51 protein-coding genes, 2 rRNA genes and 1 other annotated feature (2 of these 54 running past the window's edge) are annotated in these 55,180 nt (G+C 44.1%); of the genes, 24 read left to right on the forward strand and 29 right to left on the reverse strand.

Annotated elements, in window-relative coordinates; genetic code table 11:
* Both radA and IGJ15_RS15875 read right to left on the reverse strand, forming a co-directional pair.
* Window positions 1-682, reverse strand: the 5' end (the start) of a protein-coding gene (radA, locus tag IGJ15_RS15870; RefSeq protein ID WP_005226394.1) for a DNA repair protein RadA. 689 nt of this gene lie to the left of the window's left edge; 682 of the gene's 1,371 nt are visible here — the first part of the coding sequence; the start codon lies at window positions 680-682; its stop codon lies beyond the left edge, outside the window.
* 44 nt (window positions 683-726) lie between these two features.
* Window positions 727-1,236, reverse strand: a complete 510-nt coding sequence (locus IGJ15_RS15875; protein WP_010748479.1) for a hypothetical protein — start codon at window positions 1,234-1,236, stop codon at window positions 727-729.
* Window positions 1,237-1,425: 189 nt separating this feature from the next.
* Here IGJ15_RS15875 and proB point away from each other — a divergent pair, with 189 nt between their 5' ends.
* Together proB and IGJ15_RS15885 are read left to right on the forward strand one after the other, a co-directional pair.
* Window positions 1,426-2,241, forward strand: a complete 816-nt coding sequence (gene proB, locus IGJ15_RS15880; RefSeq protein WP_005226390.1) for a glutamate 5-kinase — start codon at window positions 1,426-1,428, stop codon at window positions 2,239-2,241.
* A complete protein-coding gene (locus IGJ15_RS15885) occupies window positions 2,238-3,482 on the forward strand; it encodes a glutamate-5-semialdehyde dehydrogenase (protein ID WP_010748478.1) in 1,245 nt (414 codons plus the stop codon). Before proB ends, IGJ15_RS15885 begins: the two co-directional genes overlap by 4 nt.
* Window positions 3,483-3,585: 103 nt before the next feature.
* Here the strand turns inward: IGJ15_RS15885 and IGJ15_RS15890 are convergent, their stop codons facing one another.
* Window positions 3,586-3,987, reverse strand: a complete 402-nt coding sequence (locus IGJ15_RS15890) for a DUF4809 family protein (protein ID WP_010748477.1) — start codon at window positions 3,985-3,987, stop codon at window positions 3,586-3,588.
* 150 nt (window positions 3,988-4,137) lie between these two features.
* On the opposite strand from IGJ15_RS15890, the gene IGJ15_RS15895 reads away from it, so the two are divergent.
* Window positions 4,138-4,341 (forward strand): hypothetical protein, encoded by a 204-nt coding sequence (locus tag IGJ15_RS15895; RefSeq protein ID WP_010748476.1) that lies wholly within the window; start codon window positions 4,138-4,140, stop codon window positions 4,339-4,341.
* A gap of 55 nt (window positions 4,342-4,396) precedes the next feature.
* On the opposite strand, the gene IGJ15_RS15900 is transcribed toward IGJ15_RS15895, so the two are convergent.
* Window positions 4,397-5,215 (reverse strand): ZIP family metal transporter, encoded by an 819-nt coding sequence (locus IGJ15_RS15900; protein ID WP_010748475.1) that lies wholly within the window; start codon window positions 5,213-5,215, stop codon window positions 4,397-4,399.
* A 208-nt stretch (window positions 5,216-5,423) separates the two neighbouring features.
* On the opposite strand from IGJ15_RS15900, the gene IGJ15_RS15905 reads away from it, so the two are divergent.
* Window positions 5,424-7,046, forward strand: a complete 1,623-nt coding sequence (locus tag IGJ15_RS15905; protein ID WP_005226380.1) for an ABC-F family ATP-binding cassette domain-containing protein — start codon at window positions 5,424-5,426, stop codon at window positions 7,044-7,046.
* A 101-nt stretch (window positions 7,047-7,147) separates the two neighbouring features.
* Here IGJ15_RS15905 and IGJ15_RS15910 read toward each other — a convergent pair whose 3' ends face one another.
* From IGJ15_RS15910 to dnaA, 14 genes are all read right to left on the reverse strand, one after another.
* Complete coding sequence (locus IGJ15_RS15910) at window positions 7,148-8,023, reverse strand: DegV family protein (protein ID WP_010748474.1); 876 nt, start codon at window positions 8,021-8,023, stop codon at window positions 7,148-7,150.
* 140 nt (window positions 8,024-8,163) lie between these two features.
* Window positions 8,164-9,456 carry an adenylosuccinate synthase gene (locus IGJ15_RS15915; RefSeq protein WP_005232916.1) on the reverse strand — a complete coding sequence of 431 codons (1,293 nt, stop codon included), beginning with the start codon at window positions 9,454-9,456 and terminating at the stop codon, window positions 8,164-8,166.
* Window positions 9,457-9,703: 247 nt separating this feature from the next.
* Window positions 9,704-11,074 (reverse strand): replicative DNA helicase, encoded by a 1,371-nt coding sequence (gene dnaB, locus IGJ15_RS15920; RefSeq protein ID WP_005226374.1) that lies wholly within the window; start codon window positions 11,072-11,074, stop codon window positions 9,704-9,706.
* Between the two features lie 108 nt (window positions 11,075-11,182).
* Window positions 11,183-11,635 (reverse strand): 50S ribosomal protein L9, encoded by a 453-nt coding sequence (gene rplI, locus IGJ15_RS15925; RefSeq protein ID WP_005226371.1) that lies wholly within the window; start codon window positions 11,633-11,635, stop codon window positions 11,183-11,185.
* Between the two features lie 15 nt (window positions 11,636-11,650).
* Complete coding sequence (locus IGJ15_RS15930) at window positions 11,651-13,099, reverse strand: DHH family phosphoesterase (RefSeq protein ID WP_010748473.1); 1,449 nt, start codon at window positions 13,097-13,099, stop codon at window positions 11,651-11,653.
* A 240-nt stretch (window positions 13,100-13,339) separates the two neighbouring features.
* The gene (rpsR, locus tag IGJ15_RS15935) at window positions 13,340-13,576 is read right to left on the reverse strand and encodes a 30S ribosomal protein S18 (RefSeq protein WP_005226367.1); all 237 of its coding nucleotides are present in this window, start codon (window positions 13,574-13,576) and stop codon (window positions 13,340-13,342) included.
* A gap of 23 nt (window positions 13,577-13,599) precedes the next feature.
* Window positions 13,600-14,124 carry a single-stranded DNA-binding protein gene (gene ssb, locus IGJ15_RS15940; protein WP_005226365.1) on the reverse strand — a complete coding sequence of 175 codons (525 nt, stop codon included), beginning with the start codon at window positions 14,122-14,124 and terminating at the stop codon, window positions 13,600-13,602.
* A 43-nt stretch (window positions 14,125-14,167) separates the two neighbouring features.
* Window positions 14,168-14,467 (reverse strand): 30S ribosomal protein S6, encoded by a 300-nt coding sequence (rpsF, locus tag IGJ15_RS15945; protein WP_005226363.1) that lies wholly within the window; start codon window positions 14,465-14,467, stop codon window positions 14,168-14,170.
* A 263-nt stretch (window positions 14,468-14,730) separates the two neighbouring features.
* Window positions 14,731-17,256, reverse strand: a complete 2,526-nt coding sequence (gene gyrA, locus IGJ15_RS15950) for a DNA gyrase subunit A (protein WP_430599213.1) — start codon at window positions 17,254-17,256, stop codon at window positions 14,731-14,733.
* A gap of 23 nt (window positions 17,257-17,279) precedes the next feature.
* Window positions 17,280-19,229, reverse strand: a complete 1,950-nt coding sequence (gyrB, locus tag IGJ15_RS15955) for a DNA topoisomerase (ATP-hydrolyzing) subunit B (protein ID WP_005226359.1) — start codon at window positions 19,227-19,229, stop codon at window positions 17,280-17,282.
* A gap of 5 nt (window positions 19,230-19,234) precedes the next feature.
* A complete protein-coding gene (recF, locus tag IGJ15_RS15960; RefSeq protein WP_430599214.1) occupies window positions 19,235-20,347 on the reverse strand; it encodes a DNA replication/repair protein RecF in 1,113 nt (370 codons plus the stop codon).
* Entirely contained in the window at window positions 20,334-20,573 is a 240-nt protein-coding gene (gene yaaA, locus IGJ15_RS15965) for a S4 domain-containing protein YaaA (RefSeq protein WP_008376781.1), read from the reverse strand. Before yaaA ends, recF begins: the two co-directional genes overlap by 14 nt.
* Window positions 20,574-20,795: 222 nt before the next feature.
* Window positions 20,796-21,926 (reverse strand): DNA polymerase III subunit beta, encoded by a 1,131-nt coding sequence (gene dnaN, locus IGJ15_RS15970; RefSeq protein WP_005226354.1) that lies wholly within the window; start codon window positions 21,924-21,926, stop codon window positions 20,796-20,798.
* A gap of 159 nt (window positions 21,927-22,085) precedes the next feature.
* Window positions 22,086-23,423 carry a chromosomal replication initiator protein DnaA gene (gene dnaA, locus IGJ15_RS15975; RefSeq protein WP_010748470.1) on the reverse strand — a complete coding sequence of 446 codons (1,338 nt, stop codon included), beginning with the start codon at window positions 23,421-23,423 and terminating at the stop codon, window positions 22,086-22,088.
* A 511-nt stretch (window positions 23,424-23,934) separates the two neighbouring features.
* On the opposite strand from dnaA, the gene rpmH reads away from it, so the two are divergent.
* The 4 genes from rpmH (at window position 23,935) to jag (ending at window position 26,170) form a co-directional block, all read left to right on the forward strand.
* Complete coding sequence (gene rpmH / locus IGJ15_RS15980) at window positions 23,935-24,069, forward strand: 50S ribosomal protein L34 (protein ID WP_430599215.1); 135 nt, start codon at window positions 23,935-23,937, stop codon at window positions 24,067-24,069.
* Between the two features lie 146 nt (window positions 24,070-24,215).
* On the forward strand, window positions 24,216-24,551 hold the full coding sequence (gene rnpA, locus IGJ15_RS15985; protein WP_008376940.1) for a ribonuclease P protein component: 336 nt from the start codon (window positions 24,216-24,218) through the stop codon (window positions 24,549-24,551).
* An 18-nt stretch (window positions 24,552-24,569) separates the two neighbouring features.
* Window positions 24,570-25,394, forward strand: coding sequence for a YidC/Oxa1 family membrane protein insertase (locus tag IGJ15_RS15990; protein WP_010748469.1), 825 nt, complete (start codon window positions 24,570-24,572; stop codon window positions 25,392-25,394).
* A gap of 17 nt (window positions 25,395-25,411) precedes the next feature.
* Window positions 25,412-26,170, forward strand: coding sequence for an RNA-binding cell elongation regulator Jag/EloR (gene jag / locus IGJ15_RS15995; RefSeq protein WP_081116711.1), 759 nt, complete (start codon window positions 25,412-25,414; stop codon window positions 26,168-26,170).
* Between the two features lie 204 nt (window positions 26,171-26,374).
* Here the strand turns inward: jag and IGJ15_RS16000 are convergent, their stop codons facing one another.
* A complete protein-coding gene (locus IGJ15_RS16000; protein ID WP_005226284.1) occupies window positions 26,375-26,704 on the reverse strand; it encodes a heavy metal-binding domain-containing protein in 330 nt (109 codons plus the stop codon).
* A 238-nt stretch (window positions 26,705-26,942) separates the two neighbouring features.
* Between IGJ15_RS16000 and mnmE the strand changes: the two genes are divergently transcribed.
* On the forward strand, window positions 26,943-28,340 hold the full coding sequence (gene mnmE / locus IGJ15_RS16005; protein ID WP_010748467.1) for a tRNA uridine-5-carboxymethylaminomethyl(34) synthesis GTPase MnmE: 1,398 nt from the start codon (window positions 26,943-26,945) through the stop codon (window positions 28,338-28,340).
* Between the two features lie 33 nt (window positions 28,341-28,373).
* A complete protein-coding gene (mnmG, locus tag IGJ15_RS16010; protein ID WP_010748466.1) occupies window positions 28,374-30,266 on the forward strand; it encodes a tRNA uridine-5-carboxymethylaminomethyl(34) synthesis enzyme MnmG in 1,893 nt (630 codons plus the stop codon).
* 105 nt (window positions 30,267-30,371) lie between these two features.
* On the opposite strand, the gene IGJ15_RS16015 is transcribed toward mnmG, so the two are convergent.
* The 3 genes from IGJ15_RS16015 to IGJ15_RS16025 all read right to left on the reverse strand — a co-directional run bounded on the left by IGJ15_RS16015 (window position 30,372) and on the right by IGJ15_RS16025 (window position 32,165).
* Window positions 30,372-30,890: a helix-turn-helix domain-containing protein gene (locus IGJ15_RS16015; protein WP_005232932.1), complete on the reverse strand. Its 519-nt coding sequence runs from the start codon at window positions 30,888-30,890 to the stop codon at window positions 30,372-30,374.
* A 16-nt stretch (window positions 30,891-30,906) separates the two neighbouring features.
* Window positions 30,907-31,374 (reverse strand): DUF5626 family protein, encoded by a 468-nt coding sequence (locus tag IGJ15_RS16020; RefSeq protein WP_034695231.1) that lies wholly within the window; start codon window positions 31,372-31,374, stop codon window positions 30,907-30,909.
* A 350-nt stretch (window positions 31,375-31,724) separates the two neighbouring features.
* Window positions 31,725-32,165 (reverse strand): DUF2188 domain-containing protein, encoded by a 441-nt coding sequence (locus IGJ15_RS16025; RefSeq protein ID WP_430599216.1) that lies wholly within the window; start codon window positions 32,163-32,165, stop codon window positions 31,725-31,727.
* A gap of 256 nt (window positions 32,166-32,421) precedes the next feature.
* Between IGJ15_RS16025 and IGJ15_RS16030 the strand changes: the two genes are divergently transcribed.
* From IGJ15_RS16030 to IGJ15_RS16075, 10 genes are all read left to right on the forward strand, one after another.
* Complete coding sequence (locus tag IGJ15_RS16030) at window positions 32,422-33,315, forward strand: SDR family oxidoreductase (RefSeq protein ID WP_005226260.1); 894 nt, start codon at window positions 32,422-32,424, stop codon at window positions 33,313-33,315.
* 37 nt (window positions 33,316-33,352) lie between these two features.
* On the forward strand, window positions 33,353-33,922 hold the full coding sequence (gene amaP / locus IGJ15_RS16035; protein ID WP_010748462.1) for an alkaline shock response membrane anchor protein AmaP: 570 nt from the start codon (window positions 33,353-33,355) through the stop codon (window positions 33,920-33,922).
* Window positions 33,923-33,929: 7 nt separating this feature from the next.
* Entirely contained in the window at window positions 33,930-34,121 is a 192-nt protein-coding gene (locus tag IGJ15_RS16040; RefSeq protein ID WP_005226258.1) for a DUF2273 domain-containing protein, read from the forward strand.
* 25 nt (window positions 34,122-34,146) lie between these two features.
* Window positions 34,147-34,917 carry an Asp23/Gls24 family envelope stress response protein gene (locus tag IGJ15_RS16045; protein WP_010748461.1) on the forward strand — a complete coding sequence of 257 codons (771 nt, stop codon included), beginning with the start codon at window positions 34,147-34,149 and terminating at the stop codon, window positions 34,915-34,917.
* A gap of 297 nt (window positions 34,918-35,214) precedes the next feature.
* Window positions 35,215-35,931: a 16S rRNA (guanine(527)-N(7))-methyltransferase RsmG gene (gene rsmG / locus IGJ15_RS16050; protein WP_005226256.1), complete on the forward strand. Its 717-nt coding sequence runs from the start codon at window positions 35,215-35,217 to the stop codon at window positions 35,929-35,931.
* Window positions 35,932-35,942: 11 nt separating this feature from the next.
* Window positions 35,943-36,707, forward strand: coding sequence for a ParA family protein (locus IGJ15_RS16055; protein ID WP_005226255.1), 765 nt, complete (start codon window positions 35,943-35,945; stop codon window positions 36,705-36,707).
* The gene (locus IGJ15_RS16060) at window positions 36,697-37,587 is read left to right on the forward strand and encodes a ParB/RepB/Spo0J family partition protein (RefSeq protein ID WP_005226254.1); all 891 of its coding nucleotides are present in this window, start codon (window positions 36,697-36,699) and stop codon (window positions 37,585-37,587) included. The genes IGJ15_RS16055 and IGJ15_RS16060 overlap by 11 nt, the downstream gene beginning before the upstream one ends.
* A gap of 10 nt (window positions 37,588-37,597) precedes the next feature.
* The gene (locus tag IGJ15_RS16065) at window positions 37,598-37,786 is read left to right on the forward strand and encodes a DUF951 domain-containing protein (RefSeq protein ID WP_005226253.1); all 189 of its coding nucleotides are present in this window, start codon (window positions 37,598-37,600) and stop codon (window positions 37,784-37,786) included.
* Window positions 37,787-37,794: 8 nt separating this feature from the next.
* Window positions 37,795-38,895 carry a redox-regulated ATPase YchF gene (gene ychF / locus IGJ15_RS16070; protein ID WP_005226252.1) on the forward strand — a complete coding sequence of 367 codons (1,101 nt, stop codon included), beginning with the start codon at window positions 37,795-37,797 and terminating at the stop codon, window positions 38,893-38,895.
* A gap of 71 nt (window positions 38,896-38,966) precedes the next feature.
* Complete coding sequence (locus tag IGJ15_RS16075) at window positions 38,967-39,659, forward strand: DUF1129 domain-containing protein (protein ID WP_010748460.1); 693 nt, start codon at window positions 38,967-38,969, stop codon at window positions 39,657-39,659.
* Window positions 39,660-39,783: 124 nt separating this feature from the next.
* Here IGJ15_RS16075 and IGJ15_RS16080 read toward each other — a convergent pair whose 3' ends face one another.
* Entirely contained in the window at window positions 39,784-41,085 is a 1,302-nt protein-coding gene (locus IGJ15_RS16080) for an ISL3 family transposase (protein ID WP_016249826.1), read from the reverse strand.
* Window positions 41,086-41,373: 288 nt separating this feature from the next.
* On the opposite strand from IGJ15_RS16080, the gene guaB reads away from it, so the two are divergent.
* Entirely contained in the window at window positions 41,374-42,858 is a 1,485-nt protein-coding gene (gene guaB, locus IGJ15_RS16085) for an IMP dehydrogenase (RefSeq protein WP_005226250.1), read from the forward strand.
* Window positions 42,859-43,015: 157 nt separating this feature from the next.
* On the opposite strand, the gene IGJ15_RS16090 is transcribed toward guaB, so the two are convergent.
* Complete coding sequence (locus tag IGJ15_RS16090; RefSeq protein WP_430599217.1) at window positions 43,016-45,721, reverse strand: FtsX-like permease family protein; 2,706 nt, start codon at window positions 45,719-45,721, stop codon at window positions 43,016-43,018.
* A gap of 9 nt (window positions 45,722-45,730) precedes the next feature.
* Window positions 45,731-46,432, reverse strand: coding sequence for an ABC transporter ATP-binding protein (locus IGJ15_RS16095; RefSeq protein ID WP_010748457.1), 702 nt, complete (start codon window positions 46,430-46,432; stop codon window positions 45,731-45,733).
* Window positions 46,433-46,517: 85 nt separating this feature from the next.
* On the opposite strand from IGJ15_RS16095, the gene IGJ15_RS16100 reads away from it, so the two are divergent.
* Entirely contained in the window at window positions 46,518-47,144 is a 627-nt protein-coding gene (locus tag IGJ15_RS16100) for a TetR/AcrR family transcriptional regulator (RefSeq protein ID WP_010748456.1), read from the forward strand.
* Window positions 47,145-47,215: 71 nt separating this feature from the next.
* On the opposite strand, the gene IGJ15_RS16105 is transcribed toward IGJ15_RS16100, so the two are convergent.
* The 4 genes from IGJ15_RS16105 to IGJ15_RS16120 all read right to left on the reverse strand — a co-directional run bounded on the left by IGJ15_RS16105 (window position 47,216) and on the right by IGJ15_RS16120 (window position 52,483).
* Window positions 47,216-48,736, reverse strand: a complete 1,521-nt coding sequence (locus IGJ15_RS16105; protein ID WP_010748455.1) for a polysaccharide deacetylase family protein — start codon at window positions 48,734-48,736, stop codon at window positions 47,216-47,218.
* Between the two features lie 290 nt (window positions 48,737-49,026).
* Window positions 49,027-50,304: a serine--tRNA ligase gene (gene serS, locus IGJ15_RS16110; RefSeq protein ID WP_010748454.1), complete on the reverse strand. Its 1,278-nt coding sequence runs from the start codon at window positions 50,302-50,304 to the stop codon at window positions 49,027-49,029.
* A 57-nt stretch (window positions 50,305-50,361) separates the two neighbouring features.
* Window positions 50,362-50,560 (reverse strand) — a binding site (T-box leader).
* A gap of 35 nt (window positions 50,561-50,595) precedes the next feature.
* Window positions 50,596-51,804 carry a sensor histidine kinase gene (locus tag IGJ15_RS16115; RefSeq protein ID WP_005226244.1) on the reverse strand — a complete coding sequence of 403 codons (1,209 nt, stop codon included), beginning with the start codon at window positions 51,802-51,804 and terminating at the stop codon, window positions 50,596-50,598.
* Window positions 51,794-52,483: a response regulator transcription factor gene (locus IGJ15_RS16120; protein ID WP_008376963.1), complete on the reverse strand. Its 690-nt coding sequence runs from the start codon at window positions 52,481-52,483 to the stop codon at window positions 51,794-51,796. The genes IGJ15_RS16115 and IGJ15_RS16120 overlap by 11 nt, the downstream gene beginning before the upstream one ends.
* 714 nt (window positions 52,484-53,197) lie before the next feature.
* On the opposite strand from IGJ15_RS16120, the gene IGJ15_RS16125 reads away from it, so the two are divergent.
* A 16S ribosomal RNA gene (locus IGJ15_RS16125) occupies window positions 53,198-54,757 on the forward strand.
* Window positions 54,758-54,986: 229 nt separating this feature from the next.
* Window positions 54,987-55,180: ribosomal RNA gene (locus IGJ15_RS16130) — 23S ribosomal RNA — on the forward strand (it continues 2,721 nt past the right edge of the window).
* The 16S and 23S rRNA genes sit together here, the layout of an rRNA operon.

The following is a 55,180-nucleotide window of genomic DNA, read 5'->3' on the forward strand; positions in this document are numbered from 1 at the left end:
TCCGCGGTCCTGCGATCGAGCCTTCCTTCGTCACGTGGCCAACGATAAAGATGGCGATGCCATTGGTTTTGGCGATTTTCAGCAATTCTGCGGTCGTTTCTCGCACTTGGCTGACACTGCCTGCCACGCTGGTGATATCCGGTTGGGTCATGGTTTGGATCGAATCGATGATCACATAATCTGGGCGGATGTTTTCGATCGCTTTACTGATCTCTGACATGTCCGTTTCCCCATAGAGATAAAATTCTGTGTCGATGGCGCCTAAGCGCTGCGCCCGCATTTTGATTTGTTCGGCACTTTCTTCTCCTGACACATACAAGACCGTCCCGCCGATCGCTGCTAATTGCTGGGAAACTTGCAAGAGCAGCGTCGATTTTCCGATCCCTGGATCCCCACCGATCAAAATCAAGGAGCCTGGGACCACGCCGCCGCCTAAGACGCGATTCAACTCAGCAAGTTTCGTTTGGACTCGCGGTTCTTTTTTCGGTACGACATCGGCGATTTTCGTCGGCTGCATCTTTTGCCCCGTCAATGTCGTACGTACTCGACGATCGGCGGTTTCTTGGATCACTTCTTCCACCATTGAATTCCAGCTGCCGCAATTGGGGCATTTCCCTAAATATTTAGGGGAACTGTACCCACAATTTTGACAGACAAATTGACTTTTTGCTTTTTTTGCCATTGATCTCCTCCACTACTTCTATCAAACAGACCCCCAGGCAGGATTTACTGATTCGAGGAGCCAAAGCCGCCGGTTCGGCTGGCAGTGGTTGTATCTTGATCAGCTTTTAAGAACGGCAAGAAAATTCCTTGGCCGATCCGTTCGCCTTTTTTAATGACGACATCTGTGGGGCCGAAATTGGTAAACTGAAACATGATATGCCCTTCATTATCTGGATTGTCATAGTAATCGCTGTCGATGACGCCGACACCATTCGTCAAGACTAAGAAACGTTTCAAAGGATTGCTGGAACGATTTGTCAGCTGCAAATACTCGTCTTCCCCCATATAGGCTTTGATCCCCGTGGGAATCAAGGTTGGCTTCAACTGTTTTGCGGTCTCTTTCGCAAAAAGCGCTTTGACCCCGTCGATCACGCCCGCTTTCCAAATGCTTGGCACCACGATTTCTTCCGCTGCTTCAAAGTCGTAACCAGCCGCATGATGGGTGGCACGTTGAGGCAAGGTGATGCTTTTTTCTTTATATGCTGTAATAATTTCAAATCCTCGTAATTTCATGGGTTCCTCCAATAATAAAACATATAGCTATTTTAGCATAGGAAGAACTATTTTCTTCATGGAAAACACAATTATCGAAAAGTCTTTACAATTTCTTCGTTTAAAAATAGCCCAAAAAGAAAAAAGGACATGACGAAACGCCCGTTTGCGAGTACAATAGAAAAAATATCAAAAAATAGGCGGTGGCATATGCGCGCAGATCTTTCAAACAAAAACCGAATCGTTGTAAAAATCGGCACCAGCTCGTTGATTTATCCCAATGGTGCCATCAATCTAGCTGGCATCGATGAATTAGCCTTTGTCTTAGCAGCTTTGCAAAACCAAGGCAAAGAAATCATCTTAGTTTCTTCTGGTGCGATCGGTGTTGGCATGAACAAGTTGAATTTGAAAGAACGACCCGTGGAGATCCCGCAGCAGCAAGCCGTGGCCGCCGTTGGCCAATCGGAACTGATGACGATCTACAACCAGCGTTTTCAAAGCTATAGCCAGCAGACTGCACAAATCCTGCTGACCAGAGACATCATCGAATTTCCCCAAAGCCGTCAAAACGTTAGCAACACCTTAGAGCAATTACTTACGATGGGGATCATCCCGATCATTAATGAAAACGACACGGTAGCAGTGGATGAATTGGATCATCTCACCAAATTCGGCGACAATGACCAGCTGTCAGCGATCGTCGCTCAGTTGACGAAAGCCGAGCTTTTGATCATGCTTTCTGATATCGACGGCTTTTATTCCGCCAATCCGCTGAATGATCCTGAGGCCGTCTTGTATTCCGAGATCAATGAAATCACCCCAGAACTTTTAGAACAAGCTACGGGAAAAGGCAGTCCTTATGGAACCGGCGGTATGACCAGTAAACTAAAAGCCGCCCAACGTATCTTAGACTTGAACAGTCACATGCTGCTGGCTAACGGCAAGCAGCCGAAAATTATTTTTGACTTGCTCGCAGGGGAACCTGTCGGCACCCACTTTTATCAACGAACGGAGGATGAGCAATGAGCAACTTGCAAACGATCGGTCAACAAGCTCAAGCAAGCGCCCAGACATTAAGCTTACTGAGTGCCAGTGAAAAAAACCACCTACTGGCAGCGATGGCCGATGCTTTAGAAAAAGCTGCCGAGACGATTTTAGCTGCTAATCAACAAGATCTAGCCGCCGCAAAAGCCAAAGGAACCAGCCAGACGATGCTGGATCGACTGTTGCTGACAGAACAACGGATCACCGAGATGGCTAACGGCATCCGAGAAGTCGCCCAATTGCCCGACCCAATCGGTGCCGTGGATAAAATGTGGCGCAATGCTGACGATCTTTTGATTGGTCAACAACGAGTGCCTTTAGGGGTCATCGGCATCATCTACGAAGCCCGCCCTAATGTCACCACTGACGCAGCTAGTCTGTGTTTCAAATCAGGAAATGCCGTGATTTTGCGTGGTGGAAAGGAAGCCTTCCACTCCAATCAAGTCCTCGTGACTATTTTACAAGAGGCTTTAGCTGCCAATGGACACTCCCGCCATGCGATCCAGTTTATCGAAGATACGAGCCACGAAACAGCGGCTGAGCTGATGCGGCTGACAGATTACTTGGATGTTTTGATCCCTCGGGGAGGCGCCGGCTTGATTCGTCGTGTCAAAGAGACCGCCACGGTGCCAGTGATCGAAACCGGCACCGGCAACAATCATATCTACATCGATCAAGCAGCCCAGCTGCCGATGGCACTGGCGATCGTCACGAATGCAAAAACGCAACGCCCTTCTGTCTGCAATGCCATCGAAACGATCCTCGTCCATGAAGCAGTGGCAGCGGACTTTTTGCCAATGGTAGAACAGCAATTTGCCGATCAAGTCGAATTGCGAGGAGATCAAAAAGCGTTGGCGTTTTTAAACAATGCACAGCTTGCCACTGAAGACGACTGGGCAACCGAGTTTTTAGACTATATCTTAGCGATCAAAGTGGTGGCTTCGCTAGAAGAAGCCATTGCTCACATCAATCGCTACAATACGAAGCACTCCGAAGCGATCATCACCGATGATTATTTCGCTTCCCAACGCTTCTTGAAAGAAGTTGATGCGGCGGCGGTTTACGTCAATGCCTCGACCCGTTTCACCGATGGCTTTATGTTTGGCTTTGGTGCCGAGATCGGCATCTCGACGCAAAAACTCCATGCCCGTGGGCCAATGGGGTTAGAAGCACTGACTTCTACCAAATATATTATTTATGGCGAAGGCCAGATCCGTAAGTAACGATACGAAAAAACAGCCACTTGCTGTCATGACTTCCAATAGTTAGACTAAAAAGCTAACTTTAAAAGGTCGGTACATGCGCAAGCGGCTTTTTTTCGTCCTCTTATGCTTGTGCAGCCCGCAGAACGAAAGAAATCGGTTCGATGCCAAACAATTCTGTCAGCACTCGATTGGTTGTGGCAAAGACGTCAGCTTCGCAACTCTTTTTCGGACAAGAAATCGTCTGTCCTTTGCTGGAAAACGTATCCTGACGGCTGCCCTCTACGAAAATTACTTCTTGCGTTCCTTTTTGATAGATCAATCCTTCGTCTTCTTCTAATAATAAGCGAGTCTGCCACTGATTGATCTGGGCAATTGGCATCACCAATGCAGCAGCATCCAAGTTTTCTAACGAAAAACTACGACCATCCGGCAGCTGCAGCGTGAAGGTATTGAGTTCATAAGGCAAACAGGCATTGCACCCTCCTTCTGTGATGACTTGGCTCGTGAGAATTTCTGCATTCATTCTTTTTGACTCCTTTCATGATTCATCCATGTTTAGTTTATCACAAACCTATGGCGCACGGCGGAGCAATTATTCCGTCTTAAGTTGGATGTGTTTCTTTTTCTTTCTTGCTATGCTAGGGATAAGAAAAAAAGTCTAGGAGGAGTCACAATGAATACAGAAAGTTTATTAGGAAGAATCGTTACTGTCGTGGCAGTTTTAATCGCAGCATCTCTTGTTTTATCCGTTGTATTAGGCATTATTGGTGGGTTGATCGGATTGGTCTTCCGTTTCGGGATTCCTTTGCTGCTAGCCGTTTTGATCGTTCGCTGGTTAACATCGATTCGCCAAAAGCCAAGAAAATATTATCGTTAATTACAAGTAAATCAAAAACACCTGACTTTTGGAAAGTCAGGTGTTTTTTTATCGATCAGCCTAATGCTACATCTAAAATCATCATTAAGATAAAGCCTAGCATGACGCCAAAGACCGCAAAATGGCGGCGACTAGACAAGGTTTGCTGCGCTTCTGGAATCAATTCTTCCACCACTACATAGATCATAGCACCCGCTGCAAAAGCCAACGCATACGGCAAGACAGCGGACATACTCGTTACCAGCAAAGCTCCGATCACACCGGCGATCGGTTCTACGATCCCTGACGCTTGCCCGTATATAAAGGCTTTGGTTCGGCTTAACCCTTCTTGGCGCAAGGGGATCGAAACGGCTGCGCCTTCTGGAAAATTTTGGATCCCGATCCCGATCGCTACCGAAAGCGCCGCTAAGATCGCTGCTCGCGGATCATCGGCACTTGCCGCCGCCCCAAACGCTACCCCTACCGCCAAGCCTTCTGGGATATTATGCAGCGTGATGGAAAAGACCAGCAAGATCGTTCGCTTCAAATGACTGGGCAAACCTTCTGTTTCATGATTCGGACCAAAATGCATATGCGGGAGCGTCTTATCTGCTGCATATAGGAACAAACCACCCAAACCAAACCCGATGCTGACCACAAGCCACGGAATGTCGCCATTTTCTTCGGCTCGTGCGATCGCAGGATCTAATAACGACCAGAAACTAGCAGCGATCATCACGCCAGAGGCAAACCCCAGCATCGTATTCAGGACATTTTTATTGATTTCTTTGAAGAAAAAGACTAGCGCTGCCCCAAGCGCCGTCATACCATACGTAAAGATCGTCCCCGCCAACGCTTGCTGCCATGGCGACAATCCAACCAACCAATCCACCATTCGTCTGCTCCTTTGTCTAACTATTCTACCAATACTCTAGCATAGGAAGCCGTCAGGTTCTACTAGGAAGGCAGCAGCAGCCAAAATTTTTCTTTCACCAGCCCTAAGCCTTTCCTGATGAAATCCTCGGCTTTACTTGAAAGTTTCAACATTCATCGCTATAATGCTAGGAGACTCCATGTCAATTTATATAAAGTGAGGAAAAGAATTGATTACAGTAAGTGATGTAAGTTTGCATTTTTCAGACCGCAAACTGTTTGATGATGTTAATATTAAGTTTACGCCTGGTAATTGTTATGGTTTGATTGGTGCAAATGGTGCTGGTAAATCAACTTTTTTAAAAATTTTATCTGGTGAGATCCAACCTTCGACTGGAAATGTGTCTTTAGGTCCTGATGAACGGATGGCTGTCTTGAAGCAGAACCACTATGATTACGAAGAGTTTCCAGTGATCGAAACGGTCATCATGGGCCATAAACGTCTCTACGAAGTGATGAAAGAAAAAGACGCGATCTACATGAAGGAAGACTTTTCTGATGAAGATGGGATTCGTGCCGCCGAACTAGAAGGCGAATTTGCGGAACTTGATGGCTGGGAAGCAGAGCCCGAAGCAGCTGTTCTTTTGCAAGGCTTGAACATTCCCGATGAATTGCATCATGTCTTGATGAAAGATCTAACTGCTGGTCAACGGGTGAAAGTCTTACTGGCACAAGCCCTTTTCGGTAAGCCAGACGTCTTGCTCCTAGATGAGCCTACCAACGGATTGGATATCCAATCTATCAACTGGTTAGAAGAGTTTCTGATCAACTTTGACAACACCGTCATTGTTGTTTCCCATGACCGCCACTTCTTAAATAAAGTTTGTACCCATATGGCCGATCTAGACTTCGGCAAAATCAAATTGTTTGTCGGCAACTATGATTTCTGGTTGGAATCAAGCCAATTAGCTGCGAAATTACAATCCCAATCAAATGCCAAAAAAGAAGAGCAGATCAAAGAACTGCAAGACTTTATCGCACGCTTTAGTGCCAATGCGTCAAAATCCAAACAAGCAACATCTCGGAAAAAAATGTTGGATAAAATCACCCTTGATGATATTCAACCTTCGTCTCGCCGCTACCCGTTTGTCGGTTTTAAACCAGAACGTGAAATCGGGAATGACTTGCTGCAAGTCGACAATGTCAGTGTGACGATCGACGGCAAAAAGATTTTAGACAATATCTCTTTCACCTTGAACAAAGACGACAAAGTCGCTTTTGTTGCCAATAGCGATATCACCACCACAACGCTATTCAAAGTCATCATGGGGGAAATCACTCCTGATACAGGTAGTGTTCGTTGGGGCGTGACCACGCAGCATGCGTACTTGCCAAAAGATACGACCAGCGAATTTGATACGGATACCCCGATCGTTGATTGGTTGCGTCAATACGCAAGCAAAGAAGAAGACGACAATACCTTCTTGCGCAGCTTCCTAGGTCGCATGTTGTTCTCTGGTGACGAAGTATTAAAACCCGTCAACGTTCTTTCCGGGGGCGAAAAAGTTCGCTGCATGTTGTCGAAAATGATGCTTTCAAAAGCCAACGTATTGGTATTGGATGATCCAACCAATCACTTGGACTTAGAATCGATCACCGCATTAAACGATGGCTTGATGGCCTTCACCGGCTCATTGTTGTTTGCTTCTCATGACCACCAATTTATTCAAACCCTTGCGAACCGTATCATTGCGGTCTCTAGCAAAGGCGTGGTGGATCGTGCCGAAACGACCTACGATGAATTCTTAGAAAACAAAGATGTCCAAAAACGCGTAGCAGAAATGAATCAATAAGCTGCTTTTGAAAAAAAGAACGCTCCAGTTGCCCGCCACCAAGGCTGCAACTGGAGCGTTTCTTTTATTTTATCTAGGTGCTTCGGGCGCTTTTTGGCAGGTTACGCTTGTTCTAAACGGGCTTTGCCGAATGAAAACAGCGCCAAGCAGCCGTAGCCGGTATGACTGGAGATCGTTGGACCTAATGGATAATGATGAATAATAATGTCAGGAACTTTTTCGGTCAAACGTTTGATGACTTTCTCCGCTGCTTCGGCAGCGCCAGCATTGGCAAAATAAACCGTATTGGTTTTTGATTCGTGAAGATTGGCGATGGTTTGATCCACGATTTTTTGGATCGCTTTGTTGCGTCCCCGCACTCGATCAACGCTGCGTAATTTTCCCGCAGTATCGACGGTAATAATTGGTTTCACGTTCAGCAATCCGCCGATCGCTGCCGCCGTTTTAGAGATTCTGCCGCCGCGTTCCAATTGTTTTAAATCGTCGACGGTGACCCATGAATCTAAACGCAGTTTGTTTTCTTCTACCCATTGGCTGACTTCTAGCAACGAACGTCCTTGGGCTTTTTGTTGGGCTGCTTCAGCCACTAAGAAGCCTTCGCCTAAACTCGCAGAGCGCGTATCGATCAAGGTGATCGCAACTTCTTTGTATTCTTCTTTTAGTAAGGCTACGGCTTGGACGGCACTTTGGAATGAGCCGCTCATTCCTGAAGAAAAACCTAAATAAAGGACCGGTGTGCCCGCTTCGACATATGGCCGAAAATACTCCATATAACGTCCGACATTGATTTGAGAAGTTGTCGGCTGCGCATGCTCTTTTAGTTTTCCTAAAAACCATTCCGTATCAAATTCTTTGCTCATATCATCGATATATTCTTTGCCGTCTAATTCGATCAGCATCGGAATATACACAACATCTAGCTCCGCTAATCTTGCTGCTGGTAAATCACAGCAGGAATCTGTCATGATTTGAAACATGGTTTCACCCCTCTCGTTACCCCCTATTATAGCAAAAAAAGAACAAGACAGAAGAAATTCTCATCAAAAGCAGCCAAACTTATCGTTGACTGCTTTTGACACAGGAGTTCTTCGTCTTGTTCTGAAGCTTTTGCGTCAGTTTAGATTTGCGCCCAAACACTTTCTAAGATGTTGGTTTGGCTGCGGTCTGGTCCTACCGAGAAGGTCGAAATGCGGACACCGACTAATTCAGAGATGCGGTGAACGTAATTGCGTGCATTTTCTGGCAGATCTGCTAATGTTTTGCAGCCAGTAATGTCTTCAGACCAGCCAGGAAGTTCTTCGTAGACTGGTTTGCAGCGGTTCAACTCTTTCAAGCTTGCTGGGTAATGATAGATCAATTCGCCGTCTAGTTCATAAGCCGTACAGATCTTCACGGTTTCTAAGCCGCTCAAGACATCGATCGAGTTAAGGGATAGGTTTGTAATCCCTGAAACACGTTTTGAATGGCGCATCACGACGGTATCAAACCAGCCCACACGGCGAGGACGTCCTGTCGTTGTTCCGTATTCACGACCGATCTTACGGATTTGTTCACCTGTTTCATCAAACAGTTCCGTTGGGAAAGGACCATCTCCTACCCGAGAGGTGTAAGCTTTGCAGACACCAACGACTTTGTTGATTTTTGAAGGACCCACACCACTACCAATAGTGACTCCCCCAGCAACGGGGTTGGATGATGTCACGAAAGGATAGGTTCCTTGGTCGATATCCAGCATCACGCCTTGTGCCCCTTCAAATAAAACCCGTTTGCCTTCATCTAAGGCATCGTTAAGGATCACCGAAGTATCCGTCACATATTTTTTGATTTGTTGGCCATATTCGTAATACTCTTCAAAAATGTCTTCAAAGGCGATTGGCTCTGCGTCAAACATTTTCACGAATTGACGATTTTTTTCTTCTAAGTTGATACGCAGACGTTCTTCAAAAATTTCTTTGTCTAAAAGATCAGCGATCCGAATGCCGACTCTGGCAGCTTTATCCATATAGGCTGGTCCAATCCCTTTGATCGTGGTACCGATCTTGTTGTCACCTTTGGCATCTTCTTGCAGCTGATCCAAATGGATATGGTAAGGTAAAATAACATGAGCACGATCAGAGATCTTTAAGTTTTCTGTTATTATATTGTTTTCTTTCAAGTATGCTAATTCTTTAACTAATGATTTCGGGTTCACAACGACCCCGTTTCCAATGACACTGATTTTATCTGCATAAAAGATCCCAGAAGGAATCAAATGCAGTTTATAGGTCACACCGTCAAATTTAATCGTATGGCCGGCATTGTCTCCACCTTGATAACGTGCAATGACTTCCGCGTTTTCACTCAAAAAGTCCGTAATCTTTCCTTTACCTTCATCGCCCCATTGTGTACCTACTACTACTACAGATGACATATAATGACCTCTTTCTTTAATTAGTGCATTCCTTAAGTATTGTAACAAGATTCGCAAGCTCTTTCAATCTAAAATCGAATAATCGTTTTAAATTCTCATTTTTCAGGGGTAAAAAACGAACTATTTTCTTCTCAATAATTATTTATACACGTAAAAACGAATAAAGTCAGCACATAAAAAAAGCCCTGCTGCCATCAGCGCAATGCAGACGGCAGCAGGAGCCTTGGTTTCTCACATCGTTGGTGTCTTACCCGAACTCTTCTCGCGGCGAGACCGAGGAGAACTTATTGTATTCTTTGATAAATAGAAGTTCGACGGTCCCCCGGGCACCACTCCGGTTTTTCTCGATAATGACTTCGATCACATTGTTGTTTTGTTGTTCTTCTGGTTCATCGTCATCGTCGCCTTCGCTTCGGTAGTAGTCATCTCGGTACAAGAAAGCAACGATATCGGCATCCTGCTCAATCGATCCTGATTCCCGAATATCACTTAAAACAGGACGCTTGTCTTGTCGTTGTTCCACACCCCGAGAAAGCTGAGACAGTGCGATCACTGGCACTTTTAATTCCTTCGCCAGTTTCTTTAATTGGCGAGAGATCTCAGAGACTTCTTGTTGGCGGTTTTCGCGACCCGTTCCTTCAATCAGCTGCAAGTAGTCGATCAAAATCAAGCCGAGATTACCTTTTTCTTGCGCCAGTTTCCGACAACGTGCCCGAATCTCAGAGATCTTGATCCCAGGGGTATCATCGATATAGATATTTGCGTTAGAAAGACTGCCCATGGCAACGATCAAATTCCGCCACTCTTCTTCTGAGAGCTGCCCCGTCCGCAAGTGACTGGCCTCAATCGAGCCTTCCGCACACAGCATCCGATTGACCAATGATTCAGCCCCCATTTCCAGACTAAAGATCGCTACGGAACGATCGGTTTTCGTTCCGACATTTTGCGCGATATTCAAGGCAAACGCGGTTTTCCCTACCGCGGGGCGGGCAGCGAGAATAATCAGCTCTTCTTTTTGCAGCCCCGCCGTCATTTTGTCTAAAGCCGCATAACCCGTAGGTAATCCGGTGATTTCTTCATTGTTTTGCGCCAACTGATCGATCGTTTCGATCGTCCGATTCAAGACTTCCGCTATCGATTGGAAGCCATTGCTATTGCGCTTTTCGGATACTTCTAAAATACTTTTTTCTGCTTGATCAATGATCGACTGCACATCTTCATCTTGTTCAAAGCCTTTGGTTACGATGCGGCTCGCTGTTTGGATCAGATTGCGTAACGTGGCTTTGTCGTCAACGATCTTCGCATAATAAGCAATACTTGCTGCTGATGGTGAAGCTTGACTCAGTTCAGTCAGATACGTCAGGCCGCCAACATCTTCAAGACTGTTGCTTTTTTCAATTTCTGCTTTCAACGTAATCAAGTCGATCGATTCACTACGGTCGTTCAACTGGATCATTGCTTGAAAAATTATTTGATGGCTGCGGCGATAAAAATCTTCTGGGGCGATTACTTCCATTGCATCGATGATCGCATCGGCATCTAAAAAGACTGCCCCTAGGACCGCTTGTTCCGCTTCAATATCTTGTGGGGGAACTTGATTTTGCCAAACTTCATTCATGCCATTCGCTCCTTCGTCCATTCATTCTACAAGATTCCCATCCAAAGTACAAGATTGCTTGGACGTTTGCCGAAAAAAACCCCAACATGTGACTGTTGGGAGTAATGCTTATTCTTGGATGGTATGAACATTGATCGTTGCTGTTACTTGTGGGTGCAATTTTACAGGTACTTGCGTAAAGCCTAATGCACGGATCGGCTGATCCAATTCGATTTTGCGTTTGTCGATTTTGATTTTGTATTGCTTGTTCAAGGCATCTGCGATTTGTTTTGATGGGATCGAACCGAACAAGCGGCCATCTTCCCCTGCTTTGGCATTGATCTTCACAACGGTTTCTTCTTTTTCAAGAAGTGCTTTTAACTCTTTCGCTTCTGCTAAGACTTCTGCGTCTTGTTTTTCTTTGGCTTTTTGTTTGCCTTTTAATTCTGCCATGCTTTCATTGTTGGCAGGTTTGGCTAAGTTGTTTTTGATCAGAAAGTTTTGTGCGTAGCCATTAGGGACTTCCTTGATATCGCCTTTTTTGCCTTTGCCTTTGACATCTTGTAAGAAAATAACTTTCATCTTGGTCACTCCTTGTTATTGTTCATTTTTCGTTAATTCCGCTCGCAGCTGTTTTTCTACATCACCAATGCTGCTGTTCTTTATTTGCGTGGCTGCGTTGGTAAAATGTCCGCCGCCGCCTAATGCCTCCATCAAGGTTTGTACATTGACTTTACCAGTGCTTCTAGCACTGATACCGATCAAATCTCCTGGTTGTTTCGTAATGACAAATGCGGCATGGATCCCGTTGATCGATAGCAGAGTATCGGCCGCTTTCGCAACGGTGACACTATCGTACACCCGATCTTCATCCGCTGCAGCAATCACGATATCTTCTCGGAAATGCTGGCTGCGAGAAACCAGTTCACTGATCATCAAATAGGAATCGAGATCCGTACTCAACATGTATTGAACCAATGACGTATCTGCGCCTTGGTTTTTCAAATAACCAGCAATATCAAAGGTCCGACCAGTGGTTCGCACCGTGAAGTTCTTCGTATCCACGTAGATGCCCGCTAATAAAGAAGTCGTAATAAATTTCGGGACTTGCGATCTGCGAGAAGCACGATACTGGATTAATTCTGCTACCAGTTCCGATGCCGAAGACGCGGAAGATTCAATATACGTCAAGAGTGGCTTATCGGGAAACTCATCCCCGCGACGATGGTGATCGATCACTGCGATTTTGTCAAATTCATCATAGACCGCTTGCGAGATCGACATCGACGGCTTATGGTAATCTACCATCACTAGCACACTTTCTTCATTTGATAAATTAACTGCTTCTTCCCCAGTGATCACAAATCGTTCCAGCTCGGGGTATTTTTTCAATTCTTCCAATGCCCGTTGAATGTCTGCGGTGATCTCTTTTGGATTTAAAATGATGTAGCATTCTTTATCGCTCATCATCGCCATGTAAGCCACCCCAAAAGCCGAACCTAAGGCATCCATGTCTGGGTAACGATGACCCATGATAAAGATCCGTTGGTTTTCAGCAAAAATCTTTCTCAACGCCGTACTCATGGCACGAGAACGAACACGCGTTCTCTTGGGTGTGCCGTCTGTATTGCCACCAAAGAATTGCGGTTTTGCTTCTTCTTTGGCTTCTTTTAAAACGACTTGATCACCGCCGCGAACTAACGCAATGTCGAGATTGTTTTGTGCCACTTCCCCGATCTCTTCAAAAGACTCTTCCCCATAGGAGATCCCCATACTGATCGTTAATGGCAGATCATTTTTTTCCGCAACTTGCCGTACTCTAGTCAAAAATTGGAATTTTTCTTCCTTCATCCGCTCAATATCTGAATACTTCGCGACGAAAAGAAACCGCTCGGAATTGATTCGTTTGTAAAAAACATGATTCTCACTTGCCCAATCAGAAATCAATGTCGTGATCAGCGAGTTCAAATAAGAAACTTGTTTGTCGTCTTTTTTCTCAATCAAATCATCGTAATTATCAATTGAAATCAACCCAATTACTGCCATCTTTTTTACCCCTCAATGTTTCATCCCATTTTTTTGAAGCTTTGTTCCTTATTTTACCACAAAACAATCAAATAGGCGATTGATGCAAAAAAGTTCCACGTGAAACTTTTTTGGTGAACCAACCAGGAAAAAATTTCTATCATTCGTTATTCTATCTATATATAAAATAACAAGTTACTCTTCGATGGATAAAAAAATTGACAAGCTTCAAAAGAAACTTGTCAATGAAAATCATTCGATTTATTCTTCGCCTACGAATGGAAGTAATCCCATGATACGCGCACGTTTGATTGCAATGGTAAGTTTGCGTTGGTTTTTCGCACCAGTACCAGTTACACGACGTGGTAAGATTTTACCGCGTTCTGAAATGAAACGTTTTAGTAATTCAATATCTTTATAATCGATATGTTCAATATGGTTTGCAGCAATGTAGTCTACTTTACGACGTTTGCGTCCGCCTCTTCTTTGTTGTGCCATCCTATTTCCCTCCTATCAATTTCTTAGAATGGTAAATCATCGTCTGAAATGTCGATTGATGAGTTTCCGAATGGATCGGAGTTGTCTCGATCAAAATTAGGCATTCCTGATGGTTGAGAGGATTGAGTTTGATTTGAGTTATTGTTACCAAATCCAGAAGAACTGTTTGAGTTATACGTATTGTTACTGCCAGATCCGCTATCAGTTGTGCGTCTTTGCTCGGAAGCATTCCGCGACTCTAATAATTGGAAGTTGTCAGCAACGACTTCTGTTACATAAACACGTTGGCCTTGTTGGTTGTCGTATGAACGGGTTTGAATACGTCCAGTAACCCCTAATAAAGTTCCTTTGCGTGCATAGTTTGCTAATGTTTCCGCTGGTTTTCTCCAAATAACACAGTTGATGAAATCAGCTTCGCGCTCTCCACTTTGGTTGGTAAAATTGCGGTTTACCGCCAAGGTAAAGGTTGCGACACCAGTGCCATTAGAAGTGTAACGTAAATCAGGATCTTTGGTTAGTCTTCCTACTAGTACAACATTATTAATCAAAGTTCATCATCTCCTCATCGCTTTTGTTTCATGTGAAACAATATTATGCTTCTTCTTTGACAATCATGTGACGGATAATGTCATCATTGATTTTCGCAAGACGGTCAAACTCGTTGATTGCACTTGCAGTTGTTGAAGAAGAAACTTTTACGATGTGATAGATACCCTCACGGAATCCATCCATTTCATACGCTAGACGGCGTTTTTGCCAATCTTTTGATTCGATAACTTCAGCGCCGTTATCAGTTAAGATTGAGTCAAAACGAGCGATCAATGCGGCTTTTGCTTCTTCATCAATGTTTGGACGAATGATATATAAAATCTCATATTTCGTGTTTTCCATTGATTTTTCACCTCCCTGTGGACTTTGGCCCCTAGTTTTCTAGGAGCAGAGAGAGTGGTCTAATTAGACTACTCACAAATAATTATTATACACTTTTTTCGTCCCTACTGCAAGCTGTTTTTTTGCGTCCCTGCATCTATCCATCACCGCAAACAATCGTTTACACTGATAAATACGTCAGCTGCTGCCGATTTTTTGAAAAAGAGTAAGAAGACAGCAAGCTGCAGGTTCGCAGCTTGCTGTCTTCCTAGAAAACGTATTGCTTATTCTTGTGTATCCGTGGTGTCTTCCGTTGCTTCTTCCATAACTGGTACGTCTTGTACCGCTGTTTCTTCAGCAGTCGCTAGTTCTTCTTCGACTTCTGGTTCAACCGTTGCCATCGTCACTACTTTGGCATTGTTTTCCATCTTCATCAAACGAACCCCTAAGGTTGCCCGACCAGTTTGGGAAACAGTCGCTACATTGAAACGAATCAAGACGCCTTTATCGGTGATCACCATGATGTCTTCCTCACCGCTGACCGTCGTCAAGCCGGCTAATGGACCATTTTTCGCCGTAATGTTGGCTGTTTTGATCCCTTTTCCGCCACGACCTTTGATTGGGTATTCAGAGCCTTTGGTACGCTTGCCATAGCCGTTCTCAGTGATGACCAAGACTTCACTGTCTTCTGTGATCACTGCAGCGCCTACCACGTAGTCTCCGTCTCTTAGACGAATGCCTCGCACACCAGCAGCTGTCCTACCCATATCCCGCACAAGGGCTTCTTTGAAGGTCACAGAGTAGCCATCGTGGGTTCCGATGATCACGACATCTTCGCCGTGGGTTTCAATTACGTTGACCAACTCATCATTTTCCCGAAGACCGATCGCAATCAGACCATTGGCACGGATATTTGAAAAGGCCGTCACTGAGGTCCGTTTGACCACACCTAGACGCGTCGTGAAGAACAAGTAGCGTCCTTCTTGAGGCCCACCAGAAGCCGAAATGATCGCTTCGATCCGTTCACTAGAATCGATCCCTAGGAGATTGATCACAGGGATCCCTTTGGCTGCCCGACCATACTCAGGAATTTCATAGCCTTTGGCTTTGTAAACTTTCCCTTTATTGGTGAAGAACAGTAATGTGTCATGAGTCGAACAAGAAACCAACGTCTTCACGAAGTCTTCATCGTGGATCCCCATTCCTTGAACGCCACGTCCGCCGCGGCGTTGTGCACGGAATTCAGACTTAGCTACTCGTTTGATGTACCCATTGTTCGTCAAGGTAATGACGATTTCTTCTTCTTCGATCAAATCTTCATCTTCAAGACTTAAGACTTCCCCAACCAATAATTCAGTCCGGCGATCATCACCAAAGCGTTGGCCTAATTCTTGCAACTCCGTTTGGATGATTTCTAGGACCCGTTGTGGATTTGCTAAAATGTCTGTCAAATCAGCGATAAATTCTAACAAGCCTTGGTACTCGTTTTCGATCTTGTCGCGTTCCAAGCCAGTCAAGCGACGCAAACGCATATCTAAAATTGCTTGTGCTTGGCGATCGGACAATTTGAAGCGCTCCATCATGCTATTTTTTGCTTCATCATCAGAATTTGATGCCCGGATCAAAGCAATGATCTCATCGATATGATCCAATGCGATCCGTAATCCTTCCAAGATGTGGGCACGAGCTTCTGCTTTGTTTTTATCAAACTGTGTCCGACGAGTTACCACTTCTTGTTGGTGCTCGATGTAGTTTTCTAAAATTCGTTTCAAGCTCAAAATCTTCGGCACGCCTTTTTCAATGGCTAACATATTAAAGCCAAAAGAAGATTGCAGTGCAGTCATTTTGTAGAGATTGTTTAAGATCACCGACGCACTGACGTCGCGACGAACGTCGATCACGATCCGCATGCCTTCACGAGACGATTCATCCCGCAGATCGGTGATTCCTTCGATCCGTTTGTCACGGTGCAGCTCAGAGATCCGTTCGATCAACTTCGCTTTATTGACCATATATGGCAATTCAGTCACTAAGATCCGTTCTTTGCCGTTGGGCATTTCAGTCACTTCGACTTTTCCGCGAACAGTGATCGACCCTTTCCCTGTTTCATAGGCACGGCGAATACCGGATTTTCCCATCACGATCCCGCCAGTTGGGAAGTCTGGTCCTGGTAGGACTTCCATCAATTCACTCGTTGTGACTTCTGGATTTTCCATCAATAGATCGATGGCTGCAATGACTTCATTCAAGTTATGAGGCGGGATATTGGTCGCCATCCCAACAGCGATCCCAGTCGTCCCGTTGACCAAAAGGTTCGGGAAGCGGGCAGGTAATACCGCTGGTTCTCGTTCTGTATCATCATAGTTGCTTTGGAAATCAACGGTATCTTTGTTGATGTCCCGCAGCATCTCCATCGCCAGTTTACTCATGCGGGCTTCGGTATACCGCATCGCAGCGGCACCGTCACCATCGACTGAACCAAAGTTTCCGTGGCCATCGACTAGCATGTAGCGATAGCTAAAGGGCTGTGCCATCCGCACCATTGATTCATAGATCGCACTGTCCCCATGGGGATGGTATTTCCCCATGACATCGCCGACGATCCGGGCTGATTTTTTATGGGGCTTGTCTGGTGTGACCCCTAATTCATTCATTCCATATAAAATTCGGCGGTGAACCGGCTTTAAGCCATCCCGCACATCTGGTAAAGCCCTAGCAACAATTACACTCATTGCATAATCGATAAAGGACTCACGCATTTCACTGGTCAGATTGACGTCATGAATATTTTGTTTTGCTTCTTCACTCAAGCTGTTTCCTCCTCTACGATTGGCTAGATGTCAAGATTTTTCACGTAGTGCGCGTTTTCTTCGATAAAGGCCCGTCTTGGTTCGACGCGATCCCCCATCAGCATTTCAAAAATTTGATCGGCTTCTATGGCATCATCTACGCTGACCCGCAGCATCATCCGGTTTTCAGGGTCCATCGTGGTTTCCCATAACTGGTGGTCATCCATTTCCCCTAGACCTTTGTAGCGTTGAACCGTTGGTTTTGGTGTCGCAGGCAGTGATTCAATCGTATTTTTCAAATCTTGTTCGGCATTCTTGCCGGGTTGGATATAGTGGATATTTTTCCCTTGTTTGACACCGTACAATGGCGGTTGTGCGATATAGACATAACCAGCTTCAACGATTGGACGCATATAACGATAGAACAGCGTCAAAAGCAGGGTCCGGATATGGGCACCATCGACATCGGCATCGGTCATGATAACTAGCTTGTGGTAACGGGCTTTTGCTACATCAAAATCAGCACCAAACCCAGTTCCCATTGCCGTAAACAGCGAACGGATCTCTTCGTTTGCTAAGATTTTGTCCATGCTGGCTTTTTCGACATTTAAAATCTTCCCACGGATCGGTAAGATCGCTTGGAATTCGCGACTGCGGCCTTGTTTTGCTGAACCGCCGGCAGAATCTCCTTCGACGATAAACAATTCGCATTTTTCTGGATCATTACTGGAACAGTCGGCCAATTTCCCAGGTAAGTTACTGATTTCTAACGCACCTTTTCGGCGAGTCATTTCCCGGGCACGTTTGGCTGCTTGACGGGCTTTTGATGCCAAAAGTCCTTTTTCCACGACTTGACGACCCACATTCGGGTTTTCCATCAAGAATTTCGTGAAATGTTCCGAAAAGAGACGATCAGTGACTGTCCGCACTTCCGAATTTCCTAATTTGGTTTTCGTTTGTCCCTCAAACTGAGGATCTGGATGCTTGATAGAGATAACTGCCGTCAATCCTTCCCGAACATCTTCTCCGGTCAGGTTTTCGTCGTTTTCTTTCATCAATTTTGACTTGCGGGCGTAATCATTGATCACCCGTGTCAAAGCAGTCTTAAACCCGAATTCATGGGTTCCGCCTTCATAGGTATGGATGTTGTTGGCAAAACTCAACAGGTTGCTGTGGTAGCTATCGGTATATTGCATGGAAACTTCAACCGTGATTCCTTGTTGTTCTCCTTCTAAGTAGATCGGATCTGGGAAAATCACTGTTTTACTCGCATTCAAATGCTCCACATAGCTCTTGATCCCGCCATCGTAATGATATTCTTTCAAGACGGGTTTTTCTTCCCGTTTGTCTTCGATCGAGATTTTTAAGCCACGGTTCAAGAAGGCTAATTCCCGAACCCGTGTCGCTAATTTATCAAAATTGAATACGGTTGTTTCCGTAAAGATCTCTGGATCTGGAACAAAGTGGACGGTCGTTCCGTGGCGGTCGGTTTCATCGATCACTTTCAAGTCATCAACGACTGCCCCACGATGGTATTCTTGATAATACACTTTGCCTTCTTTATAGACTTTTACGTCTAAAGTCGTGGATAACGCATTAACGACGGAGGAACCTACCCCGTGCAGTCCACCAGATACTTTGTAGCCGCCACCGCCGAATTTCCCGCCGGCATGCAGGATCGTAAAGACGGTTTCTACCGCTGGACGGCCTGTCTTGGCTTGGATATCAACGGGGATCCCCCGACCGTCATCGACGACCGTAATGCTATTATCTGGTTCAATGATCACTTGAATACTTGAGGCAAAGCCTGCTAGTGCTTCATCGATCGAGTTATCGACGATTTCCCATACTAAGTGGTGCAAACCTTCTGAACTGGTAGAACCAATGTACATCCCAGGTCGTTTGCGGACGGCTTCTAGTCCTTCCAGCACTTGGATCTGACTGGCATCATAGGCTTTCGCACGTTCAACTAAGCTTTTTTCTTCTTCTGTCATTCAGTCTATTCTCCTTTAATATGTCCTTGCTCTACATAAAAAATCTCTGCTTCCACAGACATTTTGTCTTTCACATGTTCTAATGTCGTCGTTGTCAGAAAGGTCTGAACTTTTCCTTCAATGGTCTCCAATAAATGCAGTTGTCGGGAATCATCCAGCTCACTCATGACGTCATCTAATAAAAGGACGGGATATTCCCCCGTTTCTTCTTTCATCAAATCGATTTCTGCCAATTTAACACTTAAGGCGGTCGTTCGCTGCTGGCCTTGCGAACCAAAGGTCTGAACATTTTTCTCATTGATCAAAAAATCCAGATCGTCTCGATGGGGACCTGCCAACGTGACTTGCCGAAATCGTTCACGGTCTTTGACTAGTGCCAAGGCTTTGACAAATTGCTGTTGGATCTCCTCCAGCGTACTCGCCTCACCAGGCACATTCGATAAGTAATCGATCTGCAAGGTTTCTTTTCCTTGGCTGATCTTTTGGTGCAGCTGATTTGCCCAATACGCCAAGCGCTGAACAAACCGTTGTCTGGCTAAAATGATTTTACTGCCGAAAGCCACCAGCTGTTCCGTCAAAACATCTAAATAGATCTCATCGGTCTGTTTTTTTTCATTCAGCTGTTTTAAGTATTGATTGCGCTGTTTCAAAACGGATTGGTATTGAACGAGATCATAGAGATAGATTGGATCGATCTGCCCAATTTCCATATCGAGAAATTTGCGGCGGACTTGGGGACTTCCTTTTACAAGGGAGAGGTCTTCTGGAGCAAATAAAATGACATTCAACTGCCCTATGTAACTACTGAGCTTTTTTTGCTCAATGTGGTTTACTTTCGTTTTTCGTCCTTTTTTTGACAAAAACAGTTCTAACGGGATCGTTGAGCGTCCCCGACTGACACTGCCAGAGATCCGCGCCCCTTCTGTGTCCCAGCGGATAAGCTCTTGCTCACTGGAGGTGCGGTGGCTTTTGGTCATCGCCAATACATAGATGCTTTCTAAAATATTGGTTTTTCCTTGCGCGTTTTCGCCTAAAAAAATGACCAGACCTTTCTCAAAAGGCAGTGTCAGCGAATCATAGTTCCGATAATTGCTTAAATGCAACTCATTCAGCCGCATCGGCGTCTTCCTTCTTCACCATAAAAAAAGTACCTTCATCAGGTAGCTCAACACGCATTCCCGCATACAATTTGCGCCCTCGTCGATTTTCCGGCTCGCCGTCGACAAAAACGGTGTGCTCTGCAAGGTACCATTTCGCTTGGCCGCCGCTGCTGATCACACTGACTTCTTTGAGCATTTGTCCAAGTGTCATATATTCCGTTTCTAACGGTATTTGCATTTTCATAATTCCCCTCAATTCTATCAAAGAGCGTTTAGCTCTATTATACTCTTTTTTTGCCAAGAAAACAAATTCATCGGCATATTTTTCATTCTCAGAAGACTTACTGCTTTTAGACAAAAAAGAAGCCAAAATAGAAAAAAGGGCTTAAAAACGATTTTAAGCCCTTTTAACTCATTTATTCATTTTCAGATGATTGTTTCAACTTTTTTCAAAAGACATGAAAAATTAGTTGGTTCGCACCGGTGTGATCAGCTGGATAAAGCTGCCTTTGCTCTCTGTCGGCTCCAACGTAAATGGACGGATCGCTGAGATAAAGCGGATCACGATGCTGGTGTCACCAAATGCTCGTAGTGCTGCTTTCATATAGTCAGGGTTGAAAGAGATCTCTAATGGGTCGCCGGTCACTTTTTCAAAAGAAAGATCTTCTTCCACTTTTCCGATTTCTGGTGAGTTTCCATATAAGACAACGGCTTCTTCGGAGATCGCCAAACGAACGATGTTGTTACGGCCTTCATGAGAAAGCAATGACGCCCGTTCGATGGCTTGTAACAATTCTGGCACAGAAAATTCAATCTCAGTATTGAAGCTTGAAGGAATCAGACGATTGGTATCTGGGTAAGTTCCTTCCAATAAACGAGAATAGAATTTCATGGTTTTCGTTTGGAACAACACTTGGTTATCCATAATGCTGATTTGGATCGCTTCTTCTTCATCTGTTAAGGAACGAGAAAGTTCCGTTAAGCTTTTGCCAGGAATCACGATGTTGAAGGCTGTTTCTCCGCTTTCCAATGGAATCACCCGTTGGCTCAAACGGTGTGAGTCCGTCGCAACAGCTAATAATTTTTGATTTTCTAAGACAAAGTGGACCCCAGTCAAGATCGGACGGCTTTCGTGTTGCGAAACCGCAAAGACTGTTTCACTAACGACCTTATTCAATACGTGGGCTGGAATCTCGATCGAATCTTGACTTTCGACAACTGGTAAATGTGGATAACTATCGGCATCCAATCCGTTGACGGTAAAGTTGGCTTTTCCAGAAGTGATCGCTACTTGATTATTGTCTAAAACTTCTAACGTTAAGGTACTTTCAGGCAAACGACGAACAATTTCGCTGAAGAAACGTGCTTGTAAAACGATCGCTCCTGTTTTTTCGATTTGCATTTGCGCTTTTTCGTTTTCCACACTTAAAAAAGTTTCAATGGAAATATCGGCGTTGCTCCCAGTCATGGTCAATCCTTTTTCTGAAAGGGATAATTTTACTCCAGTTAAGATCGGGATGGTGGTTTTGGTTGAAATCGCCCGTTGGACAGTTTGTAATTCTTGCATGAACTCTGTTCGGTTTAAAGTTAGCTTCATAGCGATACTCCTTTAATTTATAGTTATTAAATAAAAGTAATAGTAGTAATAGGCTTGTTAGTAATGTGGATAACTCGAGAAAAGAGTGAGTAGACTAACGAAAATGCCTGTGAATAACTTGTGGACAACTTTTTTGGTTCTTCTTTTCTTATCCACAGATCAGCTGAAGAGGATTTGTTTGATTTCAACGATCTCATTTTTGATCGTGGGATCTGTTTCGACTAAATGCTGAATTTTTTCATGGGCATGAATGACCGTTGTATGGTCTTTGCCGCCAAATTCGCCGCCGATTTTTGGTAAAGAACTATCGGTCAGTTCTCGAGAGAGATACATCGCGATCTGGCGTGGGACAACGATGCCTTTGACCCGTTTTTTCCCTTTTAGATCATTGACATGAATGTGATAGTATTTTGCGACTTCTTCTTGGATCTGCAAAATCGAAACTTGGGTCGAGCCATGGCTTGATTTCAAGGCTTTGATGGCTTCAGCTGCCAAGCTCGTTGTAATGTCTGAGTTTTGCATCGTAGCAAAAGCTTGCACCCGCACGAGTGCTCCTTCAAGTTCTCGGATATTCGAATCGATCTGCCCAGCGATATAACTTAACGTATCGTCGGGGATCTCCAAGCGTTCGGCTTCGGCTTTTTTCCGCAAAATCGCAGTCCGCGTCTCTAGATCCGGCGGGGTGATATCAACGGATAAGCCCCAAGCAAAACGGGAAACCAAACGTTCCGGCAAAGTCGGGATCTCATTTGGCAAACGATCACTTGTCAGGACGATCTGTTTATTATTGCGATACAGTTCTTCGAAGGTATTAAAGAATTCTTCTTGGGTTCCTTCTTTATTGACTAAGAATTGAATATCATCCACCAGCAAAAGATCAACATTGCGGTATTCGTTTCGAAAATCTTCCATTTTGTTCTTTTGAATAGAAGTAATGAAATCATTGGTGAAATTTTCACTACTAACGTACTTGATTTTGGCATTGGGACGTTTCAGCAACATTTGATGACCGATCGCGTGCATCAAGTGGGTTTTCCCTAAACCAACGCCACCATAGAAGAACAGCGGATTATAAATAGACCCAGGATCTTCTGCAACAACTAAAGCAGCAGCGTGGGCCATCTGATTGCCTTTCCCGATGACAAAGGTATCAAATGTGTATTTTTCATTTAAGATCGATTTCGGCGGCCGCTCGTTTTCTTCTGCAGCTGTTTGAATAGTAGAAGGGGCTGTTTTTAAAGCTTCTGCTTCTTCGACAGTCACAAAACTAGGAATCAATTCTTCACCAGTTTTCATAAATCCCATTTCAACAATTTTGGCAGCTAGATTTTTTTCCCAATAAGATTTATGAAGATCGCTGGGTACTTCGATCAGCAGCTGATTTTTTTCAAACGACAAGACATTGGCAGTCTCGATCCAAGCACTATAACTGGCCGGATTCAGCTCTTCTTTAAAGGAACGTTGAAGATCTTGCCAAATAGAATCAGCAGATGGCATAAATTGTCCTCCTATAACTAAGAATAGATATAACTAAAATAGCACGGATTGAAAAAGTTTTCCACAGATTACGATAAAAAAGGTTAGAAAAAAATACTTTTCCACAAAACGGGATAAAAGAAAAATGGAAATGCACATGTTCGAAATTCGACTATCCACAGGTAGAAAAAGAATGTGCATAACTATAAAAAAATTTCCTTTATCCACAGATCGATGTGAAGATCACGCCTTGATAACACTAAGTTTTAGGGTAGTTATCAACAGTCAAAAAAGTGATTGTGGAAAACTTTTCTACAGGCTGTTCGTTTGTGGAAAAAGCCAAAATAACTCTGGGGAAAAAGTTATCCACAAAAATTAGCTATAAACAGCAAACCCACACAAATCAAAGGGATTGTGGATAAAGAATGCCTGATTTTGAGCAAACTTCTTATTGACAAACTAGTACTTGACTCGTTATACTATCAAAGTATGTCTGTGCGCATAAGCATTATCCTGATGGAGGTGGAAATAAATGAAAAGAACGTATCAACCAAATAAACGTAAACGTCAAAAAGTTCACGGATTCCGTAAACGTATGAGTACAAAAAATGGACGTCGTGTTTTAGCTAGCCGTCGTCATAAAGGCAGAAAGGTTATTTCTGCGTAAGCCACTGAATGCCAGTGGTTTTTTTTATGCCGTTTTTGCGGAATATAGTGTCTGACTTTTGGCAAATATGGTATTATTGACAGGTGAGTGGTTACGGATTCAATCCGTTTCGCGAAGCTTAATTGAAAGAAGTGAAGGAACCGAAGATGAGAAAATCCTATCGAGTAAAAACAGAGCAAGATTTTCAAAAAGTTTTTCAGGCAGGAAATTCTTTTGCAAATCGGAAGTTCGTGGTGTATGTCTTACCTAAAGAGCAATCACATTTTCGAGTTGGTTTATCTGTAGGGAAAAAAGTCGGTAATGCAGTGAAGCGAAATGAGGTCAAACGCAAGATTCGTGCGAGCTTAACGGAAATGAAACCGCGAATCGAACCAGCGATCGATTTTATTGTGATCGCCCGTCCAAGTATCGCCACTTGTTCCTCAAAGGAAATCTACTCGAATTTAGAGCATGTCTTAAAGCTTGCCAAAATTATTCATTAATGGAAAGGAATTAGTTACGTGAAAAAAGGGAAACGCGTCTTACTATTTTTGGGAGTTCTCTCATTAGTAGTTGTCTTATCTGCCTGCGGTGCAACAGGTGAAGTAAATGCACAAAGTACCGGTCTATGGGATCGTTACATCGTTTATTATTTTGCAGAGGCGATCAAAGCCCTCTCCTTCGGCAATGCCGGGATCGGGATCATCCTCTTTACATTGATCATCCGGGTCATTTTGATGCCGTTGATGCACTTTCAAACCAAAAGCATGCGCAAAACGCAAGAATTACAACCGAAGCTAAAAGCGCTGCAGCAGCAATATGCGTCAAAAGATACAGAAACACAAAGCAAGTTAAAAGAAGAAACACAACGTTTGTATGCGGAAAACAATGTCAATCCCTATGCCGGCTGTCTACCATTATTGGTACAAATGCCGATTTTGATGGCCTTGTGGCAATCGATCTCACGGGTTCCTGCTCTGCAAGAAGGAAAATTCTTATGGCTGCAGCTGGGTGATCGTGACCCATACTTCATCTTGCCGATTTTAGCGGCGCTCTTTACTTTTGCAAGTACCTACTTATCAAGTATGAGCCAAGTGGAATCAAATGCGAGTCTGAAAATCATGAATTTCGCTATGCCAATGATGATCTTACTGATGGGGATCAACATTGCCAGCGGTCTTTCCTTGTACTGGGTCGTTTCCAATGCATTCCAAGTTGTGCAAACAATGATCTTAAATAACCCATTCAAGATCCGCCAAGAAAGAGAAGAAGCTGCCCGCAAAGAACGCGAGCGTGAACGTGCGCTGAAAAAAGCAATGAGTCCTAAAAAGAAACGGAAAAAATAAGAGGAGGTTGCACTGCAATGCCGATTTATGAAAATCTGACAGTAGATGAAGCAATTCAAGAGGGATTGCAAGTCCTTGGTATCACCAAAGATCAAGCAGTAATCGAAGTCCTGGATGAAGGAAAAAAAGGCTTCTTGGGTCTAGGAAAAAAACAAGCACGGGTCTCCATTGAAAAACGAATCGTTGAAGAACCGGCACCCGTTGAAGAAGTACCAGCAAAACCGCTGGTAGAACCAGATCCTGTGACGACAGAGGATGCAAGCAGTGTGATGGAAGCGGCCGCGAGCGAACCTGTTTTGCTGACGGATCTTTCAGATGAGGAAGCGCTGGCTCAGCTGGGACTCTATCTGACAAATATTTCAAAAGCATTGAATGCACCCGCCTTAGTAAAAACCGCTCGTCAAGACGGCGTGATCGTCTTTCATTTAGAAACGCAAAAACAAGGCATTTTGATTGGGAAGCACGGCAAAACCTTGAATGCACTGCAATATTTGGCGCAAGTGTATATTCACCGCATCGCGAAAAACAAATTGTCGATTGTAGTGAATGTCGGAGATTACCGTGAAAAACGTCAAGCGATCTTAGAACGTTTGGCTAGCCGTACTGCTGAAAAAGTCAAACGAACAGGCCGCCCGGTCTTTTTAGAGCCGATGCCGGCGTTTGAAAGAAAGCAGATCCATTCCGTATTGAGTAAAGATGCGTATGTTCAAACTCATTCTGAAGGGGATGAACCGTATCGCTACTTAGTAGTGGAACCTGCGGACAAACGAATTTAATGAAAAAAGGGAAAGGCGGTCTGACAAGCCTTTCCCTTTTTTGATGGGAAAAAGCGATTGACAACAAATTTAAAACCAAGTATCCTTGACTAGAAATCATTCTTATCAAAGTCAACATACGTTACGTAGGTCAGCCTTTGGTATCAAAAAAGAGTCCGTATGCCGCGGACTCTTTTTTGTATTTTTCTTTGATGATAGAGGCAATTAGCCGCCGATGGTTGATTGAGTAAATTGAACCACTGTACCATAGGCAAAGATCTCAAGGTAGGTTTTGTCGCCTTCGACGATGCGGTCATGTTCGAAATGACAGTTGATCACTGCATTCGCTCCGTAGCTGTGGGCGGTTTCTTTTAAGCGATAGGTCACATCTGCCAACAGGTCGTTCAAATTCACAGATGTATCAAATAGATCTACTTCGATTTTGTCTGCCGCAAAGACGATATCCCGCACGACGTAAGGCCGATTCACGTTTCCTGTCGATAAAATGATTTCTTTAATGCGAGCAGCGCTGTTTGATGATTTGATGGTTTCCATAATAGATCCCTCTTTTCTTATTCTTTGCTTTTATTTTAAAGGTTTTTGCGGACAGATGCAAAATTTAAAAGTTTTTGAAGGAAGCTTGCGACTCGCGCAAAAATGTGCTAATCTATTTCCAGAATTTAATTGACAAGCAGTCAAAGTGCTAAGTCTACTCGTTTTTATTGATTTTCAATCAATTTGACGGGTGGAGTGGGCACTTTTTTTATGTGAAAAAATAGGAGGAGCAAGCAACATGGCGAATATTACGCAAGAATTTGATACGATTGCCGCGATTTCCACCCCGCCAGGCGAAGGGGCCATCAGTATTGTGCGATTAAGCGGGGAAGAAGCGATCGCAATTGCGGATCAGATTTTTCAAGCAGGCACTAAAACCCTCGCCCAAGTGCCTAGTCATACGATCCATTATGGTCATATCGTGGATCCAGAAGAAAACCGTTTGATGGATGAAGTGATGCTATCAGTGATGAAAAAGCCGCGGACCTTTACCCGAGAAGATGTCGTTGAGATCAATTGCCACGGCGGGATCGTTGTCGTCAATCAACTCTTGCAGCTGGTTTTACGACAAGGCGCACGGTTGGCTGAGCCGGGAGAATTCACGAAGCGGGCCTTTCTAAACGGACGGGTTGACCTTTCTCAAGCCGAGGCGGTGATGGACTTGATTCGTGCCAAGACCGATAAGGCGATGAATCTCGCAGTCAATCAGCTGGATGGCAATCTTTCCCACTTGATTCGGACCTTACGCCAAGAGATCTTAGAGACGCTGGCGCAAGTTGAAGTGAATATCGATTACCCTGAATACGATGATGTGGAAGAATTGACGACCCGCTTATTGCTAGAAAAAGCCACGATGGTCAAAGGGCAGATCCAAGCCTTATTAGCGACTGCCCAACAAGGAAAAATTTTGCGAGAAGGTTTGAGTACTGCGATCATCGGTCGGCCGAATGTCGGTAAATCCAGCTTATTGAACCATTTATTAAGGGAAGAAAAAGCCATCGTGACAGACATTGCTGGTACGACTCGAGATGTCATTGAAGAGTATGTCAATGTTCGCGGGGTACCATTGAAACTGATCGATACGGCTGGTATCCGCGAAACAGAAGATGTCGTTGAGAAAATCGGAGTCGAACGCAGCCGCAAAGCATTGGCAGAAGCGGAGTTGATTTTGCTGGTTCTCAACCAAAGCGAAGGATTGACCCAGGAAGACAAACAATTGCTGGAGCTGACTGCTGGCAGCCGTCGGATCATCTTATTGAATAAGACCGACCTTGAGCCAAAATTAGCACCTGCTGAGCTAGCGCAGTACGCAGCAGATGAACCGATTTTTTCTGTCTCTGTGTTGACCAACGAAGGCTTAGACCAACTGGAACAAGCCATTGCCGATCTATTCTTTGGGGGCAAGACCACCGATAAGGATGCTTCCTATCTTTCTAATACTCGCCACATTGCCTTATTAGAAAATGCCGTTCAGTCGTTGTCTGAGGTCATCCAAGGGATCGAAGCAGGAATGCCTGTCGACTTGGTTCAAATCGATATGACACGCTGCTGGGACTATCTAGGAGAAGTTGTCGGCGACAGTGTCCAAGATGAGTTGATCACCCAATTGTTCAGTCAGTTTTGTTTAGGAAAATAAAGAATGCGCCACTGGCGTAAAAAGGAGAACACCATGCAAGAATATCAAGCAGAAAGTTATGACGTGATCGTTGTTGGTGCCGGCCATGCCGGATCAGAAGCTGCCTTGGCAGCCAGCCGAATGGGGGCAAAAACCCTCTTGCTGACCATCAACTTAGACATGGTCGCATTCATGCCTTGTAATCCCTCCGTCGGCGGACCAGCAAAAGGCGTCGTGGTGCGCGAAATCGATGCTTTAGGCGGAGAAATGGGCAAAAATATCGACAAAACCTACATCCAAATGCGGATGCTCAATACAGGAAAAGGTCCCGCTGTGCGGGCCTTGCGGGCGCAAGCCGATAAACATGCCTATGCGGCTGAAATGAAACGAACGATCGAAAAAGAAGCCAATCTGACACTGCGCCAAGGAATCGTTGAAAAGCTGATCGTTGAAGAAGGCGAATGCCGTGGCGTCGTGACCTCTACAGGCGCTCGTTACCAAGCCCAAGCTGTAGTGATCACTGCGGGAACAGCGTTGCGAGGAGAGATCATCATTGGAGAGTTGAAGTATTCTTCTGGACCAAACAACTCCCAGCCATCGATTGGACTAGCCGATCATTTGAAAGAGCTTGGCCTAGAGATCGCTCGTTTTAAAACGGGTACACCACCGCGGGTGAAATCCAGCACCATCAACTATGAGGTAACGGAGATCCAGCCTGGCGATGAACAACCGAATCACTTTAGTTACAGCACACCCGATGAAGCCTACAATCAAAACCAAGAACCTTGCTGGTTGACCTATACGAACGAAGGGACGCACCAAATCATCAACCAGAATTTACACCGGGCGCCGATGTTTACAGGGATCGTTGAAGGAGTAGGTGCCCGTTATTGCCCATCTATCGAAGACAAAATCGTGCGTTTTGCAGACAAATCTCGTCACCAACTGTTCTTGGAACCAGAAGGGTTGAACACCGAAGAAGTGTATGTTCAAGGGCTTTCTACTTCTATGCCAGAAGATGTCCAAGTCCAAATGCTGCATTCCATCGCAGGTTTAGAAAAAGCGGAAATGATGCGGACGGGCTACGCCATTGAATATGATGTCGTGGTGCCTCATCAATTGCGTCCAACATTAGAAACCAAAGTCATCGAAAACCTCTTTACGGCAGGACAAACCAACGGAACCAGCGGCTATGAAGAAGCGGCCGGTCAAGGCTTGATCGCAGGCATCAATGCTGCTTTGAAAATTCAAGGCAAAGAACCCTTCATTATGAAACGCAGCGACGGTTATATCGGTGTGATGATCGATGATTTGGTGACCAAAGGAACCAATGAACCTTACCGCTTATTGACCTCTCGTGCCGAATACCGCTTATTGCTGCGTCATGATAATGCGGATCTGCGTTTGACCGAAGTGGGACATCAAATCGGGCTCGTCCCAGAAGCACAATACGAAGCGTATGTAGCGAAAAAAGAAGCTGTTGAAGCAGAAATTAAACGTTTATATAAGATCCGCATCAAACCAACGCCAGAAGTACAAGCGTATTTGACTGCTAAAGGGACGGCAACCTTGAAAGATGGTGTTTTAGCAAATGAATTCTTGCGTCGGCCTGAAGTGACGTATGCCGAAATGCTGCAATTTATCGAAGCCAATGAAGCATTGAAGCCAAAAGAGATCGAACAAGTCGAGATCCAAATCAAATACGAAGGCTATATCAAAAAAGCTCTCGAAAAAGTGGAGAAACTCAAACGGATGGAAGCCAAACGCATTCCTGAAAACATCGACTATGCCGCTATCAATGGCTTGGCAACAGAAGCCAAACAAAAACTGCAAAAAATCCAACCCGAAACCATCGCCCAAGCGAGCCGTATCAGCGGAGTAAACCCAGCTGATATCAGTATTCTGATGGTGTATATCGAACAAGGGAAGATTGCAAAGGTTAACTAAAGACGGTTAATATTCTTTGAATAACCAATTCATAAATGATAAATAGAGTGTCAAAAGCCCGCTGCGAATTGTTTTCGCAGCGGGCTTTTTGTCTTAATAATTGACTTATTCCACTTTTTCAATCGTAGTGGTTCCCCAATTCATGATGTTGCTGAGATGGACATAACCATCGTACAAATTCAAGAATATCGAGAAGGCACAGACGATATAGATCAATACATAAAAATTATTGGCCTTTTTGTTACGCCATAAGACAAAGCCATCTAAAATCAAACCTAATGGAAAGAGAAATGAGCCGATTCCAGCTAACAGTAGCAAGAGCAGACTTTCATCTTTTTCCGTTGCCATCGTTCTTTGGAGTAACGACAATTTTTCTTTTTTGTCGTTGATTTCTTGATTGTTGGTTTCGATCCGCTCTTTTAAGGCTTCGTTCTCACGTAAAAGCTCATCGATCGAGACTTGGTAGAGATCGCTCAACAAAATCAAATTCTCAATATCTGGATAGCCGCGCCCATTTTCCCATTTTGAAATCGACTGGCGTGAAATCTGTAATTTTTCTGCGACAGCTGTTTGCGACAATCCGGAAGACTCGCGACAGCTTTTTAATTGTTCTGCTAAAGCCAATGTATGCTCCTATCTGCTATTTAACAACTAGCTTCCCATTTGAGATCGTGGTTACGACACTCCCATTGGTAGTGATTATACCTGCTTTTTGCTTAAACGTACAGGTGGCTTTGGTGGACGTGTGAGTTAATGAACTAGAAGTGATACTTCCTCTGTGAGCAACTAAACTTAAATTCGAAGTGCCTGTAAATTGATTGCGGCTATTGACCGTTACATTATAACTAGCAGTCCAATTACCTGTGGATGTTTTTGACACACGATACGTTCCCGCTGCCAGATTTGCTCGGAATGACGGCAGTTTTTCAATGGTCAAAATCACCTCGTTGCCTTCTTCATCTACCGTAACCAGCTGCTCATAGGGACTATCTGATGCTAAGTCATAAACGAGTTCAGGTTCTTCCACTGTCTGGGCGGCAGCTGGGAGAGCAAAGAGGAAACAAAGAAAAATAAACGGCACAAAAAATAATTTTTTCACAAACACCACTCCTTGTACTTTTAATAATTCAAGTATACAAGGTTTATTTAGTTAAAGAAAGTACAAGCTAGTTTACAGGGGTAACGGCTGGTTCACAACTGTTGCTAGATCAGCATTTCATAGACTTATTTTTTAGGATGTCGAGAAATTTTAAACGTAATGGTTCATTCAAAAGGTCTTCGTTTTTTAGGTTTCTGACAATGAAACGTTGCTTTTTAAAAGAAACGTTAAAGAAGCGGTTGCTTTAGTTTTAACCAAACCTAGCTGTAAAAGGAAACAAAAAAGCGAAAGAGAAGGTAACGTTTCGCGCCGTTAAAACGACAAACGTAAGACCTCCTTCCGCTTTTTTGCGGCCAATTTTATTCTCCTAAATCAATATCCTTTTGATGGTCACCATCTTTTTTATAAACGTTCACCACGGATTCTTTGTTTTCGGCAATTTCTTTGGCACGGGCGATGGCCTCTGCTTTCTTATCGAAATGATCACTGGCACGTTTTGCTCCTTTGGAACGGACTTGCCATTTGTCGTCTTCATACACAACTTCTACATCCGCATCCATTAATTTTTCCGCATTCTTATTGGTTTGATGGGTATCGTCTTTTTGCGGATTTTTTTCTTTCTGAAAAGCTTTCTTCTCCTCTTCATCTGCATTGTCATACCATTTTTCTGCTTGACTCGTGGCGATCGGGATCGCCCGATCATCGGCTAGCAGGGCATTGGCGATATCGATCGCTTTTTTACGAACTAAGGGGTCTAGATTCTTCATTGACGCAGGATAATCACGGACATTCCAAGGCATTGTTTGTTTCCTCCTTTTTCTTGATCCAAGGTCATTTTCTTAGGGGTTCCCTTTTACAGGTACTACCAGTTACTACTTATTAGTTTACCCCCTTCTATAAAAAAGGGAAATCATTTGATTTCTGGTCAAAAATGGGGGCACTTTCTTTTTTCATTTTCTAATAAACGAGGATTTATTTTTGTTAACAAAGCGTTATATTTCCCAAAAAAAAATGAATGGTTTAGAATTTTATTATAGAGAAAAGGAGGACGTAAGAATGAGTGAACCTATTTTGACTGATCCACGGGAACTTTATCACACGGGTAAATACAGCAAACAGGAACAAGATACGCCTGCTTTACAAGAAGAAATGCGACCAAAACCTGATTGTGGTGAAGAATCTTATGAGGGAAGTCAGCAGTTAGAAAACCGGCGGGTACTGATCACCGGTGGGGATTCTGGGATCGGACGAGCAGCAGCGATTGCCTTCGCCCGTGAAGGAGCAGACATTGCCCTACACTTTTTCCCAGGAGAAGAAGAAGATGCCGAAGAAGTTGCAGGGTACATCAAAGAAGCTGGGCGCAAAGTGATCTTGCTACCCTATGACCTGCGAGACGAAGCGGCACCACAAGAGATCGTTGACAAAGCGGTGGCAGCATTAGGTGGGTTAGATACATTAGTATTGAACGCGGCACAGCAAATCACGCGGCCATCGATTGCAGAATTACCGATTGAACAAGTGAAAGACACCTTTATGGTAAACATTATCTCAATGTTTGCATTAGTCAAAGCTGCTGAGCCGCACTTACCGGCTGGGGGAGCGATCGTGACAACGACTTCTGTCCAAGCCTTTAGTCCAAGTGCCCATTTAATGGATTATGCGGCAACCAAATCGGCTATCGCTAGTTTTACAGTCAGCTTGGCGAAACAATTTGCTGAAAAAGGAATTCGCGTCAATGGGGTAGCCCCAGGACCGATCTGGACACCATTACAGTTAGATCATGGCCAACCGCAAGACCAGCTGCCTGAATTTGGTCAGCAAGCGTTACTTGAGCGGGCAGGACAACCAGCTGAGCTGGCACCTGTCTATGTCTTTTTAGCTTCCAATAAAGCTAGCTATGTGACAGCACAGATTTATGGTGTTACCGGCGGAGAAGCCATCAACTTGTAAGCTTATCAAAAATTGGAGAAAAAGGAGGAGGTGTCCTATGAGTAAAGGGTGGAAAATCGTATCAATTATCGTTTCGTTGATCTTTATCACTGTCTTATTACCAATCGTATTAATGAGTAATCCTTATATGCAGCTGCCATTTGGTTTGGACAGCAGAGGCAATGTCGTCACGTATTTCTTTGACAACTTGTTTATGCGTCAATATATGTTTTGGGTAGCTGTTGTCTTGATCGCCTTATTCTTGATCGTGATCTTAGTCGTGCTTCTTTATCCAAAAACCAAAACGACCTTTGTTTTGAAAGAGGATAAGGGCGCATTGACGATCGATAAGAAAGCAATCGAAGGACTTGTACGTACGAAAGTAAATGAAAAAGAATTTGTTGAAGGACCAAAAGTTCATGTCAAGGCGACCAAAAATCGAATTTTGATTAAAATCAAAGGACGCTTGAAACGGACGTCTGCCTTAGTCGGCAAAACCGAAAACTTAATGGCGGAAATCCAACAAGATGTCCAACGAGTGCTTGGTTCAAGTGAGAAAGTCAAAGTCGAAGTCAACTACGCGAATTTTGAACAAAATGAGACTCCGGAAAACCCGCGAGTAGAATAGGAGGGCTATGATGAACGAACTACAACAATACAAAATCCCATTGATTTTTGGAGCAATCGGCCTTGTTCTGGCTGTGTTGTTTGTAACGATCGGTTTTTTCAAAACATTGCTGATTCTACTCCTAACAGGTTTGGGTTTTGCGTTAGGATTGTATCTCCAACGTACCGGTATCATCGACGAATTTTTTAACCAACAATAACGCATTTTAATAGGAGGAATTTTTAATGAATAACGATAAAAACGAATTAAACAATGATAAAAAAGTCAGCGCACATCCAGATCCAGTGGTTCCTAACACCAATCATCAAGCAAATGAAAATGCGATTCCGATGACTGAAGCACCAGATCCAGTGGTACCAAATGCTGAAAAAGCAGTAGCAGGACAACAAAACGGACCAAAACCAGGGGATCATCCAGCACCAGGAAATCCAAATCCAGCAGGACATCATCCAGCACCGCCAAAACCTGGCCACAACGATTTTGAAGGACCAACTGGCGATGCACCCGTTCATGGTTCATTGACCTATGATGACAAAGTGATCCAAAAAATCATCGGGATCGCATTAGAACACGTGGATGGTCTGTTGACGGTCGATGGTGGTTTCTTCTCTAACATTGCGGAAAAATTAGTCAATACAGACAATGTGACTGCGGGTATCAATACCGAAGTAGGGAAAAAACAAGTAGCCGTTGATTTAGATATCGTGGTTGAATACGACCGCAACATCCCAGAAATCGCTGACCAAGTCAAAGAAGTCATCCAAAAAGAAGTAACGACAATGACCCAATTAGAAGTTATCGAAGTCAACATCAATGTTGTAGATGTAAAAACGATCGCTGAATACGAAGAGGAACAAGAAACGGTTCAAGACAAAGTATCGTCAGCTGCATCTAAAACCGGCGACTTTGCTTCACGTCAAACCAACAAAGCCAAACATGCGGCTTCCCGCGCGTCTGATCGTATCGAAGAATACAACGAGCCTCGGGTGAAATAAAAAAGTTTCATATGAAACAAAAACAAGCATTGATCCTGTGATCAATGCTTGTTTCTTTGAGAAAAAAGCTGACCAGGAGGGTTGGCAGCCTCGCTGGTCAAGGAAAAATGAAAAAAGTTTTTTGGATTGAAATGAGTATAATTCCCATGCCTTAAACCAACCTTAAAGCCCCAGTTAAAAAATGGTAAATTCTCCTAGAAAGCAATGTCTGGCTATTGCATCACATTGCTTTTTGCGTTAAAGTAGGAACTAGTCTGTGAAACATTTTTCTGTTTCACAAAATAGAAAGGATTCGTTATGCTACCTGAAGAATTTCATGAAGAATTACGCAAAAACGGGATCGTTTTAACCGAAGAACAAATGGAAAAATTCGCTGTCTATTTCGAGCGTTTAGTTGAATGGAATCAGAAGATGAATCTAACTGCAATCACGGAAAAATCAGAAGTGTATTTGAAGCATTTCTACGATTCTGTTTCCTTAGCTTTTGAAACCGCCTTTGACCCGCAAAGTCATTTGTGTGATGTCGGTTCAGGTGCTGGCTTTCCAAGTATTCCACTAAAAATCGTGTTTCCTGAATTAGAAGTGACGATCGTCGACTCTTTAAATAAGCGCATCACCTTTTTACAAACCCTTGTGACGGATCTACAATTGGAAAATGTCCACTTGTACCATGACCGCGCAGAAACATTTGGTCAAAACCCGCAATTTCGTGGGCAATTCGATTATGTGACTGCTCGTGCGGTTGCCCGTTTGAATGTGTTAACGGAACTCTGTGTGCCATTGGTGAAAAAAGCAGGCTATTTTTATGCGCTCAAAGCTGCCAAAAGCGAGGAAGAACTGGTTGAAGCCAAACCAGCCATCTCACTCTTAGGCGGCAAATTTATTGAAGAAAAAAGCTTTACCTTACCGGTCAGCGGCGATGAACGCCATCTTTTGATCATTCAAAAGAAAAAAGAAACGCCAAAGAAATACCCCCGCAAACCGGGAATGCCAGCGAAACAACCAATCAAATAGGAGGAAAATCAATGGCCCGTATTATTTCTGTTGCAAACCAAAAAGGCGGCGTAGGCAAAACCACCACAACGGTGAACCTAGGTGCGTCCTTAGCATTTGTCGGCAAAAAAGTGTTACTCGTAGATATTGATGCCCAAGGCAACGCCACAAGCGGTGTCGGCATTCGCAAACCAGATGTGGAACAAGACATCTATGATGTATTAGTCAATGAAACACCGATCGTTGAAGCGATTTTACCTAGCAGTCGGGAAAACTTGGATATCGTTCCAGCGACGATCCAATTAGCTGGTGCGGAAATTGAATTGACCTCCATGATGGCGCGGGAATCTCGATTGAAATCGGCTTTGAATGAAATCAAAGAACAATACGATTATATCTTTATCGATTGCCCACCATCTTTAGGTCATTTGACGATCAATGCCTTTACCGCCAGTGATTCGATTTTGATCCCAGTCCAATGTGAGTACTATGCATTAGAAGGGCTGAGCCAACTATTGAATACCGTGCGTTTAGTACAAAAACATTTTAACCCTGAGTTAGAGATCGAAGGGGTCTTACTGACGATGTATGATGCCCGCACGAACTTAGGCGCGGAAGTCGTGGAAGAAGTCCGCCGCTATTTCCAAGAAAAAGTATATGAAACCATTATTCCGCGGAATATCCGGTTGTCTGAAGCACCTAGTCATGGATTGTCGATCATTGATTATGATCCACGCTCAAAAGGAGCCGAAGTCTATCAGACGTTAGCAAAGGAAGTGTTAGCCCGTGAAGAATAAAGGGAAAGGATTAGGGCGTGGGATCGATGCGTTGTTTCAAGACCTGCAAGGGTTAGAAGAAGTCGATATCAAGACAGAAAAAGTCGTTGAACTGCCTTTAAACGAATTAAGACCCAACCCTTATCAACCGCGAAAAACCTTTGATGAGCTTTCATTACAAGAACTAGCCAATTCGATCCAGCATTCGGGGGTCTTTCAACCGATCATCGTGCGGCAATCATCCGTCAAAGGCTATGAGATCATTGCTGGTGAACGCCGGTTTCGAGCGTCCAAACTAGCTGGCAAGGAAACGATCCCAGCCATCATCCGCAATTTTGATGAAGAAGCGATGATGCAAGTCGCCGTTTTAGAAAACTTGCAGCGGGAAGATTTGAATCCTTTAGAAGAAGCAGAAGCTTATGACATGCTGATGAAAAATTTGAAATTGACCCAAGCACAAGTCGCTGAACGCTTAGGGAAAAGCCGCCCGTATATCGCCAATTATTTGCGGTTACTGTCCTTGCCGAAACTCGTCAAAGAAATGGTTCAAGATGACCGTTTGTCTATGGGACAAGCCCGGACATTATTAGGGTTGAAAAACAAAGAACAGATCTTAAAATTAGCCAATCGTTGTGTCAAAGAAAATCTGACAGTCCGCCAATTAGAACAAATGGTCGCTGAGATGAACGACACGAAAAACGAAAAGAAAAAAGTTCCGCGTCTGATTCGGGAAAAACCGTACTATTTACGAGAAAGCGAAGAACGGTTGATGGATAAATTCGGCACAAATGTCGAGATCCGCGAAAAAGAAGGCAAAGGAAAAATCGAGATCGAATACCTGTCACAAAAAGATTTAACCCGTATTTTAGATTTATTGAACATTCAATTTGATGAAGCTTGAGGTGATAAAGATGTATGATCTTGGGGATATTGTCGAAATGAAAAAACCGCATGCCTGCAAAGCCAATCGTTGGGAAATCATCCGCATGGGGGCAGACATCAAAATAAAGTGTACGAATTGCGGCCACATCGTCATGATGACGCGCCGAGAATTTGATAAAAAGATGAAGAAAATCCTAGAAAAAAAAGAGAAAGAGTGAAGTGAAGCATGGCGTTAACTGCCGGAATCGTTGGATTGCCAAATGTGGGCAAATCTACTTTATTTAATGCAATAACCAAAGCAGGAGCAGAAGCCGCAAACTATCCGTTTGCGACGATCGATCCGAATGTAGGAATGGTGGAAGTGCCAGATTGGCGCTTACAGCGTTTAACAGAATTAGTCCGTCCGAAAAAGACAGTCCCAACCACCTTTGAATTTACGGATATTGCTGGAATCGTCCGCGGTGCCAGCAAAGGGGAAGGATTAGGCAACCAATTTTTGAGCCATATCCGCCAAGTGGATGCGATCTGTCATGTCGTTCGTTGTTTCGACGACGACAACATCACCCACGTGGAAGGCCGCGTGGACCCATTAGCTGATATCGATACCATCAACTTGGAGTTGGTTTTAGCAGATTTAGAATCCGTCAACAAGCGCTATACTCGGGTCGCAAAAATTGCTAAAACCAAAGACAAAGATGCGGTGGCGGAATTGGCCGTTCTTGATAAAATCAAACCGGTCCTAGAAGAAGGGATCTCAGCTCGTTCGATCGAATTTACAGATGAAGAACAGCGCATCGTCAAAAGTTTGTTTTTACTAACGACCAAACCAGTTTTATACGTTGCCAACGTAGCAGAAGAAGACGTGGCAGACTATGAAACCAATGACTATGTCAACAAAGTGAAGGAATTTGCAGCGAGCGAAAATGCGGAAGTGATCGTCATCAGTGCTCGTGCCGAAGAAGAGATCGCTGAGCTGGAAGAAGAAGACAAAGCAGAGTTTTTAGAAGCATTAGGAATTGAAGAATCAGGGTTGGATCAATTGATTCGTGCTGCCTATGATTTACTTGGTCTAGCAACGTACTTTACCGCTGGTGAACAAGAAGTGCGTGCGTGGACGTTCCGTAAAGGCATCAAAGCACCGCAAGCAGCGGGGATCATCCATACGGACTTTGAGCGCGGCTTTATTCGTGCGGAAACTGTTTCCTTTGAAGATCTGAACCAATACGGCACGATGCAAGCGGCCAAAGAAGCCGGTCGGGTACGTTTGGAAGGAAAAGATTATGTCGTGCAAGATGGCGACGTGATGTTGTTCCGTTTTAACGTATAAAGGGCTTTCTTCCCAGTGAATTTGTGGTAAAATGTCCATTGTGAAGAAAACGCAGAAGGGAGAATCAATTCATGGAACCAGAAACTCTGCGAAATTATGTTTCCGAAAATCGTGAATTAGAACAACAATTAACAAAACGAAACCAACAATATATATTTGATTTAAAAAAATCGCTAGAGGCAGCCAACCTTTCTGAAGAAGAAAAAACGATTGCCTTGCATGAGATGCTGCCGGTCTTAGTCAAAGAACAAAAAGGCGGCAAAACAGCCCGCCAATTATTTGGTACAGTGTCTGAACGCACCGAAGCCATCATCAACAAACCCGTTGAGCAAAAAGAATCCGGACCCTTCTTGATGTGGTTGGATAGCACCTTGCTGATTTTAGGGATTTTTGGCTTGATGTTAGGGGTTATGGGAATCTTTACTAGAGGACAAGCACAACCTTATGGCTTATTGACCCTCTTCTTGATGGCGATGCTTGCTGGTTGGGTCTTCTACTTGATGTACAAATACATGTATCAATATGAACGCCCAGGTGCCGATAAGAGCAAACGGCCGAAGATGTGGAAGATCATTTTGATTTTAGTCGCAGCCTTCATGCTATGGATCGTTGTGATCTCGCTTTCTGCGATGATCCAACCACCATTGAATCCACAAGTGGATCCTGTGATCGAAGCCTTGATCGGGGCAGTGGCATTAGCCGCGAAGTACTACTTGAAACGCAAATACAATATCATCAGCAGTATGTCTGTTCCTAGAGGCTGATGACTACACGTTGATCGTGCGCCTTCTTTTGTTAAAAAAGACCGCACGATCAGCGTGTTTTTTTGGCTCTTCGACATTTAGTGTTGGTAGAGAAAGATACAACTGAAAATTTAGTCATAACCAGTTAGGCAGATTGCTTAACTGGTTTTTGTTTTACTTGGAAGATTAAGCCTTGAATGAGATAAATTCTTGCTCGAAAGTTGTGGAAATTTCGATAGCCGTAGGCTACTCGTTTTATCACTTTTATCTTGTTGTTTCTTCCTTCTAATGCCCCATTACTATACCTGGTTTTTAAAGCATATTGAATCCCTAATTTGTATTTATTTAAAAACGTCAGCTTCTTACAAAACCATTGTGGGAGGCGTTGATCTAAGCTGTTGATCGTATCGAAAAAGCTTTGGCTGTCCTTGTGTTTAAAGTGATAGAGGAGGAGCTGACAAGTCTCGTAAGCCCTTGTTAATTGTTCGTCATAACTCAAAAGTTCATCGACGATCGCTTTTTGCGTCATTGGTCTACGAAAGGATCGATCATATTGATAATTGGAACTATCCAGATCATAAGCATGCTTAAGGAGCAATTTCCAGAATCGCTTCAATCGTCGATACTTTGTCGGTTCCGTTTTTTGAAAGCTGTTCATTGTTTTAATTCGCAACTGGTTTAACGCACGAGTGATTTGTTGGACAATGTGAAAGCGATCGGTCACGATTTTTGCGTTTGGGAAGACCGCCTTTACAAGTTCAAAATAAGGGGCATTCATATCCATCACGACGTATTTCACGTTCGCTCGTGCTTTTCGGGTGAATTTAAGGAAATATGGTTTTAAGAATGCAAGGCGACGATTCTCCAATACGCCGATCAATTGTTGGGTCTGCCCATTCATAAAGACAAAACTCATTTTTCCGCTGCAGGACTTCATTGATTTGAACTCATCAAAACAAAGGACCGAAGGTAACGTATCAAAACGAGGATGATACGTTTTTAAACAGGTGTGTAGGACACGCAGAACGGTTACGTCAGAGACAAAATAGCGATCGGCAATTTCTTTTCTTGTTGTATTCTTGGCCAGCTCCAAGGCGATTTGAACCTTTAATTCTTTTGAAAGATAGCAGTTTTCATCCACCAAGTTTGTCTGAGCATTGAATGTCGACTGACATTCTTTACAGTAAAAGCGCGTACGTACCAAGCGTAATTCTGTTTTGGTGTCTCGATAAGGCAAAAGTTGAACTTTTGTTTTGTGTGAGCCATTCTTGATGATTTGTCCTTCATTTTTGATGCCACATTTACGGCAATGGCTTGGTATATAGCTAAGTTTGGCATGGATAAGATTGATGCGAAACCCCTCTTCTTCTACTGTCTCTAACCATTCTTCTTCGAAGAATAAATTTTCATCTGTTAAACCTAACAATTTTCTAGTACAATGATCCATGGAGATATCCTTTCTTGGTTTGGTTTTGTTTTAGACGACTAAATTCTACCAGTTAGGCTATCTCTTTTTCTATCTTTTTTTACAAAAAAAGTGTCAATAGAAAATCCGTAGATTTTCCACCAACACTAAATATTGTAGAACCGTTTTTTTAGAAAAAATGGCGAATTATGAGATTTAACCAAAGGTTTGAAGAGGATTATTAAGAAAGCTTTCCGAATGGTTGACTTATGAAAAAATCTTTGCTATTTTTTTTAAAATACCTAAAAACTTTAAGGAGTGGTTACAAAAATGTCCAACTGGGAAACCAAATTTGTAAAAAAAGGGTTAACGTTTGATGATGTCTTATTGATTCCGGCAGAAAGTCACGTCTTGCCAAATGACGTGGATATGAAAGTGCAGCTTGCCCCGAATATTACACTAAATATTCCAATCATAAGTGCCAGTATGGATACCGTAACTGATAGTAAAATGGCGATCTCAATGGCGCGTCAAGGAGGACTTGGCGTAATTCACAAAAACATGAGTATCGCAGCGCAAGCAGATGAAGTGCGCAAAGTAAAACGTTCTGAAAGCGGCGTGATCATCGATCCGTTTTTCTTAACACCAAGCCACTTAGTTGCTGATGCAGAACATTTGATGAGCAAGTACCGCATCAGCGGGGTACCGATCGTAGAAACGATGGAAAACCGCAAATTAGTCGGTATCATCACGAACCGCGACATGCGTTTTGTCACGGATTATACGATGCCGATCAATGATGTGATGACCAAAGACCAATTGATCACAGCACCTGTCGGTACGTCGTTGAAAGACGCTGAAAAAATCTTACAACAACACAAGATCGAAAAATTACCGATCGTTGATGAAGCAGGGATCTTAAGCGGTTTGATCACTATCAAAGATATTGAAAAAGTGATCGAATTCCCGAATGCAGCCAAAGACACGCATGGACGCCTATTAGTGGCAGCGGCAGTCGGCGTTACCAGCGATACCTTTGAGCGCGCACAAGCATTATTGGATGCAGGCGTGGACGCGATTGTTATTGATACTGCCCACGGACACAGTGCGGGTGTTTTACGCAAAATCTCTGAAATTCGTGCGCATTTCCCAGAAGCGACATTGATTGCGGGAAATGTTGCCACTGCAGAAGGCACGAAAGCATTGTATGATGCTGGTGTCGATGTCGTAAAAGTCGGGATCGGTCCAGGTTCGATCTGTACTACTCGGGTGGTAGCCGGTGTCGGAGTTCCTCAATTGACCGCGATCTATGATGCAGCCTCTGTGGCACGTCAATACGGCAAAGCAATCATTGCCGATGGTGGGATCAAATACTCTGGGGATATCGTCAAAGCTTTAGCAGCTGGCGGACATGCCGTAATGCTAGGTAGCATGTTGGCAGGAACCGATGAATCACCAGGTGAATTTGAAATCTATCAAGGCCGACGCTTCAAAACCTACCGGGGAATGGGTTCATTGGGGGCAATGGAAAAAGGCTCCAGCGACCGTTACTTCCAAGGTGGCGTAAACGAAGCCAACAAATTGGTTCCAGAAGGCATCGAAGGGCGTGTCGCTTATAAAGGCAGCGTTTCTGATATCATCTTCCAAATGATCGGAGGCTTGAAATCAGGGATGGGTTATGTCGGTGCTGGCAATCTACAGCAATTACGTGATGAAGCACAATTCATCCAAATGAGCGGCAACGGACTAAAAGAATCACATCCCCACGATGTTCAAATCACGAAAGAAGCACCAAACTACTCTGTAAAATCATAAAATGTTTCACGTGAAAACCAACGCCCCCTCTGTTCAAAAGTGGACAGAGGGGATTATTTGTTCAAAAAAGAACGTCACTCTCAGCTATCTAGGCAAGAGTGGCGTTCTTTTCTTTAAAATCGCTGCTTGATGATCAGCAAATCGCTTTAGCAGCAGCTTATTCGTTTGATTTCAACGCATCGATCATGTTGACATGAGTCAGTTTTACATGGGTGACGTACATCACGATGATCGTAAAGAGAATCGTCATGCCGCCGGCTAAAGCATAAGCCGGCCAATTGATCACTAATGGAAAGACCATGTTTTCCATCGAAGCTTGGATCAAAATAAAGTCAGTCAAGAAGTAACCTACCACGTAACCTGCGAGAATCCCAAATAACGTAAAAACGATATTTTCCCGTACGATGTACATGGTGACTTCTTTATTGTAAAACCCTAATACTTTAATAGTAGAAAGCTCGCGAATCCGCTCGGAAACATTGATGTTGGTCAAGTTATACAAGACGACAAAGGCTAATGCCCCTGATAGTACAACTAAGATCAAGACAATGGAGTTCAAGTTGCCCATCGAATCATCCTGCATTTTGATCTGAGTAGAAAGGAACGTCGTGTTTTTGACTTTGTCGGTATCTAACAAGGCTGTTGATAAAGCTTCCTCTTGTTTTTTCGTCATCGTCTTGCTTTTGACTAAGAACGCATTCGGTTCAAAAGTACTGTCGGTGATTTCTTCGTAAAGAGTCGGTGACAGATAAAGGGAATTGCCTAAATAGTTTTCTGCGATGCCGCTGATAGGTACTTCAAAAGCTTCTTGATCGCTAGTATAGAAGGTCAATGTATCCCCAACCTGCAGATCATACAATTCTGCGTATTTCATAGTCAGCACGGCACCTTCTGTTAATGGCAGCTTCTGACCTGCCGTTGTTTTCAAATGGACATAGTCGGTAAACGCTTCTTGATCTGCCGGAACCATCAAGGTCAAACTTTGTTTTCCTTGGTCAGCTGGTCGAATCTCGATCGTTTCATTGTAGACTAGCATCGAATGGGTCACAAGAGGATCGTCTGTTAAAACCGTTTCAGCGGCAGCAACGGTTTCTTCCTTCGCATCATTTAAGGTCACGACGGCTTGATAATCCGTAATGGGCCCAAATTGTTTCGCAGTCACAGCACTTAAGGAATCTTTCAACCCAACGCCTGCCACCATCAGTCCCGTACAGCCGGCGATGCCAATGATTGCCATGATCATTCGCGATTTGTAGCGGAAGATGTTACGGAAGCTGACTTTTTGATTGAAGCTTAAACGTGACCATAAGGGCGTAATGGCCTCTAATAAAATCCGTTTCCCAGGTTTTGGCGCCCGAACTTGCAGTAGCTGGGCAGGTTTTTCCCGCAATTCTTTGATCAAAACAAAGAGGCAAGCACCGAGCGTCGCCAGTAAAAAGGCGATCGCGGCCAAAATAATTGGCGACCAGACATAATAGACGCGAATCCCGTCTAAAAGATACCGTTCGCTGGATAGAAAATAAATCAAACGCGGCAACAGTTCCGTCCCTAATACGGCACCACTGATAATGCCAATGGCCGAAGACAGGAGGGCATAAATCAAATATTTAAGGGAGATCTCGACTTTGCCATAGCCCATCGCTTTTAAGGTCCCGATCTCTTTGCGGTTTTCTTCTACCATCCGCGTCAGTGTCGTAAAGGTGATCAACGCAGCGATAAAGAAGAAGAAGACAGGGAACACATTGGCGATCGCTGCGATACGATCAGACAGCCCACCATATTCTTGGAAACCGGGGTTATCTTTGCGTTGGTTGTAAAGATACGTGGGTTCTGCCAAGTCTTCGATCTCTGCACGTTTTTCTGCCAGTGTTTGTTGGGCATCGGTTAGTTCTTGTTGCTGTTCATCTAATTGGGTTTGCTGCCGAGTCAACTCTTCTTCCCCAGTGGTCAATTGGCCTTCGAGGGCTGCTTGTTGTACGGGCGGCAGCTGTGCCAAGGCGGCTTGCTGTTGTTCTAGTTCCGCTTTGGCCTGATCCAGTTGGGCTTGTCCATCAGCTAACTGTTTTTGTCCATCGCGGACTTCTTTTTCTGCAGGCGCTAATTCATCAAAAGCATCTTGCTGAATTTCTGCTAAGCGTTCTTTAGGGCGATCCGCAAACAGTTCCTCAATCGTTTCTTGATGGGCTGCCATCTTGTCGGTGTAAGCATCGGAGTATGTTTCAAGGCCAGCGACATCATCAAAGGCGAGATAAAGGATCGTTTTGACCTCCATCTTGAACTGTTCTTCCGGCACATAAGCAAAATACGTCACGACACCGCTGCCGACATTCGCATAGCCACGTTCGGCAGCACTGATATAAATGGGAGAGGTGGCGAACCCAACGACCGTATAGTCTTTGTCCGACAGATTATCGGCATCATCGATCGTAAAAGTATCCCCTATTTGCCAGCCATAATTTTTTGCTTCGGTGTCCAGCACGATTTCATCGGCTTTTTCTGGCAGTCGGCCGTCCTTCACCAGTAGCTGGTTGAGTTCCTGTGAGGGATCATAAGAGGTCACTTGCACGACTTCATCTGAATTGGCAGCGTAATAAAATTGATAGGCGGCTTCTGTGTGAGCACCGCTTTTTTCCGCCGCATCAATGTCGTCCTCCGTCAATCCCAGCGTGGAAGTGACTTGCAGATCTGCTAAATGCTGACCGTTGACATATTCACTCGCGGAATGGTTCAGGATCGGGCCGGTCGCTTTGATACCGACAAAGAGAAACGTTCCTAAAAAAATGATCAAGGTGATTGCGATAAAGCGGCCTTTTGATTGGCGAATCTCTCGCAAACTTGCTTTAAGATAGGTCTTATTTTTCATCAGATCCTCCTACCAAACGATTTCATCGATCGAGATTGGATGAGGATTCTCTTCAATGGAACGGACAGTGGCATCGTTGATATGGATCACCCGATCGGCGATCGGGGCAATGGCGCTGTTATGGGTAATGATCAGCACCGTATTGCCGTTTTTCCGACTGGCGTTTTGCAAAAGCTTCAACACTTGTTTGCCTGTTTCAAAATCCAAGGCACCAGTCGGTTCATCGCATAATAGTAATTTCGGGTTTTTGGCTAACGCCCGAGCGATCGATACCCGCTGCTGTTCCCCACCAGAGAGCTGCGAAGGAAAGTTGTTTTTACGGTTTTCTAACCCGACTTGTGCTAAGACTTCATCAGGATCGAGTGCATTCGGTGAGACTTCTGTTGCCAATTCAATGTTTTCTTTCGCTGTCAGGTTCGGCACCAAATTATAAAACTGGAAGACGAACCCGACGTCTTTGCGGCGGTATTCCGTCAGCTGTTTGTCGTTAAACTTCGCGATATCGACATTGTCGATAATGATTTGTCCTTCATCTGGCGAATCCATCCCGCCTAAAATATTCAAAACGGTCGATTTTCCTGCACCACTGGGTCCAAGGATCACCACTAATTCGCCTTCTTCAATGGCAAAGGAAAGATCGTTGTTGGCAGTGATGGTGGTTTCGCCCATCTGATAGCGTTTATATTCATTCTTTACTTCAACATAACTCATTAATAAAGCCTCCATTTTTTAAACACGTGTTGATTTAATCACATGGTGTTAGTATACTAAGAAAGAAAAGTAAGAGCAATCCTCAATGCTTACGTATTTGTCATTAAATAGACAAATATTGATCAAATGTACAGAGAAAAGGGGAAATGATATGGTGGGGACTGTGGGGAATCGTCGAACGATCTACTCGAAAAAAGTGATCCGACGCGCCTTTCAGGAGTTATTGTTGGAAAAAGAGTACCGCAAAATCACGATCAAAGAGATTGCGGAACGAGCCGATATCAACCGAGGAACATTTTATAAATATTATAAGGATACGGCCGCTTTGTTGGAGGAAATCGAAGGGGAGCTTGTTGAGCAGATCGCATCGAACTTGCAGCAGGAAAATTTGTCATTGGATCTTTGGTTGGAAAAGCTGTTGACGATTTTGTATGAGAATCCTAGTACGACCCATTTGATTTTGTTGAACAACAGCCATTTGCTGAATCTTTTATTGTCAGAGATCAAACCGGAGACCTTGAAACGGTTTGCCCAATACTTTCAAGATGCTTCCGAGGAAGAATTGGAACTGTGTCTTAGCTTTTTTGTCTGCGGGTCTATCGGGTTGATCGAACGCTGGCTCAAAGATTTCTCAACGATGTCGCCAAAAGCTGTCGCTGAACTGTTGATCCAAATTTTTGTGACTAATGTATATGAGGATAAGAAGGGCTAAAAAAAGAGGGAACGATCCAACAACCAAAAAGGAACGCAGCAAGAGACAATTTGCTGCATTCCTTTTTTTATTTAGTCAACGAGGCGCTCGTCGTTCATCCCAAAGTATTGATGCAATGGTTTTTGCCGTGCTTCTAATAATTGATCGACAGTCACGAATTCGTAGCCTTCGTTTTTGAGCATTTTAATGACTCCCGGTACGGCTTTCACAGATTTCGGGTGAATATCATGGATCAAGATCATGGCACCATTAAAGACATTTTGTTGCACCAAGGCATTGATCTTCTTCGGATCCTTCAATTTCCAGTCTTGAGAATCGATGTCCCATTGAATGATCGGCATGCCAATGGTTTGTGCGCTTTGTTTGTCGATAGCGCCATAAGGGGGCCGTAAATTTCTAGGTAGTAAACCCGTCGCATTATAAATGGCTTTGTTGGTTTTTGTGACTTCTGCCTGCAAATCTTCCGCTGAAAGAGTATTCAGCTGCGGATGAGAGTAAGAATGACTGGCGATCTCGTGTCCAGCTTCTTGGACTTTTTTAGCAGCTTGCGGATATTGCTCTACCATTTGTCCCAGCATAAAGAAGGTCGCTTTGACGTCATTTTCTTGTAAGATGTTCAACAGATCCATGGTGGATGTACTGTTGGGTCCATCATCAAAGGTCAATGCCACGTATTTTTTATTGGGGTCTAAACTTGGCAAGGCATTGTTGAGTTGGTCAGCAGCCACGAGATCAGGATCAATGAATGGGGCGATCTCGCTGTAAGACAGGGTGATTTCCGTCGCTCCCGTCTGATTTTTTGGCAATTCGATGGTCAGCTTCTCTGGATCATAAGTAAATTTCGAATCGAAGGTGATCCGCTCCATGGCCAAGACGGCGTCGATGATTTTGGCGGGGTCTTTGGCTTGATCCAGCAGTTTTTGCTGAATGACTTGTTGAATACCTAATAAGCTGCCTTCATCAGGAACCAGTTCTTTCAAAGACAATTCGGTTTGCGTCTTCTCTGATATGAAGATCGGTGCATCCGTTAGGCTGTCCGCATCTTCAAAACGTCCGGTTTCTCGATTCCACACATAGCTGTCGGCTTTCAATGAATAAGTAGACACCTTTGAAGCCGCTGCTTGTGCTTGGATGCGGGCAACGGTGACGACTTCTTTTTTCGTTTGTTTTTTACGCAAGTGATCAGCGGCTTGTGTCAACCGTTCTTTGATATCTTTGATGGGAAACGTATCAAGGTCTTGCGGGCGGTAGATCAATTCTTTGGTTGCGCCTTTGGAGAGCACTTCAGGCGTTGTTTTTAACCCATTTTGGCTTTGTTCTGCTTGGATTGATGCCAGTAATTTCTCCGCAGCCGCCTCATATTTTTCTTGGGCGGCGACTTCTTGTTGGTGTAACGTGTAAAGGACTGAGCCAGCCGTTGCGATCAGAACGATCAATAATAAGGCAAATAAGGAAAAAATTGCTTTTCGATACGGCTTCTTTCTCGAGGGTGGTCCTTTCGGTCTTTCTTCAGCGGATGCTGTTCGTTTTTGATTATTGTTTGGTTTCTTGTGCAAGTCACTCCGACGGGCATAGGTCTTTCCTTCGGGCATTGGTGAAGCTCCCTTCATTCCATCCTAAATTATGCCCACGTTACCATAAGTCACAGGTACTTTCAACGATCATGCCCGGTTTCTGATAGAGACTTAAAAAGATGAAGGGATTTTTCTAATTATTCATTTAAAAATTACAGCCTTGTTGCGTTGTTTCTCTTGCAAGAAGCGATCAAAGGCGTTAGGGGGTCTTTTGCAACCACTATCTATTAGGTGAACTAGAAAACCCCTTCGTAACAGATCACGTGGAGTGACTGTTACGAAGGGGGTGCAATTAAGGGTGCTAAGGCTTAGGCTTTTTCGATTTTTGTCAGTCCGCCCATGTAAGGAACCAGAACTTCTGGTACCGTTACACTGCCGTCTTCGTTTTGATAATTTTCAAGCACTGCGGCTACCGTCCGACCGACAGCCAGACCAGAGCCATTTAGTGTATGCATGTAGTGAATCTTGCCCTCTTGATCGCGGTAACGGATCATGGCACGGCGTGCTTGGAAGTCTTCACAGTTTGAGCAAGAGCTGATCTCACGGTACATTTCCTGAGCAGGGATCCATACTTCTAAATCATAGGTCTTTGCTGCAGAAAAGCCCATATCTCCTGTACACAAGCTAAGCACTCGGTAAGGCAAGTTGAGTTTTTGCAAAATATCTTCGGCATTAGCCGTCATCTTTTCTAATTCTTCATAAGAATGGTCAGCATCACTGAATTTCACCATTTCAACTTTATTGAATTGGTGCAGACGAATCAAGCCGCGGGTATCACGACCAGCGCTGCCAGCTTCTGAACGAAATGATGGGCTCAAGGCAGTGAAGTAGGCAGGGAGCTGTTCTTGTTCTAAGATCTCCCCTTGATAGTAATTGGTCAAAGGTACTTCAGCAGTCGGAATCAAAGTCAAATCCGTGTCTGCCAATTGGAAAACATCTTCTTTGAACTTTGGAAATTGTCCCGTGCCAAACATTGCTTGGCTATTGACGATATAAGGGGTGATCATCTCGGTATAGCCATGCTCATAGACATGCTGATCCAACATGAAGTTGTATAAGGCACGTTCCAAACGAGCACCTAAGCCTTTGTAGTAAACAAAGCGGCTGCCAGAAACTTTGGCGCCCCGCTCAAAGTCGAGGATCCCCAACTCTTCAGCGATCTCCCAATGCGGTTTTGGTTCAAAGGCAAAGGCTTTTGGTTCTGCCCAGCGGCGGACTTCTACATTGTCGTCTTCATCTTTGCCCACCGGAACAGAATCATTCGGCAAGTTCGGTAACGTCGTGGCGATCTCTTTGATGTCTTCATCAATTTGAGCGATCTCTTCATCCAATTGCTTGATTTGGCTGCCGACTTCTTTCATTTGGGCAATTTTATCAGCCGCGTCTTCTTTTGCCCGTTTCAAGGCAGCGATCTCACCAGAAACATCGTTGCGCAATTTCTTGCGTTCTTCCGTTTGGACTAAGAGTTCTCTGCGACGTTCGTCAAGCGTTAAAAAGCGGTCCAATACTTCTTTTTGCACGCCTCGTGTTGCGAGTTTGCTTTGTACTTCAGCAAAATTTTGGCGAATCATTTTTACATCTAACATAGTGATACATCCTCCTTTGATTTTTCCATAGAAAAAAGGCCATTCCGATCCCGTGTTGCTTGGGACGAAATGACCATTCGCGGTGCCACCCAAGTTCAGCTTGCGCTGCCCTTGCTGCTCGTATCGTGAGCCAACGATTTTTCTTTCGAAAAATACACGTTAAAGAACTGGATTCTATTTTTTCCAACACTGATTTTCACCAACCATCAGCTCTCTTTACTAGATGAAAAAAATATACTAGGTTCTGTGCCTTGATTATTTTCTTTAGCATACCCAAAAAATGTTGGGGCGTCAACCATAGGTTTGTGTGTTGGACAAATTGTTGCGCTTCAACGGGAGATGAATAATAAAGGACGTCCATTCTGGCGTTGATTTGGCATAGATATAGCCGCCATGTAAGGCGACGATGCTTTGAGCGATCGCTAGACCTAAGCCAGTTCCTCCTGTTTCTTGAGAGCGGGATTCTTCCACTCGATAGAAACGGTCGAATAGAGAATCAAGGGCTTGCTTAGGAATCATCTGCCCATTGTTTTTGACGGTTAAGATCGCTTCGGTTCCGACTTTCTCGACCTCCATGCGGATCTTATCGGCGCCTTTGCCGTATTTCAAGGCATTTGACAGCAGGTTGTTGAAAACTCGCACCAGTTTTTCGGTATCGCCATCCATTTCGATATGCTCTGGACGGGTGTAGGTTTCGATCTTGATGCCTTTTCGGCTAGCTTCTAATTCAAAGTCTGCCGCCAATTGTTCCACTAGCTGGGCCATATCGAATTCCATCACATTAATGGGCACGCTAGGCTGACGCACTTTCGTGTATTCAAACAAATCATCGACGAGGGATTTCATTTGTTTGGCTTTGACATACGCCGTATGAGTATATTTCAGCAATTCTTCTTCCGAATGGTATTGTCGATCTTCAATTAGACCTAAGTAGCCGATGATCGAAGTCAATGGTGTCCGAATGTCATGACTGACATTGGTGATCAGCTCATCTTTGGATTGCTCGATCCGCCGTTCATCTTCGATCGCCGCCACCGTACTGTCGACTAAGCCATTGATATTAGAAACGATCCGACTTAAATCGCCCCGTAACTCGAAGGGGATGCGATGATCGTAGTTGCCTTCTGCGATAAAGTGCAGCTCGCTGATAATGTGACGTAGCTGCATTTGATGGTAACGACGAATCAAACGCCAATATAAGACGATCACATCTAATAGGAAGAACATCGGTAGAATGAAGTTGCGACCACTGCGGAAGATATCTGTGTTGAAGGCAGCCGTGAACGCATTCTTCGATTCATAGATCGCTTCGACTAAAACCGGTGAGTTTTCCCTTATTGAGGTCAAGATGACCAAAATAGCGACATTTAATAGAAGTAAAAGAACAATCGTTACAATTCCTTCCGCAAATAACTCACTGATTTCCTTTGAGGTCAACGTGATCCGTTTCTTTTTTTCGATTGGTGTGTTGCGCTTTTTTTCAGTTGGTTTACTTCGCATCTATTTTGTAGCCGACCCCCCATACTGTTTGGATGACTTTTTCACCATCCGTGGCTTCTTCGATCTTATCTCGCAAGTGACTGACATGGACCATCACTGTTTTGGCAGAAACGACACTTTCTTGTTTCCAAACTCGTTCAAAAATCTCATCGGCGCTAAAGACACGGTTGGGATGCGATGCCAATAAGTAGAGGATGCCAAATTCTAATGCGGTCAATTGGATCTCATTGCCATCCACCGTTTTTACTTCATGGGAATCGCGGTTGATGATAAGTGAGCTTACTTCCAGAATCTCTGGTTGATTTGAAGCAGCCTGCATCTTGGTTCTTCTCAATAACGATTTTACCCGTGCCATGACTTCTAATGGATTGAAAGGTTTGGTGACATAATCATCAGCACCGGCGACCAATCCACGAATCTTATCCATATCGGTTGTTTTAGCGGTCAACATAATAATGGGGATTTGGGATTCTTTTCTCAATTCTTTGACGACTTGCATGCCGTCCATTTCAGGCATCATGATATCTAAGATCAATAGCTCGATATCAGAAGTGGTGCGAATCTTGGTCAGTGCTTCTTTTCCATCGTATGCTTTGACCGATTCATAGCCTTCATTGTGTAAGTAAATGCTTAATAGTTCTACGATCTCTTTGTCATCATCTGCTACAAGTATTTTCATACTGGGTCCTCCTAGGAACAATATTCTTTTCTCCATTTTAGCAAATATTCCACAAAATAGATAAAATCATACTTAAATTTATAAGAATGATAGGAATTAAGAAAACACAAAAAGGAAAAAGACGAACGATAGGCTAATAATAACGGAAAAAGTCCTTAAAAAAGGCGGAAATAACGGACTAAAAATCACGAATCATCTTTGGAAACGGAGTAACTAGAAACGTTGGTCTATCAATCATTTTATGGTTGACGAATAGCACAAGTCTTGGTATATTATTACATGTGCCAAATGACTAAATGAATTCCTAAAAAGAATTGAAAAAAGTAGTTGACGCACAGCTCGACAGATGATATTATAACGAAGTCGCAATTTTAAAACAGTTAATTGATGTTGATACATCAACAAAATTAATTGAAAAAAGTTGTTGACAAATAACAAATCATTTGTTATTCTAATTAAGTCGCTGAGACAGCCGCTACGAAGTTGAAAAACAACGAGCGAAAAAAACTTTTAAAAAAGAGTTGACAATTAAATGTCGCTCTGATATGATATAAAAGTTGCTAACACAGCAAGGTAGACCTTTGAAAACTGAACAAAGCAAGCAAACGAACCAATGTGTAGGACGTTTCAATTTATTGGAACAAATACATGCAAGCAATAGCTAGCAAAGTTAATTTTTATGAGCTTAATGACCGTATGGTCATTCAAACAAATCATTATGAGAGTTTGATCCTGGCTCAGGACGAACGCTGGCGGCGTGCCTAATACATGCAAGTCGAACGCTTTTTCTTTCACCGGAGCTTGCTCCACCGAAAGAAAAAGAGTGGCGAACGGGTGAGTAACACGTGGGTAACCTGCCCATCAGAAGGGGATAACACTTGGAAACAGGTGCTAATACCGTATAACACTATTTTCCGCATGGAAGAAAGTTGAAAGGCGCTTTTGCGTCACTGATGGATGGACCCGCGGTGCATTAGCTAGTTGGTGAGGTAACGGCTCACCAAGGCAACGATGCATAGCCGACCTGAGAGGGTGATCGGCCACACTGGGACTGAGACACGGCCCAGACTCCTACGGGAGGCAGCAGTAGGGAATCTTCGGCAATGGACGAAAGTCTGACCGAGCAACGCCGCGTGAGTGAAGAAGGTTTTCGGATCGTAAAACTCTGTTGTTAGAGAAGAACAAGGATGAGAGTAAAACGTTCATCCCTTGACGGTATCTAACCAGAAAGCCACGGCTAACTACGTGCCAGCAGCCGCGGTAATACGTAGGTGGCAAGCGTTGTCCGGATTTATTGGGCGTAAAGCGAGCGCAGGCGGTTTCTTAAGTCTGATGTGAAAGCCCCCGGCTCAACCGGGGAGGGTCATTGGAAACTGGGAGACTTGAGTGCAGAAGAGGAGAGTGGAATTCCATGTGTAGCGGTGAAATGCGTAGATATATGGAGGAACACCAGTGGCGAAGGCGGCTCTCTGGTCTGTAACTGACGCTGAGGCTCGAAAGCGTGGGGAGCGAACAGGATTAGATACCCTGGTAGTCCACGCCGTAAACGATGAGTGCTAAGTGTTGGAGGGTTTCCGCCCTTCAGTGCTGCAGCAAACGCATTAAGCACTCCGCCTGGGGAGTACGACCGCAAGGTTGAAACTCAAAGGAATTGACGGGGGCCCGCACAAGCGGTGGAGCATGTGGTTTAATTCGAAGCAACGCGAAGAACCTTACCAGGTCTTGACATCCTTTGACCACTCTAGAGATAGAGCTTCCCCTTCGGGGGCAAAGTGACAGGTGGTGCATGGTTGTCGTCAGCTCGTGTCGTGAGATGTTGGGTTAAGTCCCGCAACGAGCGCAACCCTTATTGTTAGTTGCCATCATTTAGTTGGGCACTCTAGCGAGACTGCCGGTGACAAACCGGAGGAAGGTGGGGATGACGTCAAATCATCATGCCCCTTATGACCTGGGCTACACACGTGCTACAATGGGAAGTACAACGAGTTGCGAAGTCGCGAGGCTAAGCTAATCTCTTAAAGCTTCTCTCAGTTCGGATTGTAGGCTGCAACTCGCCTACATGAAGCCGGAATCGCTAGTAATCGCGGATCAGCACGCCGCGGTGAATACGTTCCCGGGCCTTGTACACACCGCCCGTCACACCACGAGAGTTTGTAACACCCGAAGTCGGTGAGGTAACCTTTTTGGAGCCAGCCGCCTAAGGTGGGATAGATGATTGGGGTGAAGTCGTAACAAGGTAGCCGTATCGGAAGGTGCGGCTGGATCACCTCCTTTCTAAGGAATATTTCGGAAGACTACACATCGTTTGCCTTTGTTCAGTTTTGAGAGGTTTACTCTCAAACAAAATTTGTTCATTGAAAACTGGATATCGAAGAAATAATCAAAACAAGTAACACACACCGAGTTGAAATGTTAAAAGAGTTTTTTAATAAGTTCAACGCTTATTTTCTTGAGCAACCTTCTATCGCTAGAAGAAGTACTCAAAACCGACCGTAAGGTCAAAGGTTAAGTGAATAAGGGCGCACGGTGGATGCCTTGGCACTAGGAGCCGATGAAGGACGGGACTAACACCGATATGCTTTGGGGAGCTGTAAGTAAGCTATGATCCAGAGATTTCCGAATGGGGGAACCCAGCATCTTTTATAGGATGTTACGTCTGCGTGAATACATAGCGCAGTCGAGGTAGACGCAGAGAAC

Origin of the sequence: Enterococcus sp. AZ079, assembly GCF_050547255.1 — a bacterium.
Taxonomy (GTDB): domain Bacteria; phylum Bacillota; class Bacilli; order Lactobacillales; family Enterococcaceae; genus Enterococcus_D; species Enterococcus_D casseliflavus.

Coding starts and splice junctions, on each gene's coding strand:
- IGJ15_RS15875 (WP_010748479.1), bottom strand. CDS start 1,236: ATGAAATTACGAGGATTTGAAATTATTACAGCATATAAAGAAAAAAGC.
- IGJ15_RS16095 (WP_010748457.1), bottom strand. CDS start 46,432: ATGAGTTATGTTGAAGTAAAGAATGAATATAAACGCTATCAGATGGGC.
- IGJ15_RS16100 (WP_010748456.1), top strand. CDS start 46,518: ATGCTTACGTATTTGTCATTAAATAGACAAATATTGATCAAATGTACA.
- IGJ15_RS16040 (WP_005226258.1), top strand. CDS start 33,930: ATGATGAACGAACTACAACAATACAAAATCCCATTGATTTTTGGAGCA.
- IGJ15_RS16025 (WP_430599216.1), bottom strand. CDS start 32,165: ATGCCTTGGAATGTCCGTGATTATCCTGCGTCAATGAAGAATCTAGAC.
- IGJ15_RS15890 (WP_010748477.1), bottom strand. CDS start 3,987: ATGAATGCAGAAATTCTCACGAGCCAAGTCATCACAGAAGGAGGGTGC.
- rnpA (WP_008376940.1), top strand. CDS start 24,216: ATGAGAAAATCCTATCGAGTAAAAACAGAGCAAGATTTTCAAAAAGTT.
- IGJ15_RS16080 (WP_016249826.1), bottom strand. CDS start 41,085: ATGGATCATTGTACTAGAAAATTGTTAGGTTTAACAGATGAAAATTTA.
- IGJ15_RS16065 (WP_005226253.1), top strand. CDS start 37,598: ATGTATGATCTTGGGGATATTGTCGAAATGAAAAAACCGCATGCCTGC.
- proB (WP_005226390.1), top strand. CDS start 1,426: ATGCGCGCAGATCTTTCAAACAAAAACCGAATCGTTGTAAAAATCGGC.
- guaB (WP_005226250.1), top strand. CDS start 41,374: ATGTCCAACTGGGAAACCAAATTTGTAAAAAAAGGGTTAACGTTTGAT.
- jag (WP_081116711.1), top strand. CDS start 25,412: ATGCCGATTTATGAAAATCTGACAGTAGATGAAGCAATTCAAGAGGGA.
- IGJ15_RS15895 (WP_010748476.1), top strand. CDS start 4,138: ATGAATACAGAAAGTTTATTAGGAAGAATCGTTACTGTCGTGGCAGTT.
- recF (WP_430599214.1), bottom strand. CDS start 20,347: ATGCGGCTGAATGAGTTGCATTTAAGCAATTATCGGAACTATGATTCG.
- ychF (WP_005226252.1), top strand. CDS start 37,795: ATGGCGTTAACTGCCGGAATCGTTGGATTGCCAAATGTGGGCAAATCT.
- IGJ15_RS16105 (WP_010748455.1), bottom strand. CDS start 48,736: ATGCCCGAAGGAAAGACCTATGCCCGTCGGAGTGACTTGCACAAGAAA.
- rpsR (WP_005226367.1), bottom strand. CDS start 13,576: ATGGCACAACAAAGAAGAGGCGGACGCAAACGTCGTAAAGTAGACTAC.
- IGJ15_RS15930 (WP_010748473.1), bottom strand. CDS start 13,099: ATGGCAGTAATTGGGTTGATTTCAATTGATAATTACGATGATTTGATT.
- IGJ15_RS15910 (WP_010748474.1), bottom strand. CDS start 8,023: ATGTTTCAAATCATGACAGATTCCTGCTGTGATTTACCAGCAGCAAGA.
- IGJ15_RS15900 (WP_010748475.1), bottom strand. CDS start 5,215: ATGGTGGATTGGTTGGTTGGATTGTCGCCATGGCAGCAAGCGTTGGCG.
- gyrB (WP_005226359.1), bottom strand. CDS start 19,229: ATGACAGAAGAAGAAAAAAGCTTAGTTGAACGTGCGAAAGCCTATGAT.
- IGJ15_RS16120 (WP_008376963.1), bottom strand. CDS start 52,483: ATGAAAATACTTGTAGCAGATGATGACAAAGAGATCGTAGAACTATTA.
- dnaN (WP_005226354.1), bottom strand. CDS start 21,926: ATGAAGCTAACTTTAAACCGAACAGAGTTCATGCAAGAATTACAAACT.
- rpsF (WP_005226363.1), bottom strand. CDS start 14,467: ATGGAAAACACGAAATATGAGATTTTATATATCATTCGTCCAAACATT.
- mnmE (WP_010748467.1), top strand. CDS start 26,943: ATGGCGAATATTACGCAAGAATTTGATACGATTGCCGCGATTTCCACC.
- yaaA (WP_008376781.1), bottom strand. CDS start 20,573: ATGAAAATGCAAATACCGTTAGAAACGGAATATATGACACTTGGACAA.
- IGJ15_RS16000 (WP_005226284.1), bottom strand. CDS start 26,704: ATGGAAACCATCAAATCATCAAACAGCGCTGCTCGCATTAAAGAAATC.
- mnmG (WP_010748466.1), top strand. CDS start 28,374: ATGCAAGAATATCAAGCAGAAAGTTATGACGTGATCGTTGTTGGTGCC.
- IGJ15_RS16115 (WP_005226244.1), bottom strand. CDS start 51,804: ATGCGAAGTAAACCAACTGAAAAAAAGCGCAACACACCAATCGAAAAA.
- IGJ15_RS16030 (WP_005226260.1), top strand. CDS start 32,422: ATGAGTGAACCTATTTTGACTGATCCACGGGAACTTTATCACACGGGT.
- serS (WP_010748454.1), bottom strand. CDS start 50,304: ATGTTAGATGTAAAAATGATTCGCCAAAATTTTGCTGAAGTACAAAGC.
- dnaB (WP_005226374.1), bottom strand. CDS start 11,074: ATGAATGAAGTTTGGCAAAATCAAGTTCCCCCACAAGATATTGAAGCG.
- dnaA (WP_010748470.1), bottom strand. CDS start 23,423: ATGCCATCTGCTGATTCTATTTGGCAAGATCTTCAACGTTCCTTTAAA.
- rpmH (WP_430599215.1), top strand. CDS start 23,935: ATGAAAAGAACGTATCAACCAAATAAACGTAAACGTCAAAAAGTTCAC.
- rplI (WP_005226371.1), bottom strand. CDS start 11,635: ATGAAAGTTATTTTCTTACAAGATGTCAAAGGCAAAGGCAAAAAAGGC.
- amaP (WP_010748462.1), top strand. CDS start 33,353: ATGAGTAAAGGGTGGAAAATCGTATCAATTATCGTTTCGTTGATCTTT.
- IGJ15_RS15915 (WP_005232916.1), bottom strand. CDS start 9,456: ATGTCATCTGTAGTAGTAGTAGGTACACAATGGGGCGATGAAGGTAAA.
- IGJ15_RS15885 (WP_010748478.1), top strand. CDS start 2,238: ATGAGCAACTTGCAAACGATCGGTCAACAAGCTCAAGCAAGCGCCCAG.
- IGJ15_RS16090 (WP_430599217.1), bottom strand. CDS start 45,721: ATGAAAAATAAGACCTATCTTAAAGCAAGTTTGCGAGAGATTCGCCAA.
- rsmG (WP_005226256.1), top strand. CDS start 35,215: ATGCTACCTGAAGAATTTCATGAAGAATTACGCAAAAACGGGATCGTT.
- IGJ15_RS16045 (WP_010748461.1), top strand. CDS start 34,147: ATGAATAACGATAAAAACGAATTAAACAATGATAAAAAAGTCAGCGCA.
- IGJ15_RS16055 (WP_005226255.1), top strand. CDS start 35,943: ATGGCCCGTATTATTTCTGTTGCAAACCAAAAAGGCGGCGTAGGCAAA.
- IGJ15_RS16075 (WP_010748460.1), top strand. CDS start 38,967: ATGGAACCAGAAACTCTGCGAAATTATGTTTCCGAAAATCGTGAATTA.